51 protein-coding genes (1 of these 51 only partly in view) are annotated in these 56,889 nt (G+C 56.7%); 21 read left to right on the forward strand and 30 right to left on the reverse strand.

What is annotated here, in order from left to right; genetic code table 11:
* Positions 1-82: 82 nt before the first annotated feature.
* Together ABY734_RS10640 and ABY734_RS10645 are read right to left on the reverse strand one after the other, a co-directional pair.
* The gene (locus ABY734_RS10640; RefSeq protein ID WP_372779071.1) at positions 83-328 is read right to left on the reverse strand and encodes a DUF2442 domain-containing protein; all 246 of its coding nucleotides are present in this window, start codon (positions 326-328) and stop codon (positions 83-85) included.
* Positions 329-339: 11 nt separating this feature from the next.
* Entirely contained in the window at positions 340-600 is a 261-nt protein-coding gene (locus ABY734_RS10645; protein WP_372779073.1) for a DUF4160 domain-containing protein, read from the reverse strand.
* A 118-nt stretch (positions 601-718) separates the two neighbouring features.
* Between ABY734_RS10645 and ABY734_RS10650 the strand changes: the two genes are divergently transcribed.
* Complete coding sequence (locus tag ABY734_RS10650; RefSeq protein WP_372779074.1) at positions 719-2,389, forward strand: von Willebrand factor type A domain-containing protein; 1,671 nt, start codon at positions 719-721, stop codon at positions 2,387-2,389.
* 45 nt (positions 2,390-2,434) lie between these two features.
* On the opposite strand, the gene ABY734_RS10655 is transcribed toward ABY734_RS10650, so the two are convergent.
* On the reverse strand, positions 2,435-3,559 hold the full coding sequence (locus ABY734_RS10655) for a nitronate monooxygenase (RefSeq protein ID WP_372779075.1): 1,125 nt from the start codon (positions 3,557-3,559) through the stop codon (positions 2,435-2,437).
* Positions 3,560-3,765: 206 nt separating this feature from the next.
* Between ABY734_RS10655 and ABY734_RS10660 the strand changes: the two genes are divergently transcribed.
* The 3 genes from ABY734_RS10660 to ABY734_RS10670 all read left to right on the forward strand — a co-directional run bounded on the left by ABY734_RS10660 (position 3,766) and on the right by ABY734_RS10670 (position 5,683).
* On the forward strand, positions 3,766-3,975 hold the full coding sequence (locus ABY734_RS10660) for a YdcH family protein (protein WP_372779076.1): 210 nt from the start codon (positions 3,766-3,768) through the stop codon (positions 3,973-3,975).
* A 6-nt stretch (positions 3,976-3,981) separates the two neighbouring features.
* A complete protein-coding gene (locus ABY734_RS10665; protein ID WP_372779078.1) occupies positions 3,982-4,590 on the forward strand; it encodes a flavin reductase family protein in 609 nt (202 codons plus the stop codon).
* 310 nt (positions 4,591-4,900) lie between these two features.
* The gene (locus ABY734_RS10670) at positions 4,901-5,683 is read left to right on the forward strand and encodes a methyltransferase (protein WP_372779080.1); all 783 of its coding nucleotides are present in this window, start codon (positions 4,901-4,903) and stop codon (positions 5,681-5,683) included.
* An 18-nt stretch (positions 5,684-5,701) separates the two neighbouring features.
* Here the strand turns inward: ABY734_RS10670 and ABY734_RS10675 are convergent, their stop codons facing one another.
* Positions 5,702-6,202 (reverse strand): nuclear transport factor 2 family protein, encoded by a 501-nt coding sequence (locus tag ABY734_RS10675; protein ID WP_372779082.1) that lies wholly within the window; start codon positions 6,200-6,202, stop codon positions 5,702-5,704.
* A 213-nt stretch (positions 6,203-6,415) separates the two neighbouring features.
* On the opposite strand from ABY734_RS10675, the gene ABY734_RS10680 reads away from it, so the two are divergent.
* Positions 6,416-6,727: a hypothetical protein gene (locus ABY734_RS10680; RefSeq protein ID WP_372779084.1), complete on the forward strand. Its 312-nt coding sequence runs from the start codon at positions 6,416-6,418 to the stop codon at positions 6,725-6,727.
* An 85-nt stretch (positions 6,728-6,812) separates the two neighbouring features.
* Here the strand turns inward: ABY734_RS10680 and ABY734_RS10685 are convergent, their stop codons facing one another.
* From ABY734_RS10685 to ABY734_RS10705, 5 genes are all read right to left on the reverse strand, one after another.
* Positions 6,813-9,503, reverse strand: a complete 2,691-nt coding sequence (locus tag ABY734_RS10685) for an insulinase family protein (RefSeq protein ID WP_372779086.1) — start codon at positions 9,501-9,503, stop codon at positions 6,813-6,815.
* Between the two features lie 112 nt (positions 9,504-9,615).
* Complete coding sequence (locus ABY734_RS10690; RefSeq protein WP_372779088.1) at positions 9,616-10,917, reverse strand: HlyD family secretion protein; 1,302 nt, start codon at positions 10,915-10,917, stop codon at positions 9,616-9,618.
* On the reverse strand, positions 10,911-12,233 hold the full coding sequence (locus ABY734_RS10695) for a glycosyltransferase (RefSeq protein WP_372779089.1): 1,323 nt from the start codon (positions 12,231-12,233) through the stop codon (positions 10,911-10,913). Before ABY734_RS10695 ends, ABY734_RS10690 begins: the two co-directional genes overlap by 7 nt.
* Before the next feature lie 11 nt (positions 12,234-12,244).
* Complete coding sequence (locus ABY734_RS10700) at positions 12,245-13,675, reverse strand: hypothetical protein (protein WP_372779091.1); 1,431 nt, start codon at positions 13,673-13,675, stop codon at positions 12,245-12,247.
* 10 nt (positions 13,676-13,685) lie between these two features.
* Positions 13,686-15,059, reverse strand: a complete 1,374-nt coding sequence (locus ABY734_RS10705) for a TolC family protein (RefSeq protein WP_372779093.1) — start codon at positions 15,057-15,059, stop codon at positions 13,686-13,688.
* A gap of 499 nt (positions 15,060-15,558) precedes the next feature.
* Between ABY734_RS10705 and ABY734_RS10710 the strand changes: the two genes are divergently transcribed.
* From ABY734_RS10710 to ABY734_RS10745, 8 genes are all read left to right on the forward strand, one after another.
* Positions 15,559-16,308: a hypothetical protein gene (locus ABY734_RS10710; RefSeq protein ID WP_372779095.1), complete on the forward strand. Its 750-nt coding sequence runs from the start codon at positions 15,559-15,561 to the stop codon at positions 16,306-16,308.
* 220 nt (positions 16,309-16,528) lie between these two features.
* Positions 16,529-18,358 carry a glutamine--fructose-6-phosphate transaminase (isomerizing) gene (glmS, locus tag ABY734_RS10715; protein WP_372779097.1) on the forward strand — a complete coding sequence of 610 codons (1,830 nt, stop codon included), beginning with the start codon at positions 16,529-16,531 and terminating at the stop codon, positions 18,356-18,358.
* A gap of 9 nt (positions 18,359-18,367) precedes the next feature.
* On the forward strand, positions 18,368-19,606 hold the full coding sequence (locus ABY734_RS10720) for a hypothetical protein (protein WP_372779099.1): 1,239 nt from the start codon (positions 18,368-18,370) through the stop codon (positions 19,604-19,606).
* A 79-nt stretch (positions 19,607-19,685) separates the two neighbouring features.
* Positions 19,686-21,224, forward strand: a complete 1,539-nt coding sequence (locus tag ABY734_RS10725; protein ID WP_372779100.1) for an ATP-binding protein — start codon at positions 19,686-19,688, stop codon at positions 21,222-21,224.
* Between the two features lie 59 nt (positions 21,225-21,283).
* Positions 21,284-21,706 (forward strand): hypothetical protein, encoded by a 423-nt coding sequence (locus ABY734_RS10730; protein WP_372779101.1) that lies wholly within the window; start codon positions 21,284-21,286, stop codon positions 21,704-21,706.
* Between the two features lie 26 nt (positions 21,707-21,732).
* A complete protein-coding gene (locus tag ABY734_RS10735) occupies positions 21,733-23,079 on the forward strand; it encodes a sigma 54-interacting transcriptional regulator (RefSeq protein ID WP_372779102.1) in 1,347 nt (448 codons plus the stop codon).
* Positions 23,079-24,185, forward strand: a complete 1,107-nt coding sequence (locus ABY734_RS10740) for a hypothetical protein (RefSeq protein WP_372779103.1) — start codon at positions 23,079-23,081, stop codon at positions 24,183-24,185. Before ABY734_RS10735 ends, ABY734_RS10740 begins: the two co-directional genes overlap by 1 nt.
* A 326-nt stretch (positions 24,186-24,511) precedes the next feature.
* Complete coding sequence (locus ABY734_RS10745) at positions 24,512-27,061, forward strand: aminotransferase class V-fold PLP-dependent enzyme (protein ID WP_372779105.1); 2,550 nt, start codon at positions 24,512-24,514, stop codon at positions 27,059-27,061.
* On the opposite strand, the gene ABY734_RS10750 is transcribed toward ABY734_RS10745, so the two are convergent.
* Positions 27,039-27,407, reverse strand: coding sequence for a PPOX class F420-dependent oxidoreductase (locus tag ABY734_RS10750; protein WP_372779107.1), 369 nt, complete (start codon positions 27,405-27,407; stop codon positions 27,039-27,041). The genes ABY734_RS10745 and ABY734_RS10750 overlap by 23 nt on opposite strands.
* Before the next feature lie 480 nt (positions 27,408-27,887).
* Here ABY734_RS10750 and ABY734_RS10755 point away from each other — a divergent pair, with 480 nt between their 5' ends.
* Complete coding sequence (locus tag ABY734_RS10755) at positions 27,888-28,826, forward strand: SDR family NAD(P)-dependent oxidoreductase (RefSeq protein WP_372779109.1); 939 nt, start codon at positions 27,888-27,890, stop codon at positions 28,824-28,826.
* On the opposite strand, the gene ABY734_RS10760 is transcribed toward ABY734_RS10755, so the two are convergent.
* Genes ABY734_RS10760 through ABY734_RS10770 form a run of 3 tightly spaced genes read right to left on the reverse strand, consistent with a single transcriptional unit; the run spans position 28,813 to position 31,478 of the window.
* Positions 28,813-30,030 carry a glycerol-3-phosphate dehydrogenase/oxidase gene (locus ABY734_RS10760; protein ID WP_372779111.1) on the reverse strand — a complete coding sequence of 406 codons (1,218 nt, stop codon included), beginning with the start codon at positions 30,028-30,030 and terminating at the stop codon, positions 28,813-28,815. The genes ABY734_RS10755 and ABY734_RS10760 overlap by 14 nt on opposite strands.
* Positions 30,031-30,079: 49 nt before the next feature.
* The gene (locus tag ABY734_RS10765; protein ID WP_372779112.1) at positions 30,080-30,817 is read right to left on the reverse strand and encodes a glycerophosphodiester phosphodiesterase family protein; all 738 of its coding nucleotides are present in this window, start codon (positions 30,815-30,817) and stop codon (positions 30,080-30,082) included.
* Position 30,818: 1 nt separating this feature from the next.
* Complete coding sequence (locus tag ABY734_RS10770; protein WP_372779113.1) at positions 30,819-31,478, reverse strand: TetR/AcrR family transcriptional regulator; 660 nt, start codon at positions 31,476-31,478, stop codon at positions 30,819-30,821.
* A gap of 86 nt (positions 31,479-31,564) precedes the next feature.
* Here ABY734_RS10770 and ABY734_RS10775 point away from each other — a divergent pair, with 86 nt between their 5' ends.
* Positions 31,565-32,848: a sulfotransferase gene (locus ABY734_RS10775; protein ID WP_372779114.1), complete on the forward strand. Its 1,284-nt coding sequence runs from the start codon at positions 31,565-31,567 to the stop codon at positions 32,846-32,848.
* Here ABY734_RS10775 and ABY734_RS10780 read toward each other — a convergent pair.
* A complete protein-coding gene (locus tag ABY734_RS10780) occupies positions 32,835-34,727 on the reverse strand; it encodes a VacB/RNase II family 3'-5' exoribonuclease (RefSeq protein WP_372779115.1) in 1,893 nt (630 codons plus the stop codon). The genes ABY734_RS10775 and ABY734_RS10780 overlap by 14 nt on opposite strands.
* A 101-nt stretch (positions 34,728-34,828) precedes the next feature.
* On the reverse strand, positions 34,829-35,599 hold the full coding sequence (locus ABY734_RS10785; RefSeq protein ID WP_372779116.1) for an SDR family NAD(P)-dependent oxidoreductase: 771 nt from the start codon (positions 35,597-35,599) through the stop codon (positions 34,829-34,831).
* A 397-nt stretch (positions 35,600-35,996) separates the two neighbouring features.
* Here ABY734_RS10785 and ABY734_RS10790 point away from each other — a divergent pair, with 397 nt between their 5' ends.
* Both ABY734_RS10790 and ABY734_RS10795 read left to right on the forward strand, forming a co-directional pair.
* Positions 35,997-37,382 (forward strand): PhoH family protein, encoded by a 1,386-nt coding sequence (locus ABY734_RS10790; protein ID WP_372779117.1) that lies wholly within the window; start codon positions 35,997-35,999, stop codon positions 37,380-37,382.
* Positions 37,383-37,450: 68 nt separating this feature from the next.
* Positions 37,451-39,001: a GNAT family N-acetyltransferase gene (locus ABY734_RS10795; RefSeq protein WP_372779119.1), complete on the forward strand. Its 1,551-nt coding sequence runs from the start codon at positions 37,451-37,453 to the stop codon at positions 38,999-39,001.
* A 140-nt stretch (positions 39,002-39,141) separates the two neighbouring features.
* On the opposite strand, the gene ABY734_RS10800 is transcribed toward ABY734_RS10795, so the two are convergent.
* The 5 genes from ABY734_RS10800 to ABY734_RS10820 all read right to left on the reverse strand — a co-directional run bounded on the left by ABY734_RS10800 (position 39,142) and on the right by ABY734_RS10820 (position 42,735).
* Entirely contained in the window at positions 39,142-39,429 is a 288-nt protein-coding gene (locus ABY734_RS10800; RefSeq protein WP_372779120.1) for an encapsulin-associated ferritin-like protein, read from the reverse strand.
* Between the two features lie 64 nt (positions 39,430-39,493).
* On the reverse strand, positions 39,494-39,823 hold the full coding sequence (locus tag ABY734_RS10805; RefSeq protein ID WP_372779121.1) for a hypothetical protein: 330 nt from the start codon (positions 39,821-39,823) through the stop codon (positions 39,494-39,496).
* A gap of 105 nt (positions 39,824-39,928) precedes the next feature.
* On the reverse strand, positions 39,929-40,192 hold the full coding sequence (locus ABY734_RS10810; RefSeq protein ID WP_372779122.1) for a Rho-binding antiterminator: 264 nt from the start codon (positions 40,190-40,192) through the stop codon (positions 39,929-39,931).
* 64 nt (positions 40,193-40,256) lie between these two features.
* Complete coding sequence (locus tag ABY734_RS10815) at positions 40,257-41,003, reverse strand: esterase/lipase family protein (protein ID WP_372779124.1); 747 nt, start codon at positions 41,001-41,003, stop codon at positions 40,257-40,259.
* Positions 41,004-41,070: 67 nt separating this feature from the next.
* Positions 41,071-42,735, reverse strand: coding sequence for a long-chain fatty acid--CoA ligase (locus ABY734_RS10820; RefSeq protein ID WP_372779125.1), 1,665 nt, complete (start codon positions 42,733-42,735; stop codon positions 41,071-41,073).
* Between the two features lie 327 nt (positions 42,736-43,062).
* On the opposite strand from ABY734_RS10820, the gene ABY734_RS10825 reads away from it, so the two are divergent.
* Positions 43,063-43,692 (forward strand): hypothetical protein, encoded by a 630-nt coding sequence (locus tag ABY734_RS10825; protein WP_372779127.1) that lies wholly within the window; start codon positions 43,063-43,065, stop codon positions 43,690-43,692.
* 80 nt (positions 43,693-43,772) lie between these two features.
* On the opposite strand, the gene ABY734_RS10830 is transcribed toward ABY734_RS10825, so the two are convergent.
* The 3 genes from ABY734_RS10830 to ABY734_RS10840 all read right to left on the reverse strand — a co-directional run bounded on the left by ABY734_RS10830 (position 43,773) and on the right by ABY734_RS10840 (position 45,244).
* Positions 43,773-43,955 carry a hypothetical protein gene (locus ABY734_RS10830; protein WP_372779129.1) on the reverse strand — a complete coding sequence of 61 codons (183 nt, stop codon included), beginning with the start codon at positions 43,953-43,955 and terminating at the stop codon, positions 43,773-43,775.
* Positions 43,956-43,978: 23 nt separating this feature from the next.
* Positions 43,979-44,296: a quaternary ammonium compound efflux SMR transporter SugE gene (gene sugE, locus ABY734_RS10835; protein ID WP_372779131.1), complete on the reverse strand. Its 318-nt coding sequence runs from the start codon at positions 44,294-44,296 to the stop codon at positions 43,979-43,981.
* 66 nt (positions 44,297-44,362) lie between these two features.
* Positions 44,363-45,244 (reverse strand): DMT family transporter, encoded by an 882-nt coding sequence (locus ABY734_RS10840; RefSeq protein ID WP_372779133.1) that lies wholly within the window; start codon positions 45,242-45,244, stop codon positions 44,363-44,365.
* 280 nt (positions 45,245-45,524) lie between these two features.
* Here ABY734_RS10840 and ABY734_RS10845 point away from each other — a divergent pair, with 280 nt between their 5' ends.
* The gene (locus ABY734_RS10845; protein ID WP_372779134.1) at positions 45,525-45,953 is read left to right on the forward strand and encodes a DUF1330 domain-containing protein; all 429 of its coding nucleotides are present in this window, start codon (positions 45,525-45,527) and stop codon (positions 45,951-45,953) included.
* Positions 45,954-45,969: 16 nt separating this feature from the next.
* Here ABY734_RS10845 and ABY734_RS10850 read toward each other — a convergent pair whose 3' ends face one another.
* Positions 45,970-47,364 carry an alkaline phosphatase PhoX gene (locus tag ABY734_RS10850; protein WP_372779135.1) on the reverse strand — a complete coding sequence of 465 codons (1,395 nt, stop codon included), beginning with the start codon at positions 47,362-47,364 and terminating at the stop codon, positions 45,970-45,972.
* Positions 47,365-47,472: 108 nt separating this feature from the next.
* Between ABY734_RS10850 and ABY734_RS10855 the strand changes: the two genes are divergently transcribed.
* Positions 47,473-48,834 (forward strand): alanine/glycine:cation symporter family protein, encoded by a 1,362-nt coding sequence (locus ABY734_RS10855; RefSeq protein WP_372779137.1) that lies wholly within the window; start codon positions 47,473-47,475, stop codon positions 48,832-48,834.
* On the opposite strand, the gene ABY734_RS10860 is transcribed toward ABY734_RS10855, so the two are convergent.
* From ABY734_RS10860 to ABY734_RS10885, 6 genes are read right to left on the reverse strand one after another with little or no spacing between them, the layout of a single operon-like run.
* Positions 48,818-51,172 carry a TonB-dependent receptor gene (locus ABY734_RS10860; RefSeq protein WP_372779138.1) on the reverse strand — a complete coding sequence of 785 codons (2,355 nt, stop codon included), beginning with the start codon at positions 51,170-51,172 and terminating at the stop codon, positions 48,818-48,820. The genes ABY734_RS10855 and ABY734_RS10860 overlap by 17 nt on opposite strands.
* A 37-nt stretch (positions 51,173-51,209) precedes the next feature.
* A complete protein-coding gene (locus tag ABY734_RS10865; protein WP_372779139.1) occupies positions 51,210-51,992 on the reverse strand; it encodes a sulfite exporter TauE/SafE family protein in 783 nt (260 codons plus the stop codon).
* Positions 51,992-52,777, reverse strand: a complete 786-nt coding sequence (locus ABY734_RS10870; protein WP_372779140.1) for an SDR family NAD(P)-dependent oxidoreductase — start codon at positions 52,775-52,777, stop codon at positions 51,992-51,994. The genes ABY734_RS10865 and ABY734_RS10870 overlap by 1 nt, the downstream gene beginning before the upstream one ends.
* Positions 52,774-53,721, reverse strand: a complete 948-nt coding sequence (locus tag ABY734_RS10875) for an SDR family oxidoreductase (RefSeq protein WP_372779141.1) — start codon at positions 53,719-53,721, stop codon at positions 52,774-52,776. Before ABY734_RS10875 ends, ABY734_RS10870 begins: the two co-directional genes overlap by 4 nt.
* The gene (locus ABY734_RS10880) at positions 53,711-54,643 is read right to left on the reverse strand and encodes a bile acid:sodium symporter family protein (protein ID WP_372779143.1); all 933 of its coding nucleotides are present in this window, start codon (positions 54,641-54,643) and stop codon (positions 53,711-53,713) included. The genes ABY734_RS10875 and ABY734_RS10880 overlap by 11 nt, the downstream gene beginning before the upstream one ends.
* Complete coding sequence (locus ABY734_RS10885) at positions 54,640-55,956, reverse strand: flavin-containing monooxygenase (RefSeq protein ID WP_372779144.1); 1,317 nt, start codon at positions 55,954-55,956, stop codon at positions 54,640-54,642. The genes ABY734_RS10880 and ABY734_RS10885 overlap by 4 nt, the downstream gene beginning before the upstream one ends.
* A 98-nt stretch (positions 55,957-56,054) precedes the next feature.
* Between ABY734_RS10885 and ABY734_RS10890 the strand changes: the two genes are divergently transcribed.
* Positions 56,055-56,889, forward strand: the 5' portion of a protein-coding gene (locus ABY734_RS10890) for an AraC family transcriptional regulator ligand-binding domain-containing protein (RefSeq protein WP_372779145.1). The gene runs 155 nt beyond the window's last position; only the first 835 of its 990 coding nucleotides appear in the window; it begins with the start codon at positions 56,055-56,057; its stop codon lies beyond the right edge, outside the window.

Raw genomic sequence — 56,889 nt, forward strand, 5'->3', positions numbered from 1 at the left:
CAGGTGGTGGACTCGGTGTTTTTCCCGGGAACCTATTACGCCCAGCAGAATCCGGGGCGGCAGGTTTATGGTGCGGTGAGGTTCAATTGGTGATTTGCTTTCGGACTGCGTGGTACAGCGCGTCCGGTGCCAGATCTGCATCGTTAGGCCAGCACAGGGCTCCGAAAGGATCAATCGAGACTTGGGCAAACAGGCTTGGATCCTTCAGTGGCTCGAACATCGGGCCAAATAGGCGGTCGCCCAAGGCAATTTCGCCAGCCGTGCCATCGTCAAACACAAGCGCGAGTGTGTAGTTGGGTTTTACCTGAACCTGAGTAATCTTGTGCATGCTGTGCTCTTTTACTCTAACGGGGCTATTCGTTTGAGCGGATAATGCTTTTCTGCGAGAGCCCAATCTTCATGCAGCTCTTCGCGATGTTCCGATGCCCATTCCAGAATCAACGCCTTTGCTCGCTTGGGGAGCTTGCCATCCATTATAGCGAGAGTGTCGATTCTGATCAGGGCCTCATAATCGCCGTAGTAGGCGTGAAAATGTGGAGGATTATGATCGTCGTAGTACATCCGAATAATAATCCCGAAAAATTCGCTTATCGTCGGCATCCTTGCCTCCGCTAGTGCGCTTCCCTGTTCGCTCAGGATATAAGTGTTTCAATTTTTTTGTTCAAGTTTCATGTTCTGTCCGTCATACCCGGTATCAACCCAAAACGGAGATACCGGTATGAAAAAGCCCCTGATGCTTACCACTCTGGCCCTGGCCGTCGCGGCCTGTTCTGTAAATCGCGATGAATCGGCCGTGGGTGTTCCTGCGCCTGCTGAAAAAACCGTTGTTGAGAACAGAAAGGCGGAGGCCGAAGTCGCGTATGGCGCGAAGGCACAACAGCAGAGTCTTGCGCAAAAACGTCAGCTCGCTACGGCGCCGGTGGCTGACTATGCAAGCTCGCAGCTTGTGCGTCATCCGCACAGACCTCACATCGCCCACATTGTCGAGGAGCGCGATACCTATCAGGGCACCGTAGACAACCCGGTGAAAAGTACCGCAGGCGACCCCCTTTCTACCTTTTCGGTGGACGTGGATACCGCCTCTTTCAGTGTGGTGCGGCGCTACTTGAATGAAGGGCGCATGCCGCCGGAGGATGCGGTGCGCACTGAAGAAATCATCAATGCGCTCAGATATGAGCCTTTGTCGGGGCTATCCGCGGCGCAGCCGCTGGGCCTTGAGACGCGCATCATGCAAACGCCGTGGAATGCAAAAACCCGCTTGCTGCAGGTGCGACTCAACGCCTGGGAGCCGGAGCAGGCGCAACTGCCCGACAGTAACTATGTCTTTCTGATTGATGTGTCGGGGTCCATGCAGGGGGAGGATCGCATTGGCCTCTTAAAGCGCGCCTTCAGTGTGATGCTGGGCAAGCTCAAACCGACCGATACGGTGTCACTGGTGACCTATGCCTCCGGTTCGCGCACGGTGCTGGAACCCACGCCAGCAAAAGACCGGCACGCTATTCTGCAAGCCTTGCAGGGCCTGACCGCAGGTGGCTCTACCCACGCCAGTGATGGCATTCAGCGCGCCTATCAACTTGCCCGGCGGGCTTTTATTGAGGGCGGGAACAATCGCGTGATTCTCGCTACCGACGGTGATGTGAATGTGGGTCTGCGCGGCGAGGCACTGGTAGACATGATCGAGCGCCAGCGCGACCAGGGTATTTATCTGACCGTGCTCGGTGTGGGGAAGGGCAATTACATGGATGCCCAGCTGGAGCCGCTGGCCAATAAGGGCGACGGCAATTACTACTATCTCGACAGCTTTCGCGAGGCGCGCCGGGTGCTGGTCAGTGGATTAAAAGGCACCGCTTATACCCTGGCCAAGGACGTGAAACTGCAGGTGGAGTTCAATCCGGCGGTGGTGGCTGAATACCGTTTGATCGGCTACAACAACCGGCAGTTGGCGCATGCCGATTTTAATAACGATGCCAAAGACGCCGGTGATATTGGCGCGGGGCATAACGTAACAGCCCTCTACGAAATTACCCTGACTGACAGCCAATACCGCTTTGTGGATGAGCGCCGCTATAGTTCTGAAACAAGAACGTCAGGCAATCACAAGGAACTGGCGCTGGTAAAACTGCGCTACAAGTCCCCGCAAGGCGGCGCCAGCGTGCGTCGTGATCAGGTGGTCTACCGACGCGCGCTTGAGCACCTTCAGCCAACTACGCCGGCGGTATTGGCGGCGGGCTTTGCCGAGAAACTGCGTCGTTCGCCTCATCTGGCGGGCTTTGACTGGGAGAAATTGCAGGTACTGACAAGAGAGCTGGATTTACGCCAGGATGAAATGACCGATCTGAAACGTATGGTGGACAGTGCGGCGGTGTTGCAGGGAGGAATAGCGGGGTAAGAAAGAGAGCTTGGCCCTCTCCGAAAGGAGAGGGCCGGGCAGAACTTAGCCTTCGAGCATCGCAGTGACATGCTCGTAGGCGTCGGCGTATTCCTGCAGCAGACGCATGACAACGCCGCGGGAGGACTCCACAGAATTGATCTGGCCAACGACCTGGCCGACCGGGTTGAAAGCCACTTTCTGGCACTCGCCCACTGCCGCGTACTTGGCGGTGCGGCGGATACCGTCGCCGGATACCAGACCCTGCAGCGGCATACCCAGAGGTTTGGGGTTTTCCGGGGCTTCCCAGGCTTCGGTCCAGTCATTTTTCAGCATGCGGCAAGGCTTGCCGGTCCAGGAGCGCGAGCGCACGGTGTCTTCGCTGCTGGCCTTGAGCAGGCTTTCTTTCTGAGCCGGTTCCGCGTGAGCTTCTTCTACGGTCAGCCACAAGGAGCCGGTCCAAACACCCGCGCATCCCAGTGCCATGGCAGCCAGCATCTGTTGGCCGGTGCCGATACCGCCAGCAGCGAGTACCGGCGTGCCTTCGGCGGCAGCGACGGCCTGGGGCCAGAATACGATAGAGCCGACGTCACCGGTGTGACCGCCGCCTTCACCGCCCTGGGCGATAATGAAATCCAGACCAGCCTCAACATGAGATTTGACCTGCTTCACCTTGCCGCAGAGGGCGCCAACCAGGCGGCCGGAATCCTGAATCATTTTGACCTTGTCGGCCGGGGGGGTACCCAGGGCATTGGCGATCATCACACACTTGTCGCGGGTCAGGGCTTCTTCCAGCAGGGGGGTGGCGGTGGCTTCAGTCCAGCCCAGCAGGCCCATGCTTTTGGTGCCGTCCGGCCACTCGGGCACGCCGTGATCTGCCAGCAGCTTCTGGGCAAAGTCGATATGCTCTTGCGGTACCATTTTGTTGAGCTGCTCTTCCAGCTCTTCCGGGGACATATCGCCCATGCCTTCGTACTTCTGCGGGATAACGATATCGACGCCGTAGGGCTTGTCGCCGATGTGCGCGTCAATCCAGTCCAGCTCTTCTTTCAGCTCTTCAGCGCTGAAGCCTACAGCGCCCAATACGCCGATGCCGCCAGCCTTGCTGACCGCTACCACCACATCGCGGCAGTGGGTGAAGGCGAAGATGGGATGTTCAATACCCAGTTTGTCGCAAAGTTCAGAACGCATGATGATGTCTCCCTTGAATCATTCGGGTGTATCCGTTTGCCCGACAGTATTGGACAGGCCGGCGAACGGGACAATGGCGCCAATTGCCATTATTTGGTGATTATTTAGATCAGCGCCAGCCACAGCCCTTTTGTCTGCCAGTCAGACCCATTACTATGTCGAAACGCGCAGTACTCGGGTTTCGCCCCCCCTCATGAGTTTGGCACATGATAGAAGAACTGGATCACAAGGAAATTCGTGCCCGTTTGACGGAGCTACGCGTCCTGCATCGGGAGCTGGACCATAAAATCGCCAACTTGCAGGAATACCCTATACACAACCAGCTGGAAATGCGGCGCCTGAAAAAGGAAAAGCTGTACGTGAAGGACTGCATCGAGCGGCTGCGAGCGCGCATCATTCCTGACCTTAACGCCTGATCCCCTATGTTGATTGACCTGCAAGACCTGTCCCCGAACCGCATTTATTTCACCATGATCCAGACTCTGATTCCCAGGCCGGTTGCCTGGGTGTTGTCGGACAATGGGCTTGCGGGCAGTTTTAATCTGGCGCCCTTTTCCTATTTCAACGGGGTGTGCTCCAAACCGCCGCTGGTGATGCTGTCGATTGGCAAAAAGCCCGATGGCGAGATTAAAGACACCCGTCGCAACATTCTTGAGCGCAAACACTTTGTGGTTCACATAGCCCACCGGGAAATGATGGAGCAGGTCACCCGCAGCAGCGCGGTGCTGAACCACGGCGAATCGGAGCTGGATGGCAGCGGGCTGGAGACCACCACCTTCGGTGATTTCGCGCTGCCGCGACTCAGCGACTGCCGGGTGGCCTATGCCTGTGAGCTCTACGAACACCACGAGATCGGCGCCCAATCCATCGTCTACGGTCTGGTGAAGCAGATTTACCTGAGCGATGACATCGCCCGCGAGGAAGAGGGGCGCCTGCAGGTCGATGCCAAGGCACTTGACCCTATTGCCCGGCTGGGGGGCAACGATTACAGCCTGCTGGGGGATATCCGCAGCATTCCCAGGCCCAAATAACGGGGCAATGTCGTGTAGGAAATATCTTACAAATACCTGTGAATATTTCCTATATTTCAAAAAGTGCCGGGAAGCGAGAATCAATCCCGGGCTAAGGACGGCCCTCTGACTCGCACACCGGACAAGGTGACTCCCCAGGGAAGGGGGCGCGTTGAAGGACTCGACGCGCTATGAGTCGGTTCGGATCGAGTCAAGATCGACAATTCAAGCCGGGGGTTCCCCCGGTTTTTTTGCCCGTCATTTCTGCACTTTTACGGTATCCTTCTGCCGCAGTCTCTTTCCGGCTGCGCGTTTAAGCTCAGGACTGACAATGGCAGGTGATCAGATATTCAGCGGCAGGGCCGAGCGCTTCCGCGACCGCATCTACGGCTCTGCCAAGGGCGAGCTGAGGTTGGAGCTGGTGTGGCGCGACATGCTTGAGCATTTGCCCTTGCAGAGCACGGCACTGGATTGCTGGGATGCCGGCGGCGGGCTGGGTCAGATCAGCGCCCGGCTGGCGAATCTGGGGCACCGGGTGGTGCTGTCTGAGCCGGCCGAAGACATGCTGGCGCTGGCGCGAGCGGAACTGGCTCGGTCAGAACTGCAAGGGCGCGTCGATTGTCGACAGGAAACCCTGCAGCAACATCTGGCCGACGGCGCTGCCGCCGAGGGTTACGATCTGGTGGTGTGCCACGCGGTACTGGAGTGGTTGGCGCAGCCGCAGCAGGCGCTGAGCGGACTGATAGCGGCATTGCGGCCCGGCGCCTACCTTTCCCTGCTGGTATACAACGTCCACGCCATTGCCATCGGCAATCTGATCAAGGGCAACCTGCGCAAGGTCAATGCCGAGCGCTTCGCCGGAGAGCCCGGCAGTTTTACCCCACCGTCACCCCAGGAACCCGCGCAGTTGGGTGTTTTTCTGGAGCAATCGGGCCTGGATGTTATCGGTAAACGCAGTGTCCGTTTTGCGCTGGATTTTATGCCCAGAGCCCTCCGCGCCGAGCGTTCGCTGGACGATGTGATGGCGGTGGAGTGGCAGTTTGGCAACCGCGAGCCCTACTGGCAGTTGGGGCGCTATGTTCATCTTGTCTGTCGCAAGCCTCTTGGGGGCTAATCGGGCCGCCAGAGCGTTCTAGCCTGCCGTAAATACGCGACTGCGAATGCGCCAGCCCGAAGCAGTTCGCACCACGTCGTCGCGGTAACGGCCAAAGCCGAGTAATGCTCCCGTATCCGCATCCACAATGCTGAGGTAGGCGTGGCAGAGGGCTTCACTGGCTGCGCCTTCGATATACAGATTGTCGATCAGATGGCGGGCATTGGGCACGGTGGCAACGGTGTCTTTAAAAAAGGCAATCAATGCTTCAATACCTGTGATATTTACCTCGGGCTCGTCCGCCTGGAAGCGGCAGTCGTCGGTCCAGATGTCGCGCATGGCGGGGAGATTGTGATAGTCGAGGGCGTGGGCATAGCGTGCCATTAACTCGCGTATGTCCAGCCGGTCTTCCAGTGTCAGCGCCATACCGTTTCCTTCCTCCTGTCGATTGCAGCCCAAGTTTGTGTGCCGGGTGAGTGTAATGCAATGGCCGCGGCTGTCGCTGCGAATATCCAGTTGTACTTTTTGGGCGACATTCATAACTGATTGATATTAATAAATATTATGGCAAGTGTGAGTATTTCTGTCGGAAAACAGGGACAGAAATGCTGATGGTTTTCACAGGGCAGAATTTAAGCTGTTGAAATATAAGCAAAAAAATACTGGCACGCTCTTTGATATAGCCCTTGTGGAGAGGCAGTTTGGCCCTGCGTCGGCTTGCCTCGAAAGACTATGAATGAACAGGAGACTGTTATGAAAGGTAAAACGGTAATTGCAACGCTGGCTCCGTTTCTGTTGATCGGTGCTATGGGCGCTCAGGCCGGACTGTTCGACAAAGGCGATGACGCGAAGCAGGAAGGCGACAAACAGCAGCAACAGGTCCAACAAGGCGGTCAGAACAGCGGCATGTTTAATGCCCTCGACGCAAACCGCGATCAACTGATCAGCCCGCAGGAAGCCGAGTCGAATGCCGACGTCGCGATGTCCTTCGGTGAACTGGACAAGAACACCGATGGTCATTTGAGCGCTGACGAGTTCAACGAGTTTCAATCTATTCAGCAGTAGCGCTTCCTGGCGGTGGCGGCAACCTCCGAGGCTATCCCCACACCTGCGCCGTCACCGCTTTTTTATTTCCCTCTAGAGCTGGCCCTTAGCCCTCGCGGCGGGGCCAGCCTTCCAGTATCAGTGCTTCGCCCTCCTTGCTGCGAAATACCGCATCAAAGTAGCGGCTGAGATCCTGTGGCTGCAGCGTACGTACTGATTCCAGTACGGCTTCCTGCCAGTTTAGCCCCGTCTGCTGTTTCGAAATATGGGACCAGTAGTGATCCGCCAACTGTTCACCGCGTAGCGCGCGCGGATCAAGCTCGGCGCTGACCCGCGCTTTTACCAACGCCAGCTGCGCCTCTGTCAATGTGTTTAGCCAGTGTGGAAAATCACTGAGAAACTGCTCGGTTGCGCGTTTTAGTATGTCTGGGGTAGTCGCGGCAGATTGGGCAATCAGCGCATACCCCCGCTGTTGCTCAAAGTTGACTGGCACGACGGTCACCCCGTAGGCCAGACGCTGCTCTTCCCGCAAGGTCGCAAAGTACTGCCTTTTTAACAGCGGTAGAAGCAACTGAAATTGCGCCTCATCCTGTGGTGTGCTGCGCGGCGTGACATGGTAGCGGAGCAGCGCGTTGGACTCACTGAGCAGCTCAGTGCTGCGGGTGCCACCTTGAATTTCTTCCGCCGCTAATGCAGTGCGGGCAAAGTTGTTGGTCGCTGTGTCGCCTGGCGATTGAACGGCGTGGGGAAGTGTTAGAGCGTGGCTGAGTGCGCGGGCCGTCTCGCGATCTCCGCCGTAAATGTAGAGCGTAGCTCTCAGAGCCGACAGCGATTGCTGTTGGAGGGCCAGCCAGTGCGGGTGGTCGCTCTCCTGCAGAGCCGCAATGCGTACCGCCGTTGGATCTTCGGCGGGAATAAGGGAGTAACGCAGCTTTTCTACCAGTCTTTCGAAGGCAAAACGATAATCCGGGGGCCGTTGCCAATCGCCGATCATTCTGGCTTTCAGTGCGTCGAATTCCGCCTGGGTCAAGGTTGTCTGCAACATGTCAGCGATGCTCGCCAGTTGGTCTCGTATCTGAACGGGGGTGCCACGCAGCTCGACCGCCATGCCCTGATCATGGCGATACCAGTCACTGTCCGGAAAGCGCTGGCTCGTGATATCCAGTGCTTCGAGCCACAGCAGGCCGAGCGTCCGGTGGTGGGCAGACTGGCCGATTACCGGCAGGTCAAGAGATAGCTGCACCATGATAGATCCGTTAGCCTTCGGCGTTGCGGAATGCCAGGTGGTGATATGGCCCGTGTCTGCAAGGAGTTTCGGCTTGTCGGCCTGCGACGCAAGTTCCGGCAGGGTCGGCGATTCCCGAAGATCGACAGGGGGCGTAAAGGCCTCGAGTACAGTTGCATTGTGAGGCGCAGCGGTGGGCTGGGTCAGTTTCTGCAAGGTATAAGGAACGTCAAATACCGGTGAGCGCTGTTCGCCGTCCAGGGTCGGGTGCAATTCAATCAACAGCAGCTTGCGCTTATCAAGCAGCGACAGGAATTGCTTCGAGGGCAACACAGCGGGCAGCTCGCTTCTCTTTTTGGCGAGGGTCTGCAGCCAGGTTTGAACATGGTGACTTTCTATATAGCCGGGTATCCGATTGCGATCACGCAATTGGTGGGCGCGGAAGCGGGCCAGCACATTCGGGTTGCGCGCCTGAACTGCCAGAGCTTGCAGCGCCTGCAGCAGTATCTGCCACGTGGCGTCGCCAGCGGCTAGCCCGGTACCAGTGGGTACCCAGTGCAGACTTAAACTGGCCTGGTTTCCGGCCGCAATCCCGCGACTCAAGGTGACACTTTTGAACAGGCCGGTACTCAGCAACTGCCGCCGCCAGCTCCCTGCGCTGTCGGTATCGGTCCAAAAGCGCAAATAGTCGACGGTGGCTTCCCCTTCCTCCCTAGAGAGGCCGGCAAGTGGCAGCAGTAGATTGAACTGGCGTGAAGATACGGGCGCCTGAATGTGCAGATACTGCGGCAGTGTACTGCTGTCGAACAGGGGGGGCTCTCGGATGTTTGCTGCGGGCAACACCGGCAGGTCGCCGAAGCTTTCGCGTATATTCTGCTGTTGTTGGGCTGGGCTTTCCGCGCTGATATAGACCAGACTGAGGTTGGCAGGGCGGTAGTAACGCTCAAAAAAACTCTTCAGCTCGGCTTTTAATGCGTCGAGGGAGTAGGGCGCAAAGCTTGCTTGATTGCCGGCGCTGTTTCGCCGGAAGGGATGTCCGGCTGCTGTGGCGGATTTGAGGGCGTCCTGCAGCAACCAGTTTTCGCGGGTTTTGAGAAAAGAAAATTCGTCGCTTACTGCGCTGATTTCCGAGGCAATGATCGACGTCGTAACACGAGTTGTCCGCAGCAGCTCCGCTAGCTCCTGCAATAGCAAGGACGCCGCTTCACGCTGGATCTCAAAGACGAAATAAGTGCTTTCGTGGCTGGTTTTGGCGCTGACCCGACCGCCGTTTAATGTGAGGAAATCGCGTAGCGCAAGCCGCTCCCCTCGGGCGTCGACAATGTGCTGGCGCAAAAAAACATGCTCGGCCAGATGGGCCAGTCCGGGCACGGTATCCTGAAAACTGCCGGCGTTAAATTGCAAACCAATCAGGGCATTGGCGCGAGCTGGTCGTGACAACGTGAGACTGCGCAGGCCGTTGCTGTGATCTTGTAGTGAATGGCTGTTGTCAGGAAGCGCATCGGTCTGCAGGGGCAGCAGCCCGAATGTGGATAGGATTGCCAGATTGCGCAGGCGTCGCGGTGGAATCATGAACCCTCTCCGCTGCGAAATGACTGACTATTGTAGCCTTGTGTCGGCAGGAATCAGGAGGTTTGTCACGGTAATAGTTGGAGCGCTGCTGCCGGGGCAGCAGCGCTCTGGCTCAGTTTTCTGAAGCGGCTGCGGCCGCCTTTTTGTCACTCGTTGCGGGCTCGTTGGCGACGGCCTTTCCGTTAAAGAACTCACTCAGCGCCGCAACCGCTTTGTCGATATCTTCTGCCAGCGACCAGCGTGGCACCCGGCCGTAGATGGGCGTGCCGGTGTTGAGGGCATCGGGGAACTTACCACCATCGGCGGGTACTGCTTCGGCGACCAGTGAAGCGTTCTCTGGCGCGTTCAGCTCGCTGTATGACAGCGCCGACTTGCTTTCCATGCGCGGGTAGATCTTTTCGATACGCAAGGGGAAATCAGCCCCGGCCGAGGTGTGGGCCGGTACGGTCTGTCCCACTTTAAGCTTGCCCTGAGCTGAGGGCGGGAAGAACAGAAAGGCGCGAGTGTCATCCTGTTCCAACATGATAACCGCCGGTTCCCCGGCTTTGAGTACGTCGCCGCGCGAAACACGAACGTTTGCCACAACCCCATCGGACGGCGCTCGCAGCTCCAGGCTGTTGAGCTGGTTCTGGATGCTGTCGCGCAGCTTGGTTAACGACGCGAGACGATTTTCCGGCATTGCTTGTTGTTCATCGCGGGACTGAGATTCAGCCAGCGCCGAGCTTTGCCGATAAGCCGATTGCAATTCGGCCTTGACCCGCTGCAGGTCGGACCAGGTTTCCGAGTGCTGCATTTCCAGCTCCTGCAGGCTGCCTTTGGACACGGCGCCGGCAGCAACCAGTCGACGCATGGCGTTGATGCGTTCTATCTCGGTGCGCGACTTGTTTTCCAGTGCTTCCAGCTGGGCGCGGTTGGATTCAATGCGCGCTCTCAGTTCTTCTCGATTGGAGGAAATGCGCGAGGTGCTTTCCACCATATCCGCCTGCATACGCGCGATTTCTGCTTCATTGCGGGCCAGTGCCTGTACCAGCTCCGGTGAATTGAGTTTCACCAGCGGCTGCCCGGCTTTGACGGTTTCTGAAGGCGAAACCAGCACTTCGTCAATGGTCACAGTCTGTGAGGGCGATACATTGTATTGTTGTCCGCTGACGGCGCCCTGGGCGTTGTACCAGAACAGGCCGGTGTAAATTTCTCGCAACACCAGCCCGACAATGCAGGCAATAATGGCGAGGTAAATATAACGTCCCCATTGGGGTTTGCGCGGCTGGGCGACTTCCAGTGGCAACGAGTCGGGCCCTTGCGCACTGGAATACCATTGGCGCCAAGGGTGGCTGGGCGCGCCGCCTGATGAAGGTTTGGGCGCGGGTTGTGTGTGATAGTCGCGTTTTTGCAAAGCATTCTGTCTGTTTACCATGAGTCATACTTCCTTGATTGTTCCTGTACGTACTCGGGGACGTAGGTTTCCCAGTATGAGCGTTTGAATAGATACTCATCGGCGTAGGCGATCAGGCGCACAGTGCGCAGGTAGAGCCCGGTGAATAATCCGTAGAGGGGCAAATAGGGGAACATCGGCAAATCCAGATGCGGTCGCTCACTGACTGCCAGCGCTATGAGGTAGTGGAAGATATTCACAAAGACATAGAGGATCGTGACCAGAAAGGTTACCTGCCAGAACATGTCCGCGTGATTCATCAGCATCCACACGACATAGATGGGCAGTGAAATGGCGAAGATGACTTCGAAGATCACTTCGTCCAGGGCGCCGAGCAGGTTCCGACCATTAAAGCTGCGGCTGAAGGGATTGAAAATGCCGCTGTACTTTCTGATCCTGAAGCGCACCACGCTGCGGTTCCAGCGCAGCTGCTGGCGAAAGTAGCCCCACCAGTTGTCCGGCGCATCAGTCATACACATCGCCTTGGGTGCGAACCCGATCTTGCCGCCGGCGAGACAGATTTTGGTGGTCAGGTCACCGTCTTCGCCGGGACCGGCTTCCCAGCCGCCGATCTGTCTGACAATCGAACTGCGCAGCGCGCCAAAGGCACCGGACACAATAGACAAGGTACCTGCGGCGGCGGAGGCCCTTCGCCCGACACCGATGCCGAACAGGTATTGAATGGCCTGGCATCGGGTCAGCAGGTTGGTTCCGGCATTGCGCACGCGCAGGTTGCCGGCAACGGCCTGAACTTCCGGGTCGTAGAACTCAACCAGCAAATGCCACACGGAGTGGCGGTCGAAGGTGGAGTCTGCATCGCAGATCACCATAAACTCACCGCGCGCAGCGTTTGCCGCGAAGTTCTCGGCCGATGACTTGCCACCGCGCTGGCGATGTTCGAAATAGCGCACCCAGCCACGTCGTGCCAGACGGCGGCCAATGGCGTCCATCCCGTCGGAGGAGCCATCGTTCACCACGATGATCTCCAGGTTGGGGTAGGACTGCTCCCGTAGAGACAGCACGGTGGTTTCCAGCGTTTCTGCCTCGTTAAAGCCCGGCAGCAAGATAGAAACCAGCGGCTTTTTATGAGCAAGGTACTGACGAAAGCGTACTTTCTCCGGCGGTTCTGGTTTAAAGATCATCGCCAACACGATGATTTCCGACAGTATGTAGCGGGGCACCGAGAGAAACACGAAAGGCCACATAATCAAGGCCAACTCCCACAGGGTCAGTGCTTCCACCAGCGCCCAACATTCAAGCCAGAACTGGTTAAACCGGACGGTCAGTTCGTTAAGCATCACAGCCACCTTTACGCATAGCGATCAGCCTCGTCAGCTACGATAGGCGCGTCGCTGTCGTCCACTTCGCTGATCGAAAGGTCGATACCCGCTTCGCGTAATACCGCTTTTTCCAGCTGGCGACAGGTAGGTGTATGTCGGTCGGGCGAATCGTGCAGTACGATCATAAGCTCCTGCTTGCGACGCTCAACGCAGAGTAGTGAATCGCTGGCTAATTGCTGAATTACCATGCGCGCCGTTTGCAGTTCTTCGCTGGCATCCTCGCCTGGCGAGCGCAGCGCTGCGCTGTAGACGGTCGTTGGACTCTCATTGTCGCTGGCAACCTTAAGCACCACTTTGGCAATCGCATCCATAGCCGAAGAGCGTTTGTTCTTTGCAGGTTTTTTTCGTGTGGCCGTGCGCTTGCGTGGTGCCGCGCTGTTTTGCGCGGCCACGTGTTGCGGATTCCACGAACCCAGGCGTGCCACCGACATGGCATTTTGTGTCAGCGAATAACTGCTGATATTGACCGGTCGCAGATCCGCCGGCGAATGGTAGGTGTTGCACACAGCACACCACGCCTGCAGGACCGGCTCGGTGGCCCAGTAATTACAGTCGCCGCAAACCACAAACTGGCCGGGGCGGTTGTATTCCACGCCAATATGCTGGACATCGCCGTGGCATTTTGGACAGCGGGGGCGGCCGGTTACCATAAACTCGGCTTCCGGCGCTACGTAGCCGCAGCGGAAGTGGTGGATAGACTCCTGGGCTTCCAGGTGGGTGGAGTTACACTCGGGGCAAAGCTCCTTTGCGCAAACCCGGTAACTGCTGCAGTCGGGACAGGTGAAAACCCGATCGACGTGCTTGGCACTGACTACGCTGTGGCGGGCCATATCGTCCAGCAGCTCGCGTACTTCGTTGGCGCTGCCGCCAAGGAAAAGCTCGGCCAGAGGATAGCTGTAGGCCAGCGTCTCCTCGGGAGAAACCATCGGCTCGAGCCTTGAGCCGCGCGTATACAAATACTGCAGCAGAGTCAGTGGGCGGTCGTCAGCCGCCTGGCGAATGTCGCGCAGTTGGCGGTGCAGCATCGACAGGGTGAGCGATGTTTCTCGCAACATCTCGCTGTCTGGTCGCGGCGGAAGCACACCGTCGGCGAGGTGTTCCAGCAGCGAATCGGTAGCGTGATCGGCCAGGCCAATCACGGCAATCGGCCGCAGACAGTTTTCCGGATGAGCTCGGGTATCGCGCACCAGCTGCATCACTTTGTGTTTGTCGTAACCGGTGATGACCAGCGGCAGAATGCGCCGGTCTATCGGCGTGTCCGCTGCGGGTGAGCCAAACACAGCGCGGACTGCCGCCGCTTCGTCCGTAACCCGGTCAAACTCTTTCAGCTCCACCAGTTCATAGGCGAGTGCGTGGCTTACGGGCACTGATGATGAGCTATTCCGCAGTACTGAAACCATGGTTGTCTCCTTAACATTCGTAAAGCGGAGCACAGATGGCGTTCTCGCTTGCCAGGTTGCTCTCGCGGAAGTTGCTTGCCAGGTAGTCCGGTTCGCTAACGGCCCAGGTCATGACATTAGCCAGCCACTCGCCGCGTTCGCGCCAGGTGTCAGCAACACGCAGCCAGAAACGTGCAGTTTCCACATCGATTTGCCAGGGGTGCGGTGCGCGACCGGAGCCGGGTTGTGATGCGCGGGTGCGCATCTGTTGCAGAATGCGGCTCTGTTGACGCATACGTTCAGTCGCGCGGCTGAGCGCGGCAACGGATTGGCTCCACTGATTGCGCAGATCGATCAGTTCGCGCTGGCGTTGCAGCAGCGCATCGGCCGCTTCGCGGCGGCGGGCTTCAGCCTGATAGCGCAATGCTTTTCCCTGGTAGTAGTCGCTGGCGCCGAGAGGAATAGTCAGCACGGCTCCCACTTGCGGGCCGTCCTCGGCATCGTCGCCATTGACGCCTCGTCGTTGAAATACCTGGCCGGCGTAGACATCCAGATTGATGCCGTTGCCGCGATAGGACTCGGCATCTTCTTTCAGTGCCTGGGCTTCAAACTCGAGAATTTTTGCCTGCGGCGCGTTGTTGGCCAGTCGAACGATGTCGTCGCTGCCCGGTGCGCGCTGCGGCAGCACGGTATAGTCGATGGGCGGGCGCGGCGCCGACGGTTCAAAAGGTGAAAGACTGTCGAACGCGCTGGTGATTTCGTTGTGCAGGATGAGAGCCTCCGCCTCGTTGGCAAGTGTCGCTTCGGTAATTTCCGGCATCGACGCTTCGGCGGAGAGTTTCAGCTTTTTTTTGGCGGCCTGAATCGCGTTAAGCGCCTCTGACAGTGCCTGGTACTGATACTTTTCTGCCCAGGCGATGGCCGCACCGCGCGCCAGTTCGGTTGCCGCTTCGGTGTTCTGTTCTGTGACCCGGTACTCGGCCTGACGCAGCCGCGCTTTGGCGGCGTCGACCCGGGAGCCTTTGCGCAGGAGTTGATCCAGCAGCTGGAAGTTCAGGCGTACATCGGAATACTGTTCCAGGCTGTCATCGGTTCCGGTGCCATTGTTGATGTTGCCGCCGAGCCCGTCAGGGTAGTCCGCATAACTGGCCGACAGGTTAAGTCCGAGATCGCCGCGCTCTGACGCCAGCGCGGCTCTACGGGCCTCAAGCTCCAGTTCTTCGACATTGGTGCGATAGGACTGCTGCGACAGATGGCGAATCTGGGTGATAAAGCTCAACCACTGTTGCGCCGGTTCCGACAGTGCCCCCTGTTGCGTCTGAGAGCCTGTAGCTGCTTCGTTTTCCTGGCTGAGACCCTGTACGGGCGTCAGCGAAAAACTCAGGGCCGCGATCGCTGCAGTCAAGTGGCGCTTGCGCGGAAGCGTACGGTTACATTTCTTGGTTTTGTGCAGGTTCATAGTGTTCCGGTTCATCATGTTCACGGCTTGATCCCCACTCTCTCTGTGGTCGCCTCCGAGGCGATGGGTTGTACAAATGGTTCACCCGGCACATGGCAAGAGCTGTGCCACTCGCAAAAACATTTTTAAAAACAGCGGCTTGAATTCTCAGTAAGGGAAGTTTTGAAAAAGACGTGTGGTTTTACATCTCAAGTTGTCGCGAGAAAGCAACAGGGCCTTGGCGGGTGGTAGCTAAGAGTTTGATATAAAAAGACTATTCGCTGTTGCCTTGATGCGACAGAGGGGGGTGAGCCCGCGACTGCGGAGCGTTAAAGGGTGCCTTACTCAGGCGGTAATCTGTAAATAACAGCCTGAAACTGTGCCCGGTTTTTGCATTGCAGACCTTGCAATAGGTATCGGGATAGCGGTGTCGAGGGAGACTGACGCAGTCGCAGGAGTTGGATGAATGAGCAGTACGACGCGAGGCGATTCAAATTCGGACAAGGCAGGGCGTGGACGCGCTGTGCAAATGCAGGTTCCTGTCAGTCAGTTGCGCCAGGCGCTGGGCAGTGAGGCGAAGGCGATGCGGCAGTTGCTGGCAGTCGTCGATGAGCAGTGTAAAGCTCTGCAATCTGCGGAGCCTATGCCTCATCGGGAAACGCGGCGCCGCAAACTTGTTACTGCGCTAAACCATGTTGGGGGGGAAGAGTTGCAGCAAGCTCGTCTGGCGCTGAGTCAGGCCGCTGACCGGCTGTATCAGATCGCTGCGGAAGTGGATAAGCACAACGCCGAGATTAATGCCCTGCCCCTGATCCGGGGCCTGTTCAAACGCCGCGCAATGTTGCGGCGCGCTGAAAAGCTGGAGAAATCGCGCCGCGCTGCGATGATGGAGTGTGAGCAGGCCCGGGAGCGAGCCGACCAGCTGTTCCGATCGCTGGCCACGCCGGACAATATTTCAGAAGTGATTCGCATATCCCGCGAGATGCGACAGCGCGTGCGCAGCGCCACGAATACACGAAAGCATCTGAGTATCAAACGGAGGTTGTTGCTCGACAATCTCAACCTGTGCGAAGAGATCGACAGTCTGCTGCAGATGTTGAATACCGATGAAAAAATCGCTGTTCACGAAACCGATATGCAGGCATTGATACGCGACGATGAATTCAAGTCGTCGTTAAGAGACAGAGTCAACAACGACCTTGGCGAAAGCCCCTAGCGCGGTTCGCTCAATTCGAACTGCATCACGTTGTTCCTGCGCACTGTTCGAGGCGCAGGGCTTCTATCCCGCCTCGAATTCTCTGTGTTTGTGAAATATCTACGCGCGGGCGCGATTCAGGCAGCACTGGCATAGCCATTGCACTTATCCCCTCCAGACATCAACGCAATCGGCAGATGTTTCTCATTGAATAACTGTCGGCAAAACCTGGAGAAAGAGTATGTGTGGACTTGTTGCAGCAATCGCAAAACATGATGTGGTTCCGTCACTGTTGGAGGGGCTGCGAAGGCTCGAGTATCGCGGCTATGACTCGGCCGGTGTGGCCGCGATCAATGGCGTCGGCCTGAAGAGTGCAAGGTCGCTGGGTAATGTGGAGGCGCTGTCAGGTCGTCTTGGCGAGCAGCGCCTGTCGGGTAATATCGGTATCGGCCATACCCGCTGGGCAACCCACGGCGAGCCTTCTGAAATCAATGCCCACCCGCATTTGTCGAGAGATGAAATTGCAGTGGTTCACAACGGCATCATCGAAAATCATGACGCTCTGCGCAAAGAGCTGATTGAAGCTGGATACACCTTTGAATCGCAAACGGACACAGAAGTTGTCGCCCATTTGATTCACCACTATAGCCTGACCGAACCTTCACTTCAGAAAGCTGTGCTCAACGCCACGCGGCGACTGGAGGGAACGTATGCGCTGGCGGTGATCTCCGCCCACAATGATCGGGAGCTTGTGGCGGCCCGTCGCGGCAGCCCTCTGCTGGTAGGCGTCGCAGAAGGCGAGGCGTATATCGCCTCCGACGTCACGGCCCTGCTGCCAATTACTCGCCATTATATAGCGCTGGAAGACGGCGATGTTGCCGAGGTCAGTGCGCAGTCGGTGAATATTGTTGATGAGAAAGGTGCGGTAGTGGTTCGGGAATTGAGTCAATCCCAGCAGAGCCGTGTCGACACCAGCAAGGGTGTGTACGACCACTTCATGCAGAAAGAAATTTTCGAACAGGATACGGTGCTGGAACGCACCCTGCTGCCGGGGCTGAAAAATGGCATGGTCAACGAAGACGCCCTGGGGGATGATGCTGCCAAATTGCTGCAGGATATTGAACACGTACATATTGTAGCCTGCGGCACCAGCTATCACGCCGGCATGGTAGCAAGCTATACCCTTGAGTCGCTGTGCGGTGTTTCCTGTAAAGTCGAACTGGCCAGTGAATACCGCTACCGCCGGGTTGTGGTAAAACCCAACACGCTGTTTGTAACACTGTCGCAATCTGGTGAAACCGCGGACACACTGGCAGCGCTGCGTTTTGCCAAGCGCCAGCCCTACCAGGCAACGCTCGCGATCTGCAATGTGCCGGAAAGCTCACTGGTGCGCGAATCGCAACTGGTGTTTCTCACCCAGGCCGGACCGGAAATTGGCGTCGCCTCAACCAAAGCCTTTACCACCCAGCTGATGAATATGTCGCTGCTGGCAGTACTGTTGGCGCGGTATCAGGGGTTGGGGCGCCAACGCGAACTGGCGCTGATCGATGTTCTGCGCCGTGCGCCGGAGCAAGTGCGGCGCGTCTATAGCCTGGATGGTCAGATTGCCGAGCTGGCCGAGCGGATTGCCGAGCGCAACTACGCCCTGTTTCTCGGCCGCGGCCAGATGTATCCGATTGCAATGGAAGGTGCGCTCAAACTCAAAGAAATCACCTACATGAGCGCCGAAGCCTATGCCGCCGGTGAACTGAAGCACGGTCCGCTGGCCCTGGTTGATACGCAAGTACCGGTCGTAGCGCTGGCTCCCTATAACCCGCTGCTCGCGAAAATGAACTCCAACCTGGCCGAGGTTCGCGCGCGCGGTGGTCAGTTGATCGTGCTCGCTGACGAAGGTGTCGGTTACAAGGGTAGCGGCAGCGAGCGCGTGCTCACTGTGCCAAAATCCGGCGGCTTGATTGCGCCCATCGTTTACACCTTGCCACTGCAGTTGTTGGCGTATCACGCTGCACTCTACCGCGGAACCAATGTAGACCAGCCGCGCAATCTGGCCAAATCGGTCACGGTAGAGTGAGGAATGACGATGAGCTGTTTACAGGAATGGATTCGACTATCAGGCAAGGTCAGGCGACACGCCTGCCTTTGCCTGCTCGCAGTGCTGGCTAATCACGCCGTGGCCTCGGAGTCTTCGGTAGTTCCCGATGCGCATGGCGCCTGGGTGTATGACGTAACTAACCGCCCCGGGGAGCCGCGTCGCTACGACCCCGGCTACTTTGCCACTGGGCTTAACAATTACAACCGCAGTGCAGAGGAAGGGCACAAGATCAGGCTGATCTACACCTATGCGGGCAGTCTGGAGATGTACTGTCCGGGGCGTAAGCCTGATCAGTGCCGGCTTGAGGATCTGGTTGCGGTATACCCACTGAACGCCGATAAGCGCCTGCATGGCGCCGAAGGTGAGGCCACTGTGAGAGCCTATGCCTCGAAGATTGACGGCGCTCTGGCCGGTGGCCGCGTGTTGGCTGTGCCAGTCATCGATGGCGCGATTACCGGTGATTACGAAGGCAGTATGAAAGGCTTCAATGAACTGCCACGCGAGCTTGCCCGAGCCTTTGCCGACAAGGTGTCGCGCAAGATTTGCTCTGACCCGAATGTGGCTGGCGTACAGTTCGATATAGAACCCTTCAACGTCAGCGAGCAAAACGGGCAGTTTCATTTCTACCAGCGCATTGCCGAGAATTTTGCCGGTACGGTGCCGGCAACCCTCCGCGAGAGCGCAGTGAATTGCAAAACCGACGACTTCCCGAAGGGTCGCTTCTTCTCGGTATTTGCTTCATCCAACCAAATGAATCCGGCAGGGCCGGCGGCAAAGAATATTAGTGAAATACTTACGAAATTTAACAACGGGTATCTGATTGCGCCGCTCTATGACCTGGGGTCCGGTCCGCCGGGCCACGCACTCTCTGTGACGGAATACCAAAAACGCGCCGAGCGTCATGCGAAACAAATGGCAAAATGGTCTGCCCAATCAGGCGTGAAGTTTCAGCTCGGTGTTCCCGCCTCGGCGACGGTGCACGAGCACGCCTACTGCCGCGGTGGCGGGTGTAGCAGGGCGCCAGGCGCCGCTGCTGAGGTGCCGACCCAGGATGCCTACTTGCGTGCAGCGCTGGATGCGATCGATAGCAGTGGTGCCAGGCAGAGTCCGCACTTTCGCGGCGTGTCTGTTTGGGGCTGGACGAGAGGTGTAACCGTTCACGGTCTTCAGTTTGAACCGCAGGTGCCGCCCTGGAATGCACTCAGTCTGCTGGGAAAGCGCCTCTAGGTAGATCTCGCTGTTGGTGGTGGTAAAAGTTGAAAACCCATATATGAGGAAAGGGGTGCTGTAACCAGCCCTCTGAGACATGGATAGCACATTGCCACAATATGCCAAGGATACAGCTGCTCCCAAGCAAGTCAGCGGCCTGACGCGGTTTTATCCGCGCAAGGTCATGCACTGGATGGCTCTGGGTATTGCGCTGGTGGTTTTGCCGCTGCTGCTGGCTGTTGGCAGCGCCGCCCACTATGTGCGTCAGTTGGCGGTCGACAGCCAGGATGCCGTCCTGGACGGTACCCAGTCCGTGCGCCTCAGCCGCATGCTGGGCGACTACTTGCTGGGTATGGAACGAAATGCTCGTGTCTATCAGGTCATCGGTGATACCAAACTGCTTGAAACCTATCAGGAATTACACAAGCAGTTTGAAAACTCGGCGAGTGAACTGCTGGCAATAGAAAACGAGCGCGCCGTACTCGAAAAAATCACACAACTGCTGGCGCTAGGCGCTGGATTAAATGAGGTGCTGGTGCAGGAGCCGCCCAACAGTACGCTGGCGATAAACTCCTTGCAGCGCTTCGCTGAGATGCGCGAGATAATCCGTTGGCTGGTCGACCGCAATAGCGAAGTAATTCGCGAGCGTATACAGAAATTGCATAACTACGCGACCGAGGCGCAACAGATCCTGCTGTGGGAGGCCTTCATGGTGCTGCCAGTGGCCACCGGTTTGGGCTTGTTGATTATGTACCGGGTTAGCCGGCCCATGAGAAAACTGGATAGAAGCATCCGAAGACTGGGCAGTGGCGATGTAGACGAAGTCATCCAGGTTGATGGGCCCGAAGATATTCAGGCGCTCGGCTTTCGCTTAGAGTGGCTGCGCCAGAGGTTGAGTGAGCTGGCGGATCAGAAACGGCTATTTCTGCAGCATATATCCCACGAGCTGAAGACGCCCCTAGCCAGTATTCGAGAGGGCACCAGCCTGCTAAGCGGCGATGTTGTGGGTCAGCTTAACCAGCAGCAGAAAGAAATCGTGGATATTCTCGACAGCAGCAGCCTTCAGTTGCAGCGCCGTATCGAAGACCTGTTGGCCTTCAGTGTTAACGATGAACCTCGCTCTAAACTTGATATGGAATGGCTTTCGGCTGAAGATTTAGTGCGCACGGTCATTGATTCTCACCAGTTGGTGGTGCGGGCAAAAGGGCTGACTATTGACACGAGATTCAGCGAACCACGGGTAAAGGCTGATACTGAAAAGCTCACGGCAATTATCGATAATCTGGTGTCAAATGCCGTGAAGTACTCACCCGAAGGCGGCCGCTTAAACATCAAACAAACTGTTTTGAACGGCCGTTGGCAGCTCGATGTGAACGACCAGGGGCCAGGTATTCACCCCAGCGAAGCGGAACGAGTTTTTCAGCCCTTTTACCAAGGCGCTACGCCCTACAGCGGTCATTTGAAAGGTACCGGTCTCGGTCTGGCGATTGCCAGGCTTTATGCACGTTTACATCAAGGGGATTTAATCGTTTTACCCAGCAGTCATGGCGCCCACTTGCAGTTGAGCCTGCCGATGGCATACAAACCCAAGAATGGAGCCAATACATGTACATTGGAACGTACCTCAGAATCCTGACGCTAGGCCTGCTGCTATCAGGGTGTGCGACACAGAGTAATACGCAGTCTGGCGCTGTAATGAATCCACCGGAAAGCCTGGTTGAGCTAATGGATTACAACGCACGCGTCGCCGCATTAGACAGTGCGAATTATCAGCAAGAGTTAAATGCCGCGCGCGCTGATTTTGGTCGCAGTGGCAGCAAGAAATCGCGTATGCGATTGGCGATTCTGTTAATGAACGGAAGTGATGGCGACGCGATGAGTCGTTTTCGCGAATCTGAAGACTTGTTGAAAAGTTACATTGATGATCAAGGCTTTGCATTTTTTGACAGAGATTACGGCGCCTTTGCGCGAATGCTGCTTACCATTAATCAGGAATGGCAGCGTATGCAGAACCAATTGATCACTGCGCGTGTCGAAACGCAAAACGCCCACAAAAAGTTGGAAGAGCTTAAGTCGATCGAAATGCAGTTGAACCACCCGGGCAATGGCTACCACTGACTTCACCTGAGCAATAAAAGGTTCTTATGAGTAAACGCGTACTTCTGATAGATGACGACAAAGACCTTCTGAAGCTGGTCTCCATGCGCCTGACCTCTGATGGCTTCGAGGTGGCCAGTGCTGATGGCGGCCGCAAAGGCCTTGCGTTGCTGGATAGTTTTCAGCCGCAAGTCGTGGTTACCGATCTGCGGATGGACGATATTGACGGTATGGCGGTGTTCGAGTACGTCAAAGCCAATCGACCCAGTTTGCCCGTCATTATGCTGACGGCCCACGGCTCGATTCCGCACGCACTAGAAGCGACCCGACGCGGTGCCTTTGCTTACCTGACCAAGCCCTTTGACAGTGCCGAATTGGTCAGCGAAATCAACAGCGCACTGCAGGCTTATGGCGATCCCGGTGATGAAAGCTCCGATGGCTTTTGTGCGCGCATTGTTACGCGTAGCCCGATGATGAAAGAAGTGCTGTCACAGTCCAGAATGGTTGCGCAAAGTGACGCCAGTGTCTTGATTCAGAGCGAAAGTGGCACTGGTAAAGAGCTACTGGCGCGCTCAATTCACGATGCAAGCGAACGTTCCGGAAAGCCCTTTATGGCGATTAACTGTAGTGCAGTACCGGAATCGCTTCTGGAATCTGAGTTGTTCGGTCACAGTAAAGGAGCCTTTACCGGGGCGACCAAAAACCACGAAGGCCTTTTTCAGGCAGCCTATGGCGGCACGCTGTTTCTCGATGAGGTGGGCGATATGCCGATGGGTTTCCAGGCAAAGTTGCTGCGCGTATTGCAGGAGCGAGAAGTTCGTCCGGTGGGGTCGACCACATCGGTACCCATCGATGTTCGGATTATTTCAGCGACTCATTTTGATCTTGAGAAAGAAGTACAGGAACAGCGTTTCCGCAAGGATCTCTACTATCGGCTGAATGTTGTGCAACTGTCATTACCACCGCTGCGCGAACGCCGTGATGACATACCGCTGCTGGCCAACCATTTTCTTAGAACGCTGGCGGAAAGCAAAGGGCAGGCACAGAAACGCTTTTCAGCGGAAGCACTGGAAATACTCGTCTCAGCGGCGTGGCCTGGCAACGTTCGGCAGCTACAGAATATTGTCGAGCAGACCACCGTACTGTCGAGTACACAGGTTATTCCCTCGCAACTGGTGCAGAACGCGCTGAAGATGGACTCAGGTGAGATTCCGTCATTTGCCGAAGCGCGTGACAACTTCGAGCGCGAGTATCTGGCTGAGCTATTGAATATCACCCAAGGTAATGTTTCGAAAGCGTCGAATCTCGCGAAACGCAACCGCACCGAGTTCTATCGTCTGCTGCATCGACATCATCTTGATCCGAGCGAATATCGCGGTCGTCGACAGGCCTAGTGACTTTGCGACCGATTGCTGTAGCAATATCGGCTCACGGCTTCGGCCATCTTGGCCAGTGTGTGCCCGTGGTGCGGGCGCTGCAGCGGCGCTTTCCAGGTCGTCGTGTGGTGGTGCTCAGTGAGATATCGCCGCACGTACTGCGTGATTTTCTGGGAGAATCTGTAGAGTTTCTACCCGCGCCGAATCACGTCAGCATATTGATGAAAGATGCTTTGCGGGTTGATCTGAACGCGACGAGCCAGGCCTTTGTGGCCTGGCAAAGCCGTTACCATGAAAAGGTTGCTGCGTTCGTCTCTGTGCTCAGGTCGATTGAACCAGCGCTATTGTTGAGTAATGTCGATCACACGCCTCTAAGTGCTGCCCGGGAGTTGGGTATACCTGCCTTCGCGATGTGCTCGCTAAACTGGGCGGATATTCTTGAATCGCTATTCTTCGAAGACGCAAACGCCGTCAGCGATACTGATGGGGGAACGCTGGCAAAGGTTTGCAGGGATATACGCGCGGTGTATAACGGTGCGGAGGCTTTTTTGCGGGTAAGCCCAGGTATGGGAATGAAAAGCCTGACGAACCTGCATCGGGTCAACGTGCTGGCACGGGAAGGTGAGCGCTACGATCTGCATCAAAGATTGGGTGTTCCAGAACATCATCGGCTGGTTTTGCTGTCACTTGGTGGTATTACTCAGCGTTTGGAGCTCGATCGCTGGACGCTGCCTGACAATACCCATTGGATTGTCCCAGACAATGCTTGTGTTCCGACAGACCGCTCTCGCATAACGCCATTCGCTGAACTAAACATGAGATTCATCGATGTGCTGACGTCGGTCGATATTCTGTTGACCAAACCAGGCTACGGCAGTTTCTGTGAAGCTTGGCGAAACCAGACGTCGGTACTGTATGTAAGACGGCCGAGATGGGCAGAGGAGGCGGCACTGATTGACTGGATTCAGCGACATACGCCGGCACAGGAAGTGTCTCTTGAAGCATTTGAGCGTGGCAATATTACCGGTGCAATGATGGCATTATTGCAACGTCCGGCTACGTTTTCGTCGCTACCCGGCGGTGAAAGTGAAGTTTTAAATCATCTCGCACCCTATCTGGTATAAATAGCCTGTTTCTCCATTGTCTTTTTACTCTTCTGGCCGTCGCCTTGTCGTATTCCAATCCCGCCGTCGCTGATTTGTTACATCCTTAGTTTCCTGCTTTTCAACAACTTAGCGAATTGCGCTTCAGCCTTGTCGCAATTCGGCAACGATTAACCACAATATATTCTCCACGTACCGCGTAAAACCCCTTTATTTAAAGCTTTAATGCGACTGGCACGCATGTTGCTCAGCTCTTGGTACTCATCTTTCGAGTAAACAAATGGCAGTTGCAGGTTGGCTATCACGCACCGCTTCTGCGAACAACGAAACAGAGCTGGGAGGCGCATATGTCGCAGCCGAAAAATTCACCCATCCTGGTGTTGGGGGCAGATGGTTACCTTGGCTGGCCCTTGAGTTTGAGATTGGCCAGGCAGAATCCGGAACGTCAGATCATCATGGTCGATAACTTTTTGCGTCGACGATTGGTAAGAGAGGTGGGTGGTGACAGCATTCTGCCCATTCTGGAAATGAAACAGCGCCTGTGGGCCGCTAAACGCGTTCATGGTATCGATAACATGGAGTTCATCCATATGGATGTGAACTCTGACGCTCTCGATCTGTTGCTGGAAGAGCGGCGTCCGGCCGCGATCTACCATCTTGCCCAGCAGTGCTCAGCACCCTATTCGATGAAAGGCGTGGAAGAGGCACTGCTGACCCTGCGTAACAATGAAGAGGGCAACATGCGTTTGTTGTGGGCTGTTCGTGAATATGTGCCCGATTGCCATGTGATAAAACTCGGCACCTTTGGTGAGTACGCCAAGGGCGGTATTGATATTGCCGAGGGTTACTTCAAACCGATGTATCGCGGACGCGCTGCGACGACGGCAATTCCTTACCCACGCCGGGCCGACGATTTTTATCACGCGTCAAAAATCAATGACACCAACTACATCGCGATTGCCTGTCAGCACTGGGACTTGCGGGTAACGGACATCATGCAGTCCACGGTGTTTGGTACCTGGACTGAGGATATTGACGGGCATCCCGAGCTCTTCACTCGGGTCGACTACGACGAATACTTCGGCACCGTAGCCAATCGATTTATTGCCCAGGCTCTGTGCGGCGAACCGCTGTCAGTCTATGGCACGGGTAACCAGCGCACCGGACTGATGGCCTTGAACGATGCGATTACCTCACTGGCTGGTCTGTGGCAGGACAAGCCAGAGAAGGCCGAGCATCGTGTGATCAACCACGTTACCGAGAAAAGTTTTTCGGTGAATGAACTGGCCGACAGCATTGTCGGCAGCGCTCGCCAGGAAGGCCTTAAAGTGACGGTACAGCGCGGCCGCTACGATCCCCGAGCAGAACAGGTGGACGCCAAAATGGCCTTCGAAATTGAAAGCGCCTATGTCGACAGTCATTTGAAGCAGACGCGGATGCGTGATGTGGTACATAAGGCCTTTGTCATGCTGAGTCAGTATCGCGAGCGAATTTCACGGGAGCTGTTTGCGCCGAAGACTGACTGGCATGGAGATTCCAGGGCACGGAACAAATCGCGCGATAAAAACGTGGTCGTACCCATGCGGCAGCAGGATGTACACCGCAAACGTGCGCCTGTGCTGAAGTCAGAAGCGGATTGGGAGGTCTTTCGTCGAGAATGCTTCCCTTATGACAATCTGAATCTGAATCCCGGCACGCTGGGCTCGCCGTCGGAGTCGGTACTGCAGGCGGTGCGCAAAGCACAGTCGCGGGAGCTTCTTTCGCAGCCGCTGGACCAGTATCGACGGGGGCGTGAAGTGTATGAAGAAGCCCGCGCCGAAGCCGCAAGCCTGTGGCCCAGTGACCAGCATGAATTGCAGTTGGTCGGCAGCGCGTCGCAAACCTCCAACTTGTTGGCGCTGGCCTTTGCCCGCCTGGGTGGGCAGATGAGCAGACCATTGCGGGTGCTGACCACCATGAACGAGCATGTGGGTGGTATCGGCGCCTTTGAGCGCATGCCGGAATTTCGTATCTGCTACCTGTCAGAAAAGGAGATTCGCGAGCCTAAAGCCTTCACTGCGCTGGTCGCAGGTTTCAAGCCGGATATTGCCCTGTTTTCTCATGTAACTTATGACACTGGGCAGGCACTGCCGGTCGCCAACTGGATGAAAGAAGTTCGCACACTGCGCCCCGGTGCGACGACGTTGCTGGATGTATCGCAATCGCTGGGTGTTATAGCGCCGGTTTTCGATTGCGCGGACGTTGTATTTGGCAGCTGCCATAAATGGTTGTTTGGTCCACGCGGCACCGGTGTGATGTGGACCAACGAACGCTTTCGTCGCCGGGTCGGTGCCCTGAACTGGTCTGGGGAACCGTTGGCGAAAGGTGGCAAGGATTTCGGTTTTTCGCCCTCGGGCGGCTTGGATTTTTCGCTTTACGCGGGACTGCTCGCCTGCTTCCGACTGTATCGCCAGCTGGGTGCAGAGAAGCTGCGCGAGCGCAGTGCCGACCTTGCCCTTTACTTCCGGGTGCGGCTGACCAATCTGCTGAAGGGGCACGGTATTCGTTTCCGTGTGCTGGAGCCTTGTCAGGGAAGCCCTGGTGCGAACGGAATGTTCTCCATTGCCTTTAGCAATTTTGACCCCTATCCGCTGTACGATGCAATGAATGCACAGAAGGTGCATTGCAAATGTATCAAGGACAGAGGCCGCGACGGGCGTGAGCGACAGTTGCTGCGCTTTGGCATTCCGTTCTACGAAACGCAGGACAGGTTGCACAAAGGGCTGGCGGTGATAGAGGACTGTTTGCGCGAACAGCTGGCAAACAGTGCGGATCACTCGCTGCGCTATCTTCTTAACAGCGGCGCGGCGCCATCGCCGCGACCAGGGGTGCTGGCTAGCTCAGCTCGGCCAGTATAAAAGCGCGCGTGCGAATGCGCCCGCTGAGGCGGGCGCCCACATCGAGAAGGCGCATTTGCCAGCCGTACTTCAAAACCAACTGGCGATGAGCCTCTCTGGCTTGTTCGGCGTCGGCCAGGGTTGCGGTTGCGGGAACGAAATCGCCCAGTGGCTTGCCGCTGACGGTACAGGGAGCGAGACGGATTTCGGAGAAGTTGCGCAAGCGTTTGACTTTGCCTGCGTCACCCGCAGAGAACATGTATACCTGCTTGCCCTGCTTGGCAAACCAGACGGGGGTATCGACAAAGCTGCCGTCTTTTTTGCGCGTACTGAGCAATGCGTAGCGGTATTTGTCCAGGTCGCTCATGTTGATCTCCCGATAATTCGGGCACGAGCGTAGCACGGCCTTAAAAAAAAATCCCCCGCTGGGCGGGGGAAAGCATCGATCGTTGGGTGGGGATCAAACCAGCAGCGCGATGCAGTAAATAAAACCGGTGACCAGGATGGAGAGTACGCTGAACTGGACAGTGTTTTCAGCAATGTCTGACGCGTGGGTGCTAGTGGTTGAGTTCATGGTTGGCTCCTGAGAAGTCCTGTTTTCGACACTGACCAGTCTACGGATTTGCCGGTCTTTTTCGCTTACAGCGCTTGTGCTCGGTGCCTGCCTAAAACACAGTTTGTGACTTGAAATTTATACGCAATTTAAAACATTATTCTTTATAAATCAGTTGTATAGACTGATTGTGTCGCGATCGTTAGCTACGGTTAATCCAGCGGTAATGATGTCTGGCGGGTTAAATCGCTGTAATACAGGCTGTTTTCCATAAATCAGATAAGTAGGGTGGCGATGACAGCATTTAACGGACAGTCAACAACCGACGATGTAGTTCAGGGTGTCGATCTGAGCGGCAAGACTGCACTGGTAACCGGGGCTTCCTCCGGCCTGGGCTTTGAAACCGCACGCACTCTGGCAAAGATCGGCGCGCGGGTGATTGTCACTGCGCGCAGTGAAGAAAAGGCCAAAGCCGCGCGCAAAGCGTTGCTGGAGGCTGTTCCTGAAGCCGATATCAGTACGCTGGTGTTGGAGCTCAGCCAGCTGGATCAGGTGCGCAGCGCTGCGGCAGAATTGCTGTCGCGCGAGCCGTGCATTGACTTACTGATCAATAACGCGGGCATTATGGCGTGTCCGCTGGAGCGCACACGCGAGGGCTGCGAGATGCAGTTTGGCGCCAATCATATTGGCCACTTTCTGTTTACCTGTCTTATTGCGCCGGCATTGAAAAAATCGCCAACACCGCGCGTTGTTAACCTCAGTTCGGCAGGCCACAAATATGCGCCTGTGGACTTTGACGACCCTCATTACAATGAGCGCGAGTATGATAAATGGAATGCCTACGGTCAGGCTAAAACCGCCAACATCTGGTTTTCGCTGGGCCTGACTAGGCGTGGTATTCCCTCCAACGCCGTTCATCCGGGCGCTATCATGACTAACTTGGGTCGCCATATGACCGAGGACGATATGAAGGCCTTCGGTTCTCAGGCCCACGAGAGCGGTTTTGAGTTCAAGTCGGTAGAGCAAGGCGCGGCGACCAGTGTCTGGGCGGCTACCTGCGCCGAGCTTGAAGGTCGCGGCGGCTTGTATCTGGAAGATTGTCAGGTCGGGGAGCCGGTTACCGAGAGCAAGCCGGCGGCGGGCTATGCAGACTATGCCCTCGACGAAGCGGCAGCGGAACGCCTGTGGGCTCTGTCAGAAAAGATTGTCGGCCAGCGCTTTACGCTGACTTGATTGTCAGGTTGGTGGTGTCTGCGACCGGGTCGCGCTCGCCCAGCGTTGGGCGCAGCCGGTCGACCACTTTCTCACCGGTCAGGCGAAAGCCAGTGAGCTTGCCGCCGTAAATTGCCAGCGCGCGGGGCATGGCGACCGTCTTTTCGTTTGCTTGCTTTGCCGTGCCATTGCTGTGGGTTTCCGGCTGATTGTCCAGATCGGTGACAAAGCGGGTTTCGCGGCTGCGCCTGTTGGTGGAATCGTCGCCCGTTGGCAATACCCTAAGCCCGGCGAAACTTTCCAGCACCTCGGTGCTCTTGTCAGGAAAGTAATGGGCGAAACTGCGTTGCAGATAATCAATTTCTTCGGGGCTGGCGGCGATGGAATCCAGCGGACCACTGTGTTCGGTTTCCGTGGTGCCCACCAGAATAGTGTCGCGCCAGGGCATGGCGAACATGGGGCGGTTATCGATGGGCGATTGCAGGTAATAAATACCCTTCGCCAGCGTGCCGGGAATCACAATGTGGCTGCCTCGCACCAGTATCATCTCCGCTCTGGGTAGTGAGAGCCGCTCCTGTACTTCGTTTACCCAGGGGCCGGCGGCATTGACCACGGTTTTTGCGTGGCAGTAGACCGGCTTGCCTTTGACCGTCAGCAGCAGTTTGTATCCGCCTTCAAGCCGTTCGCCCTTGATGAGTTCGGCCGGACAGAAGGCCTTTGCGCCCAAATCCATGGCCGATTTGATAACGGCGCGAGTCAGCAGGCGGTCATCGGTTTGCGCATCCCAGTACTGGAATACCGCGCGCAGGTCATCGAGCTTAAGTGAGTCGAGATAGCGCCAGGCCCGCGGGTCCAGGCGGTGAAACTCCGAGGTTCGGCTAAAGCGGGCGAGCAAACGGTAGAGCAGCAGGCCGGCATAAATCTGCCAGGACGGGCGCGAGCTGTTTTTGTACACAGGAATATGAAAGGGCGTGCGCGTAACCAGCGAGGGGGCATTGCGCAACAGCAACTCCCGCTCCTTGAGGTTTTCGTAGACGAGTTTGATGTCGCCACTTTCAAGGTAGCGCAGACCGCCGTGAATCAGCTTGCTGGAGCTGCTGGAGGTGGCGCCTCCCCAGCTGGATTTCTCAAATACCATAACGTCATAGCCGGCAGCGGCTGCTGCCTGGGCAACGCCTGCTCCCTGTATGCCGCCGCCGATAACGGCTACTTCGGTGGTTAACATTTTTCTTGTTATGCTCCCTGAGCAATTCGTGGGCGCGTTTAAATATGCCTTACGCTGCCAGTAATTCACCGATGGCAAAGGTTTCTATTTTTGCGGCACCGCGTTGCAACCAGCTGCGCGCTAAATCCGCGTCGTCAATTTCGTAAAGCACGCAGGGAAAGGGCGCGTCGTGCAGCGTTGTACCGGCTGGAATAATTTTATAATCGAGAAATACGCAACTCGCCGCCGCCGGCATCAGTGTCGGGTCATGCAGATCCTGCCACTGCTCCAGCACCGGACCAACCCGCCAGCCCAGCGCAGCGGCCTCGTGCAGTATAGCGTAATCAAAGCTGATCAGAATGATCTGGTCAAAGCAGCAAGCCAGTGAGCGTTCCAGCTCATCGAGCACGGTCTCATTGTCAAAGTGGCCGAGAATTTCTTTTTTGATTTCAACGTAGAGGGTAACGTCCGAATAGTTGCTGACCAGCAGGGCAACATCTTCCAGACTGCTAATGACGGTATCAGTGTCGTTGCTACCCAGGCGCTCGGCGGCGGAGATTTTGATGGTGATCAGCTCGTTCAGGGTAAGCGCATAAATCTCACGGGGATCGCCACACTTGCGAAACAGGTCTGGATCGTGGAACACCACCGCGCGACCATCGCCGCTGAACTGAACGTCAATCTCCACGTGGCGCGCCCCGGCGCCGATAGCCTTATCCACGGCCAGCAGGGTATTTTCCGGATAGCGCCGCTGCCAGCCGCGATGGGCCACCAGCTGGTCCGGGGAAAGTTTTTCCGGGGTGGGCATATCAGTGAAGTTCCAGCCGTGCTTTCAGGGCAAGGATGACCTGTTCCACGTTATAGGGAAAGAGCCTGTGGTCTGCCTCGAGGTGTGGCTGAATTTCCTTAAACAGCTGCTGTTGTTCGGGGCTGATGGCGCTCAACGCCACGTCGAGCTGTTGCTGCAGATTGGTGTCATTGGGCCGGGCCGTGGCTATGACCAGCGAGCACAGCAACTGGTGGGCCAGCCATTGCGATGCCTGTGCCAGAGCGGCTCCGCGAAAGCCTGCGCGGTGCAGGGTTTGAATCAGTGGTGCGTGAACCCTGAGCCAGCTCGGTGGAATCCGGGTGCTTTCCGGCAGCAGTTGCACCACCTGTGGATATCGGGACAGGTGCTTGTGGCAGCGCATCAGCCACTCCCGGACATTGCCTTCCCAGGGCGCATCCGCTGCCAGGCTGAGGTCTATTTGTCCCATCACCCGTTCAGCGATGCCGTCCATCAGATCGTCGCGGTGCTGCACGTGGGTATAGAGGCTCATGGGTGCAGTGCCCAGCGCCTTGGCGACGCCCGTCATGGTGATTTTCTGCCCCGGCGAGCGCTCGATGAGTTTGAGAGCGCAGTCGATGATCTGTTCCCGGGAGAGCTTGGCGGGTCGACCGCGACCGCGGGCTGGCGTGGATTGCGGCATCAGAAGTAGGCTTGTCCTTATTAATCGTATATATTACGGTAATTGTTTGCGCAGCAATAATAACCGATATAGAGCGTTAATTTACCATGACTTTGACCCCAAGCGGCGGCCTGCCGCCTGCGACAGCCTACCATCGTTTACCGATTCGCCTTCTCAACAGCCTGTGGCGCGTCGCCAATGCCTGCGGACGGGCCCGCGTCAGTCTGGACGCCGACGAGATGATGGACCGTGTGCGGCGTGAAACCGGCCTCTCGGATTTTGGTGACCCGCGTTTTCTCGAGCCCTACCAGCTGCTCTGCCGCTGTCTCCAGACCGAGGCGAACCTGAACCCGGCTGGCCGGCTGCTGACCCGCATTTCCCTGCTGCGCATTCTTCGCCATCGGGTCTGGGCGGAAGCCCTGATCAAAAAGCATCCGGAGATTCTGGAGCGCGAGATCAAGGCGCCGGTGGTGGTGGTGGGGCTGGCGCGCTCGGGCACCACGCGCCTGCACCGCCTGCTGGCGGCTGACACCGGCTTTCTTCATCTGAAATCCTGGGAGACGGTCAATCCGGTGCCCTGGCCAGATTCCTACGGCGCCGAGCGCGACCCGCGCATTAGCTCCATCGAAAAAGGTTTGAAGGCGGTGTTGTATATGAGCCCGCAGATGGCGAGCGTGCATCCGCTGGGTGCCCATGAGGTAGAAGAGGAGGTGGGGCTGATACAGCACGCCTTTTCCAGCCAGCTGTTTGAGGTAATGACGTATATTCCGAGTTTTGCCGAGCATCTGATGCAGCACGATCAGACCTATGCCTATGAGTATATGGTGCGGCTGATGAAAATTGTCAGCTGGTGGCGCGGCGACGATGATCGCCCCTGGGTGCTGAAAACGCCGCAGCACATGCAAGATCTGGATTCGCTGATGAAGGTGTTCCCGGATGCGCGGCTGATCTGTTCACACCGCGACCCGATCCGGGCGGTGGGCTCTGCCTGCTCCATGACTTGGAATGCGATGGTGCGCGATACCGACAGCGTGGACCCGCACTGGGTTGGGCGGGAGTGGCTGGGCAAAACCGATGCGATGCTGCGCAAAACCCTTGAAGTGCGCTCCGGCGTGCCGGCACGGCAGCAGACCGATGTACTCTACGCCGATATCAACCGCGACTGGCGCGCGGCGATAAAGGGCATTTACGACTTTCTGGGCAGACCGCTGACCGACGAGGCCTTAGCCAATATGCAGGCCTGGCTGGATAGCAACGCCCAGCACAAGCACGGTGCCCACCACTACAGTCTGGCAGATTTTGGCCTGAGCGAGCAGGAGGTTGATCAGCGCCTTATGTACTACCGGGAATGCTTCAACATTCCCTATGAGGGCGGTGTTAAACCAGCTTGAAGAAGATGCGGTGGCGGCCGTCGTCTATCTTGTCGAGGGTTACCTGCACGTCCTGATCCAGCTGGAACAACTGCTTGTCGTTGTACAGGCGCAGGCTGACTGGATCAAAACTCAGTTTGCCCTCAATGCTGCGTACATCGACAAAGCCTTCAATACCGGTTTCATCGAGGCGCACGGTGAAGCCACCGCCTGCCACTTGCACAATGCGGGCGGCAAAGTTCTCGCCTGAGCGAGCGCTCAGGTACTGGCATTTCAGCATCTGCTCAACCTGATGCACCGCCTGCCGATTGCGCTGCAGCAGTTCCTGTTGCTGTTCGGTCCAGTTGCTGTCAATGGCGGGCAGGGTTTGGCCGGAAAGCTTGGCGTGGAGGCAGCGTTGCACCATGAAATCCATGCTCTTGCGCAGCGGCGAAGTGCAGTTGGTGTAGCAGGAAAAGCCCAGCCCGTGGTGGGGTTTGGCCTCAACGCTCCATTCCCCGCGCTCCAGCATGCGGCTGATGATGCTGCGCAGCGGCCGGTCGCTCTGGGTTTGCGCGAGTTGCTGCTGCAGTTCGATAAAGGCTTTCAGTTCGGTGAAGGGCAGATCTTTCAACTCCGGTGCAAATTCCGCGAGCAGGGTTTTGATATTTTCGACGCGGTCTTCGCGCACCCCTCGATGGGTCATGAACAGGGCCGGCTGCTCGCGCAGGAATTCGGCGGCGCAGCGATTGGTGACCAGCATGCACTCTTCTACCAGGCGGTGTGCGTCGTTGCGCTCTACCTTGCGGATCAGTTCGATCTTGCCCGAGTCATTGAGAATCAGCCGGTAGTCCGGGCGGTCATCCATCACCAGGTGTTTTTCCCGGCGGCGGCTGAGCAGGGTGTCGAGCACCTGTTTTAAGGGGTTGAGCGCGGCGTGCTCAAGTTGCTGGTCCCCGCGCAGGTGAGCCGCCACTTCAGCATAATTCAGTTTGGCGGCGGAGCGCACCGTGGCTGTGAGGAACTCAAAACGGCTGATTTCACCCTGGGAGTCGGTTTCGATATCGCAGACCATGGCCGGACGGGTTTCGCCGGCCAGCAGGGAGCAGTGCTCCTGACTGATGCTTTCCGGCAGCATCGGGATCACTTTGCCCGGCATGTAGACCGAGCTATTGCGCGCCAGAGCGGCTCGCTCCAGCGGGCTGTCGGGGGCAATCAGGGCGCTGGGGTCGGCAATGGCCACCATCAGGCGCCAGCCGTTGTTGGTACACTCGGCGTAGAGAGCGTCATCGAGATCGCGGGATTCCGGCGAATCAATGGTGACAAACGGAATGTGGGTCAGATCTTTGCGCTCGGCGGCGTATTGATCCTCCACCAAGCCTTCCAGGTCACCCTCCTGCCACTCGCTGGGCAGGCCAAACTTGCGTACGGTCAGTGCGGCTTCAATGCCGGGTGAATCGGCGCTGCCAATGGTGTCGAGAATATCCACCAGTGACTTGCCATCGCGAATGGGGTGGCGTTTGACGCGACACTGAATATAGTCGCCGGGTTGAGCTTTTTTGCGCTCAGAGGGCGGAATAAACAGCAGACGGTTGAAGTAGAGAATATCCGGCTCGACAAAGTGGGCCTTGCCGCGCACCACGTAGCGGCCGATAAAGGTATCGAGCGGGCTTTCCAGCAGTTTTTCGATCTCGCCGGCCTGTTTGCCGTCTTTTTGCTCAATAATGGCAATGCGGACCCGGTCACCGGGAAACACTTTCTGCATTTCCGGCGGCGGCAGAAAAATATCGCGCTTGTCTTCCAGCCGCACAAAGCCGAACCGGCCCTGGCTGCCCCGGACTACACCTTCTACACGCTCTACCGAATCGTGAATTTCCTTCTTGAGTTGTTTGAGTTGCTGCAGGGAATCCAGATTGAGCATGTGATACCAAAAAAAGCCATTGCGAAAGGACGGATAGACTAGCGGATATAGCGGGGGAAGTCAGGTGGAATTTGGCGTAATGCCAAATCCCACCGGGGCTGTCAGAAGCCTTCGACCTTGTGGATCTGCTTCCAGATCAGGCCGGGCGCAAAGCGGCGCATCAAATAACCGATGCGGGAGTCGCGATTGGGGAAGACCCAGAATTTGCCTTTTTCCAGGTGGCTTTCGATGGCGTCCAGCACCTCCTGCGGGTCGAGCAGGGTGCCTTGATCCAGCATTTTCGGCCAGGCCGTGGCTTTGCCCTGTTTCAGCAGCGGGGTGTTGGTGGTGGGCGGGCACACGCAGGCAAAGCGCACACCGCTGTTCATGTTCTCGTGGTAGAGAATTTCGGTGAACATGGCCACAGCCGCCTTGGTGGCTGAATAGCCGCCGGTGAGTAGGGTCGGCAGGAGTCCGGCCATGGAAGCAAAGCTGATAAAGTCGCCGCGACCGCGCGCCACCATGCCCGGCAGCACCGCCTGGGTGATGTGGATCAAGCCGTTGTAGTTGATTTCCATCATCTTTTTCATCACATTGGCATCGTGCTCCAGCAGTTTGCCGAAGGGCATGATAGCCGCGCAGTTGTAGAGCCGATCGATGGGGCCAAGCTTTTCTTCTACCGCCTTAACCGCTTGATGGACCGAATCGGCGTCGGTGATATCCACCACCCAGTGATGAATGGTGTCGTGGCCGGTGGCTGTTTCAGCCAGTCCTTCGGGGTTAACGTCAAAAATCGCCACCTCTTTGCCGGCGGCCGCCAGATTGCGGGCTGCCAGACGTCCCATGCCGCTGCCGCCGCCGGTGATCAGTACTACCTTGCCTTCAAAAGCCATGATGAGTTCCCTTACAGTCAGTGTTTTGATTTTGTTGTGTTTATAGTGAGGTCACCGCGGCGCCGGTGGAGCCGGTTACCTTTTACTGCAAGCGGTAAATTCTAGAGGGGCTTATTCTTGTGGCACAAGAACATTTGAAGCCTTGACGGGGAACATTTCGCTTCCTCTGCAAAAATATCCGCGTTTCGATACAAGAACATTTGACAGGGAGCGCCCCGGATTTTAATAATCGGGGTGTGGCAGAAATGGATATGACATTTGCTAGCGGTTGATTCGCCATACATTCCAATGGGCCAACAGGTCCGCCCCTCCTATCAGTTTGCCCCTGTATCTCCTCCGTTCGCGCCTGTTAAAGCGCGTGTTTTCACGGCCCACGGGCCCACCCTGAGAGCGTCTTATGGAAAAACTGTTTGTGTTGGATACCAACGTACTGCTCCACGACCCGATGGCGCTGAATGCCTTTCACGAGCATCGGGTGATTATCCCCATGACCGTGCTCGAAGAGCTGGACGCTATCAAGGATCGGCGTGACAAAGACGTCAGCCGCGAAGCGCGGATTGCGATTCAGGCCATCGACAAGATTCTGTTCAATGCATCACCTTCGGCCATTCAGGAAGGGGTGGAAATACCCTCCAGCCGACCGGACGGCAACAACGGTACCCTGGCGATTTTCGCCGACCAGCTGATAAGTCACGACAGCGATGCCCCCTATCTGGATGGCTCGGTGCACCAGACCAATGACAATCGCATTATCAACGTTGCCATGCACCTGCAGGCCACCCACCCCAAGTCCTATGTCTGCCTTGTGACCAAAGACATCAATATGCGGCTCAAGGCCAAGGGTTCCGGTCTGGCCAATGTGGAAGACTACCGGCGCGACCGGGTGCTCGACGATATCGAATATATGGCCAAGGGCTACGAGCATATCGAGGGAGACTTCTGGCAGCGCATCGAGAGTGTGGAAACCCGTCGCGACGGCTCGCTGACCCTGCACAGTATTGACCGGGCCCATGTGCCGCACGCCCACGTTAACCAGTTCCTGCTGGACGATAAGGATTTTGTCGGCCACGTGCGCCGGGTCGAGGGAGAGACCATTGAGCTGGTCGACCTGAGTCGCGACCAGTTGATGCATCAGCGCATTTGGGGGTTGAAGCCGCGTAACATGGAACAGGCCATGGCCTTCTACCTGATTCAGCAACCCCATATCGACATGACCGTGCTGACGGGGCCTGCCGGTTCCGGTAAAACCCTGATTGCGCTGGCCTACGGACTGCACGCCATTCTCGAAGAACGCCGCTACGACAAGCTGATAGTGGCGCGTTCAACGCCGCCGATGGCCGAAGACATCGGCTTTTTGCCGGGTACTGAAGAAGAAAAAATGGCCCCCTGGCTGGCGGCCTTTGATGATAACCTGGAAGTGCTGCACGGCAATGATGAGTCGCCGTTCAGCAGTATTGAGTACGTCAAAGACAAGGCGAATATCCAGTTCAAATCGCTGAACTTTATGCGGGGCCGTTCCTTTAACAATGCCTATATTGTCATTGACGAGGCTCAGGGCCTGACCCAGTTCCAGTTAAAATCGATCATCACGCGGGTGGGGGGAAACTCGAAAATTGTGGTGTTGGGCAATCTGGCCCAGATCGACAACAAGTATATCTCGCCGCTTACTTCGGGCCTCACTTACCTCGTCGAAAAGAGCAAACACTTTGCCCATGCCGGTATTATGCACGTAAACGGTATCGAGCGGTCGCGTCTGGCGGCCTTCGCGGAGGAAAATCTGTAGCCTGTATTCAAGGCGATTTTTAGCGGGCATCATCCGGTGCCCCTTATTCTATTTTTGGAGTCAACATCGTGAGCAGCGAAACACCGCAGCTTGAAATCTGTAATCTGTCGATGGATCACTACCCGCAGATCAAAGATCTGATGGATCGGGTCTACCACGATATTGGTGGTGCCTGGGAAAAGTCCACTATCGAGAAACTGACTAAGGACTTTCCGGAAGGGCAGATCGGCATTGTCGATGGCGGCAAGCTGGTCGGTATGGCCCTGACGGTACAGGTAGACTACGAGCAGTTCAGCAACCCGCATACCTATGACGACCTGATCGGTCATCGCAATCAGATCCTGAACAACGCCAAAGGCGATGCCATGTACGGGCTGGATGTACTGATCGACCCGGACTATCGTGGCTTTCGTCTTGGCAGGCGACTTTACGATGCGCGCAAGGAGCTGTGCCGCCAGTACAATCTGCGCGCCATACTCGCCGGTGGGAGGATACCCAATTACCACAAATATCAGGATGAGATGTCTCCGGCGGAGTACATCGAAAAAGTCGATCACAAGCAGATTTACGATCCCATCCTGACCTTTCAGTTATCCAACGATTTTCAGGTAACCCGGTTGTTGCACAAGTACCTGCCCGAAGACGAGCAGTCCATGGGCTATGCCACCTTGCTGGAGTGGAGCAATATTTTCTTTGCGCCGGAAGAGGCGGTGTTGCATACGCCGCGCACCACTGTGCGAGTGGGAGCTGTGCAATGGCAGATGCGAAGTGTCGGCTCCGCCGAAGAACTGCTGTCGCAGGTGGAGTACTTTGTCGATACCGTGTCGGACTACCAGAGCGACTTCATTCTGTTCCCGGAGTTTTTCAACGCACCCTTGATGGGCTTGGCCGATGATGACCGTCAGGTGGAAGCGATCCGCTATCTCGCCAAGTTTACCGAGCTGTTTCGCGACAAGATGTCCCATATGGCGGTGTCCTATAACACCAATATTATTACCGGCTCGATGCCGCTATTGGAAAACGACAGGATTTACAACGTCTCTTACTTGTGTCGTCGCGACGGCACGATCGGCGAGCAGCGCAAACTGCATATGACGCCCCATGAGCGCTGGGACTGGGTGATGGTCGGTGGCGATAAACTGAAAGTGTTTGACACCGACGCCGGTCGTGTTGCCATTCTTATCTGCTACGACTGTGAGTTTCCGGAGCTTGGCCGGCTACTGGCCGAACAGGACGTAGAAATATTGTTTGTGCCGTTCTGGACTGATACCAAAAACGGTTATCTCAGAGTGCGCCACTGCGCCCAGGCCCGCGCCATTGAAAATGAGTGTTACGTGGTTATCGCCGGCAGCGTAGGCAACCTGCCGCAGGTGGACAGCCTCGACGTGCAATACGCTCAGTCGGCGGTTCTCACGCCGTCAGACTTTGCCTTCCCCCACGATGCGGTCTTGAACGAAGCCACCCCGAATACCGAGATGCTGCTGTTCTCAGACCTCGACCTGGACAAACTCAAAGTACTGCACAACGAGGGTACGGTTATGAACCTGAAAGATCGCCGGCTTGACCTGTATCAGGTGCATATGCCGGGCGCGGAGGTGGAAGTGGATACGCCGCGTTAGCGATATAACTGAATCTTTGCCCCCTCACCCGTGGAGAGGGGGCTTTTCTATCGGGTTCAGATTGCAGAGCCAAACGCTTCGGTTTTTGGCGGGGGGTAAGCCCGTTTAAACATACCCAGTGGCGCAAATCACATAGCCGGCTATTTATGTGCCAAGGGTTTGTTGGTAAACAGGTAATCTTTTAACTCGCCGTCGAAGGTGGGGTCCTGTCGGCGAATCCATTCAAGAACCATGGCGGCGTGTTCTTTTTCTTCGTCGCGGTTGTGGGCAAGAATTGCTTTCAGCTCGCTGTCATTGCACGCATCAATACGCTGGTTATACCAGTCGACTGCTTCCAGCTCCTCCATGAGCGAGGTGATAGCGCGATGCATATCGCGCGTTTCTGCTGACAGCTCATTGATCGGTTCGTGATAGCCTTCGTTAGCCATACTGTCTCCTCAAAGTTAACGTGCCTTCGTTTTGCGCGTCAGTCTCGGTCTCTTTAAGAGTGCTTTACCACGTGACTTCCTCGCCGTTTTCTACGACCCGCCCCGATGGGATGATTCGAGTCGCTACCAGTACTTCCTGTAAATCTAGCAGAAAGTAGCGCGCCAGGGCGCGTGCTAATCCTGTCTGCAATGCGGAACTACTCTGGTCGGACCACATTGAAGCTAAAAGTAAATCTGCCGTTATCGAATATGAACGCCCAAACTGCCGATCCGCGACAATGATATTGATCGTCATATTTTCACTGGATATTCCGGACTCCCGGGACCACAGCTCGATCAGATCGCCGGCGCCGGAATGCTTGCCAGGAGATACTATGCAGTTGGCTACAGGCATTCGCTGTTTCCTCTGAAATGGTTTGAGCGCTCGCTCAAGTGATCCGCTATAGTTTGTGGTCCTGATGAACAGAGCAATGTCGCATGCAGTAGTTTCGACCTACTCTTATGTCCGCTCAAAAGAGACAGTTTGGAAGTGTGGGTTATCCACGCAAGCTTCTAATATCGAAACCTCATCCAGAACCACCAGCGTGTGTTCGCCACCACTGTCGATCTCTATACATTCCTGCTTTTGCGCGTTGCGTGCCGTATCGATGCCAATGCCTTCGATAACCGCCCCAGTCACTAGCGTTAATTTCAGCGGGTATCGAAAGGTGCAGGCTATCTCGATGTAGTCGTGCTGCTCGCAACTGATCATTGTAGTCACCATGCGATTGTTCAGAGCAGGATAGCCGGTGGTGAGAAAACCTTACAACCCAGGTTTGTCAGAACGCCTATTCATCGTTTTCGGGCTCAGGAAATGCGCCCTCAAGCAAAAACTGATGGGCCAAGGCTATCGCTTCACTGTCGCGCATAATAAAAGGATGGCTGGCTCCGACAACGGTGAAGCCCTTCATGCCCTCGAGTTTTGTGTTTTCTATGGAGACTTTACCATCGTCTTCGCCGGGAATAAGACTGGAAAGTATGAGGTTGATAGAGCGGCTACCTGCGATAACGCCTGCGTCAAACGTTGCCGGCCCCAGCGAACGTGGCAGGTCGTCTGGCGCGGTGCCGAGCTGGTTGCCGGCCGGGCCGTTGATCATTTGAAAGACGGCCCAATCACCCAGTTTATCGACGACTTCGCTACCCTTGTTGGGCGGCCCGAGCATGACGACTCGACCAATGACGATTGAGCTCTCAGTAGCAGCGATTTGTCGGACGATAATGCCGCCTAGCGAATGGGTAACGAAGTTGATCGGTGTCTGGGTATTGTCAAAGCACTGTCTGAGACTTGGCTTCACGTAGTCCGAGGCCAGGCGCTCAACCCGATAATGACGGCTCGGGTAGTCGATATTGCAGACCTTGAAGCCCGCCTCTGAAAGATAGTCCTCGAGCTTTTCCATGGAGGCCGCTGATCGGGCCAGACCGTGCAGCAGAGCAACATTTGGGGAAACCGGATCGGCAGCGGCGATCGCGTTGGTGGCAAGTGCAATCAGTGCTGAGCAGATCGCCCTACTAATAATCATCGTGCAGTTTGTCATTTTGTCTGTTTCTGGCAGCCCGGTGAGCTTGCGGCCTTTTGCACGCAGGCCGCGCGACTGCCGTCAATTAATGCCACTCCAACATAATTGCTTTGGTCTGGGCGGATTGACTTGCCAGCTCCTGAGCGCGCTCGCCGAATTTGGCTTCCACCTGATCGCGCTTAAGCTTCATAGTAGGCGTCATCATGCCGTTGTCTATCGACCAGGGTTCTTCCGAAATAATGACCGCGCCGATGCGGGCGTGTTTCTCGATAGCGTTATTCACTTTCTCGGTCTGATCGAGAAGCGCTTTTTCAACAGTTTCCTTTGGCTTTTCCGCAGCGGCCGGTGACAGCACACAGGTCATTACCGTTTTGGAATAGCCGCGGCCCAATAGACAGAGTTGTTCCACGTAGTGACATTCGGCGAAGGCATCTTCAATGGGCGGTGGCGCCACAAATTTGCCCTGCACGGTTTTGAAATAGTCCTTCACCCGGCCAGTGATATAGATAAAGCCGTCCTCATCAATTCGCGCTTTGTCGCCGGTATGGACCCAGCCATCGACAAAGGTTTCCGCCGTTTTCTCCGGCTGTTTGTAGTAGCCGGTGGAGAGACCGTCGGCCTTGCACATCAGCTCATTGTCTTCAGATAGCTTGACCTGCACACCCGGCACCGGACGACCAACCGAGCCGATGCGGCGGTTATCCGGTGTATTGCCGATTAATCCCATGGCTTCGGTCTGGCCAAAGCCTTCGCAGATGGTAATGCCCAGAGTTTCATACCAACGCAGCAGAGAGGCGGGAATGGGGGCGGCGGCTGACAGCAGGATGTCGTAATCGGTGAAGCCCGTCGCCGCCTGAATCAAGGCCTGCGTGCCGGCTTTGTCATCTGCCAGCATGGCGTCCAGGGTCTCCTGTGAGCCGAGTTTGGCGAGAATGCCCTGATGCAGCATTTCCCACACGCGCGGAACACCAAAAAACAGGGTGGGTGCGGTCTCTGACATATCGCGGACCAAAGTGTTTTGGTCTTCGTTATAAGTGATCGTGCCGCAGCACACGAGGCTGTTAATCCATACAATGGCGCGCTCGGCAATATGCGAGAGTGGCAGGTAGGAAAACAGCCGCGGATTCTCACGAATCTGAAAAAAGTCCAGTGCCCGCACGGCGGGGATCAGCATGGAGTCGTGGGTTTGCATAACCCCTTTGGGTAAGCCGGTAGTGCCGGAGGTAAAGGGAATGGTAAACAGTTCATCGTGACGACACTGGTGTTTGGCGCGTTGCCCCTTGAACTCCTGCGCCACGTCGTTCCAGTGCAGGGCGTCGACATCTTCGCCGGCATCAACGCCGGGCAGTACCAGGACCTTGGTGTCAGCAGGCAGAATCGGTTTGATCTTGTCCCAGTTGCTTGCCTCGCCAAGTACGATCAGTTTGACCTCGGCAAAGTTCAATATGTATTCCGTGGTTTCGGCATTCTGGGTGGTAAACAGCGGAATGGAGACATTGCCGGAAGCCAGAATAGCCATGTCTGCCAGCGTCCAGTGTGCACGGTTCTTGGACAGTATGCCGATGCTGGTGCCACTGTCGCCGTACTGGGCTTCGAGCCAGGCGGCGACCGCCTGGAATTCATCAAAAGCCGACTGCCAGGTCCATTCGCTAAAATCGTCACCCTTGCGATCCCGCAGCCAAACCCGATCCGGACAGGCCTCCAGCCAGCGTTGTACATAGTCCATCACGGTGTCGTTTGCCCAGGCCATGCTCATACCTCTTGCTTGTTTATTGTTATCTACGTGCGGCCGACGAGGCCACTGAGCAAGAATAGTCCCTGTGGCTAGTGATTGCCAACCGCCTTGGGAACTTGCGCATTACGCGTGATTTTCTCAGGTCGAATGCAGGCAGTCGCGCGCCCGTATGGGTATGCGCTTTAGAAAGGCAAAGCCCTTCGCTCGCTATGGAACCGCTAAAAACCGTCGTTAATTGTTAACAACCCGGTTGAAATCGGCGCTTCTGTCATTAGCCTGAAATCAGGCGGTATTAATACCGCAGATTCTCTGTTCACTGTTAACTGTTAGAAGGAGGGCTTTATGGCATTTCTACGCTGGATTGCAGCCGTGGCAGTGTTGGCGCTGGCAGCGCCGGCCCTTGCCACTAACCCTTATGCAGAGCCTGACGGTACATGGATCAGCCTGAGTGGTGAGGTGGTAAATCCGGAGAACGATTCATTTATCCTCGACTACGGTGAAAGCGCGGTGACGGTCGAAATGGACGACTGGTCAGTAGATGCTGATGGCGCGGCGCTGGTCGATGGTGACAAAGTTACCGTTTACGGCAAGATCGATGATGACTTCGCCGAATTCACCACCATCGAGGCTGGCAGTGTCTACGTCGAAAGACTTGGCGGGTATTTTTACGCCAGCGCAGCTGACGAGGAGTCATTGCGGTTTAGTATCGTCACGCCAATCGTAGTAGGCGATGTTGAACTGGTAGGCACTGTGTCGAGCGTCGGCACCGATGAATTCACGATTAACTACGGCTTAAAAGATATTACCGTGGACACCAGTGAGCTGATTAACAATCCGCTTGATGGCAAGGGGATGCGTAAGATTGGCGAGGGGGATCTGGTGAGCGTTGACGGATCCGCGGAAGAGGATCTGTTCAATAACCTGGAACTCGTCGCCGACCATGTAATTATCCTTGACCGCAATCACATCTGATCAACTGCACCGCCAGGCTGATTGGTCCGGCGGCAGCGCAAGGGCGCTGTCGCCGTTTTCATCACATTTAATGGACGGAATTACTCGTCTTCTTCACTGCGGCCAATCCACCAGGCCGAGCCATTGGACATCGCGTCGGCCAGGGCCTGAAACTCGATATTTACTTCGCTCTGGTCCGCCATCGCCACCGTTTCCCAGTGGGTGTCTGTCTTCCCCGTCACTCGCAAAACCGTGTCGTTGAATACCAGTTTTCGTCCAATCATCGTGTACTCCCGTTCAGTTGGTTTCAGCTATGAGCCAGCTTCAGCCCAATAATACCAGCGCAAATAAAACCTAAACTTACCAACTTGAGCAAGTCGGCAGATTCCCCAAACAATACAATGCCCAAGATGGCCGTGCCAACCGCGCCGATACCGACCCAGACGGCGTAGGCAGTACCTGCAGGTAGCGTTCTCATGGCTACGCCCAACAGGAGGAAGCTCGCTACCAGACACAAAGCCGTACCCAACGTGGGCCATAGCCGGGTAAAGCCGTCGGCATACTTTAGGCCAATTGCCCAGCCAATTTCCAAAAGCCCCGCCGTAAATAGAATGATCCAGTTCATATTTAGTACGCCATGAGAATAGGGGGCGTCCCCTGCTGATGTTTGAGAGGTGAGGTCGTCCCCACTTCAACTATGAGGTAAACGGTAACGTCGGCTCCGATCACTTGAGTCGGTGCTCACCGCAGTAACTGTAACCAAAATCAGCGTTATGCCGAGCATCTGCAGCCCGGTCAGGCTTTCGTTTAACACCACGACGCCGAATAGCGCCGCGGTGACCGGTTCAACCATTGCCACAATTGAGGCCACCGCCGGCGCGGTATGCCTCAGGCCGACTATATAAAGTATGAACGACAGTCCCGCACCGAGTACACCAATGGCGGCGAACAGCGGCCAGCTCGATGTGGTCAAGGCAGTGGTGGTTTGGTCTGCGTCGCCGGGCCAGACCAGAACAACAGTCAGTAGCGCAAACGCTATCACGAGAATGGCCTGTGGGCTGCCGTGCGGCGCCGCATATTTGAAGCCAAAGATGAATACCGCGTAAGCCAGCCCGGAAAGCAGCCCGGCTGCCAGGCCAAGCACTGTGACGCCGGCCGTGTCTGTGTTGTAGATGCGGGTAAGTAACGCTATACCGAGCATCACAGTTGCGATAGCGGACCATTTACGTGGCGTGGGTTGTTCCAGCTTGAGAACAAAGGACACGAGATAAACGAATACTGGCGCGCAGTACATAAGCATTGCCGCCACTACAACACTGCCCTGCGCGATGCTCACAAAATAGAAAGCAAAATTGCCGGCAACGCCGAGGCCGGCAATCGCTGACCAGAACCACAAGCGGCGATTGCCCAAGCCACTGCCTTGCGGGCGCAGTGCCAGCCAGGCGAGAACAAACAGCAGCCCGATCGCGCCCCGGTAGAAGGACACCACGAAGGCGTCCCAGCCTTCGGCGATGAGGATTCCGCCAATACCACCGGACAGCCCCCAGCATAGCGCTGCGAGAGCCACGAACATTGTACTCGCATTCGCCAATTGCTCTCTCCTGCTGTCTGAACTGACATTGTCGGTGACGACATTGGGAAGCACTTTTCAGATCAATAATTCTGCAGGCTTGATTGGGCGCAGGAAAGCGCTTCCGGATGCCAACGAAGACACGCCTGATGATAGGAGCTGCGTTATCAATTTAATAGGTAAATACTTGGGCCGGCATGTGGGTGTCAACCGGACAAGGCATGTCATTGTCTGATTGGTCACGCTTATGCAGCATAGGCCTTGAATAACAAAGGAGATTGCCATGCCCGTTGTAAACCCCTCTCGTGCCCAGTTTGATGCCATGCTGGCGATGCCTGCCGGTGAGCCGGTGTACATGCTGAACCTGCTGCGCTTTCGCGAACAGGCGGACTACGGTGAGCGCGACGACATTGAGGCCTGCAGCGGTCGCAAAGCCTATGCCCGCTATGGGGCCGGCATTGCCGACATTCTGCAGAAGGTGGGTGGCCGTCCGGTGTGGCAGGGCGACGCACAGCTGAGTTTTATTGCGCCAGAAGGCGAGGTGTGGGATGAGTGCCTGTTGGTGCGCTACCCGGATGTGAAAGCCTTTCAGGCGATGCTCACCAACCCGGATTATCAGGCGCAGACCTTCCACCGGGATGCGGCGCTTGTGGATGCGCGGTTGGTGATTACCCACACCGCGCTGGTCGATTTCCCGAAAGACGGCCTATAGAGCGGGTCGGCCGGGATCAGTTGCTCTGAACAATGGCGTCCGGCAGTCGCAGCTCATAGGTTTCACCGGTGCCAAAGCGGCGCTGGGAGCTGAAATAGAGCCTGGAGCCGTCTGGAGAAAAGGCCGGGCCGCAGATTTCCGAGCCGGGGTGAAATACCTCAACCAGCGGTATGGCCTGGCGATTGGGCTGCACGACCATAATGCGTGAGCTGGGCGATGAGGGCGGGTCTTCCGCTACCAGTATGTCGCCCCAGGGGCTGACAGTCAGGTTGTCCACATCGCCAAAGTCCGGCTCGATCTGGCTGTTGTCGAAAATCAGCTCAACCAGCTGGTTTTCAATGTCCAATGCCCAAACCCGATTGTCGCCTTTGGTGGTAAAGAACACTAAGCCGCGAGTATCAACACTGCCGCCTTCAGGCGTGTTGGCACCCGGTGAGACGGGGGCGGGCAGTTCGTAGTACCAGAGACCTTCGCCGCCATCAAAAAGAGTGCCGGGGGAGTTGCCGCCCGCCGCTTCGATATCGCTGCGCACGCCGGGCTGGGCTTCATCCGGGCGTACCGCATCTTTCCAGCTGACGCGGCGCAAGGTTGTCAGGGCTGTATCGTTGTCTTCGTAGCCGCCGTCTTCCAGCCCGGCAATATTCATCACCTGCAGCGTGCCCTGTTCCATGCGCAGCCGGCCGCTGCTGTCCACATCGGCGCTGTCGGCTACCCAGCGGTAGAAGCGGCCATCGCCGGTATCCTCGGTCAGATAGATCACGCGGTTTATGGGGTCTACTGCAATCGCCTCGTGGGGGAATTTACCCAGCGCCGGTTTGGCGATGCCTTCGCCGGGCTGAAACGGATCGCATTCGAAACACAGGCCATCGCTGACTTCTTCGCAGGATACCCAGGTATTCCACGGCGTTTTGCCGCCGGCGCAGTTCTGGCGGGTCTGGGTGAGAATGGGATAGGCATCGTCCACTTCACCGTTGGCATTGAACGCAATGGCGCCGCAACCGCCCAGGGGGAAGACGGGCACTTCCGAGTTGGAGGTGTAAATCCAGCCGCCGTCAGGCCTGCTGTAGCAGGCGCCGCCATCGGGAAAGCGGTGCCAGCTGTACGTGCTCAGCGGTGTCTGTGCGCCTGGCGTCGGCACCGGCAGTTGCGATGTTGCTACCGCGCGAATGGCAAAACCCGCCGGTATCGCGATTTGGGTAATTGGGTCGGGTGCCCCCAGCGCGCTGATATTGGCCAGCGGACCGAGCGGTATATTCAGTTCGCTCAGATTGGCGGGTACAAAAGGCGCTGAGTCGGCTGCAGAGGAGCTTGAAGAGCTATTGCAGGCGCTTAACAACGGGCCAAGGCTGGCGCCGGCGGAGGCATAAAAGGCATTGCGCAACAAACGGCGGCGGGTGGTTTTGGGATTCATAACGATTCTCTTACTGCGGCGTGTAGCTCTGAGTTCGTGACGATTATCCGCAATAAATATGACAGTTCGGTTACTTGCACCTGGTCCCGTGCTTGTTAAGCTCGCTGCATGACGGATTTACAAAGTGTATTGAATGCTCTGGTGGGCTTTCTTTGGGGGCCGCCGCTGGTGGCATTGTTGGCCGGCGGCGGGCTGTTCTTTCTGCTGTATTCCCGGTTTCTGCCCTATCGTTATCTGGGGCAGGGTGTGCGCCTCTTGCTGCGCCCGGCTGATTCCGAGGATCCGGGCCAGCTGTCGCATTTTCAAGCACTGAGCACCGCGCTGTCCGGCACGCTGGGTATGGGCAATGTGGCGGGCGTGGCGCTGGCCATTGCCATGGGCGGGCCGGGCGCCATTTTCTGGATGTGGATGAGCGCCCTGCTCGGGATTGCCACCAAGTTTTATACCTGCACCCTGGCGGTCATGTTTCGCGGCAAAGACAGCGAGGGCGAATGGCAGGGTGGGCCGATGTATGTCATTCGCGAGGGCTTGGGGCAGCGCTGGCAGCCTCTGGCGCTGTTTTTTGCCTTTGCCGGTTTGCTTGGCACCATGCCGATCTTTCAGGTGAACCAACTGGTGCAGGTGGTGCGCGATACGCTGGCGGTGCCGATGGGGCTGGCTGGAGATCAGTTTTTTTTGTTCGAGCTTGGTTTTGGTTTGATCCTGGCGCTGTTAGTTATTGTGGTGGCACTGGGGCAACTCCCGCGCCTTGGTCGGGTAACTGCTGTGCTGGTACCCGCTATGGTTGTGGGCTATTTGCTGTTAACGGCGGTGGTGTTGATTACCCATGCCAGTGAAGTGCCTGCAGCGCTGGCTTTGATTATTCGCGATGCTTTCAGTGGTGAGGCGGCGGCGGGCGGTGTGCTGGGTGCGGTGATCATTACCGGCTTTCGGCGCGCGGCTTTCTCCAATGAGGCGGGTATTGGCACAGAAGCCATGGCTCACGGCGCCGCACGCACCTGTGAACCAGTGCGAGAAGGATTGGTGGCGATGCTCGGCCCGATTATTGATACCTTGATTGTGTGTACCTGCACGGCGCTGGTGATTCTGATCAGTGGCGTGTGGCAAAGCGCGGATGTCGACGGTGTCACCTTGACCGCGCTGGCCTTTCAAAAGCTGTTTCCGGTCGGCGGCGCCTGGCTGCTGGCTCTGCTGGTGAGTGTGCTCAGTATGAGTACGGTTTTCACTTTCTGGTATTACGGCAGCAAGTGCCTGGGTTTTCTGATCGGGGCGAAGCACCAGCATCATTATGTCTGGATTTACGCGACGCTGGTGGTGTGCGGTGCGGTGCTGTCCTTGAATCTGATCGTCAGCCTGATCGATTCCATGTACGCGCTGATGGCGATCCCCACCATGACCTCGGCGCTGTTGTTAGCGCCGAAGGTCAATGCGGCTGCGCGCCGCTACTTTGCCACTACCAGCGAAAGCTGAGGGTGGTAAACAGTTCGCGGCCGGGGTTCTGGCTGGGGTTGTAGGTGCCGGGGAAGAGAGCGGTATCAATAACCTGATTCAGCTCGCGCTCGTCGGTCAGGTTTTTGCCACCCACCGTCAGCGCCCAACCGTGATCCAGGCTCTTCAACGAAATATGCGCAGAGTAGGTCACAGTGTCCGGAATCTCGGTATTGGGGTCGAGATCTGTGTCGGTAAAGTGGCTGCTCTGGTAGTTGATATTCAGCGCCGTTTTCAGCATGAAACTGCCAATCGTGTATTCCAGTGTCGGGCTGAGGGTGCCACTCCACTCCGGCGCAAAGGCAAGCGTTTCGCCACCCAGATTCTGCTGCGCGCCCTGACCTTCTGAGATAGGTGCCGGCGCTGCGGGGTACTCGTCGTATTCGGCCTTCAGGTAGCCTATCGAGCCATTGATGGTCAGGGGGGCGTAGGGCGTCAGCCATTGCACATCCAGCTCGAGGCCTTGTGAGACCGCCGAGGCCGCATTAGTTACATCAAAGAACAAACCGTTAAAGGCCAGTACCTGAAGGTCGTCGAACTCCATGCGATAGGCGGTGGCATTGAGCTTCAGTGTGTTTTCAAGAATCTGGCTGCGAACCCCAATTTCAAAGCTCTGGGCTTTTTCCGGCTCGTATTCCAGATCTTCGCCGGTAAAGGAAATGGAGTTTACGCCGCCACTTTTAAAGCCCTTAGACCAGGCGCCGTACATAGACACATCGTTATTGAAAAAGTAGGTCAGCGCGACCTTGGGCGAGACGTTGGTTTCGGTGCGCTCAATCTCGCCGGGGGCGTAATCCTGGGCGCTGATAACAGTTGAGGTAATGCAGGGTGCCAATGCCTTGTTAGTGCAGACGCTGGTGCCGGTTGGGGTCGATTTTTTCACTTCCCGGTTAAAGCGGATGCCGGGGGTCAGTGTCCAGTTTTCGGTTATATCCCAGGTCATCTGGCCAAACAGGGCGGTCGCTTCCGTGTCCTGGAAATAATCAAAGCGATAGTAATCGGTTTCGTTGACCGAGCCAGTCAGAGGTGGCAGGTTGCCACCGATTAACCCGCCAAAAGGGTTGCCCGGTGTCGAGCTGCTGCCGGAAAGCAGTTGCTGCGCATCGTCGGTTGTCGCATAGGAGGCAATATCCTGGCCTATGATAACGTCGGCAATGATTCGAAAGTCAGACTGGAAGTAGTAAGCGCCGGCAATAAATTCCACGTTATTGCCCAGGCCAAACAAACTGTTGGCAGACCCGTTAAAACGCCACTCAACCGACTCCTGTCGGTAGTCATCCACTTCGTCAAGGTTGAGCAGGTCAGCAGGAGAGACGTCCAGGTCCTGAAACTGCTCAACGTCCAGCCACGACACGCCAACAATAAAAGTCGTGCCCAGTTCATTCAGCCCCCACATTTCACCGAAGGAGTAATTCACGTTGGTGAGTACGGTGTCCGAGCCTTTGAACATTTCGCCCGGATTGTTGAAACTGGTCTGGAAGTTAGTGGGGTCGTCTTCAATCTGTGGGTCGAACTGGCTCAGATAGTCGCGGGTATCGTTATCCAGGTTCATTAGTTGGCGCGGCCAGAAGTTAAGCGTGGTGTCAGAGGTTTGCGCCACCAGGTCAACCGCCAGTGCATCGCTCGGGTTCCACTCCAGCTTCAATCGAAAGGCGTCCTGATTGCGGGTGTCTTCTTTGCGGTTGAGCTTGGTGTTATCCATGCGTCCGTCACGGTCTGACACCAGCGCAGAGGCGCGAAGGGCCAGGCTGGGTGACAGCCGATAACCAACGCCCGCCTCCAGCCGGGTATCGCCGAAATCGCCGTGTTTGTAGGAGAGGTTTCCGGCGCTGCCTTCTTCATCGGGTGCACTGCGCGAGCTGACGTTGAATACGCCCGCGATGGTGTTCTTGCCGAACAGCGTACCTTGGGGGCCGCGCAAAACCTCGACCCGCTCAAGATCAAACATGGACTCGGTAAAGTAGGTGCCGCGTCCGAAAAAGATCTCGTCCTGCACAAGCCCAACGGCGGGTTCGAAGCTGGGGTTGAAGGTGTTGGTACCAAAGCCGCGAATAAAAACCTGAGGCGAGGAGGGGCTGGTAAATTCCACTCGCACATTGGGCACGTAAGTGGAGACCTCTACCAGATCACCTATGGCGTTGTCCTGCATAAAGTCACCGGACAGGGCGCTCACAGAAATGGGCACATCCTGCAGGCTCTGCTGAGTTTTCTGGGCGGTAACCACGACTTCCTCGATCACCCGCGCCTGTTGCGCGGCGAGAGTGGTGCTGAGCAGGCTCAGGGTCGTAGCGGTCGCAAGACGTCGAGTCAGGCCAGGCATGGTGTCAGTCCCCTTTTTTATGTGGCTTAAATGCTTGTCATTGTATGGGTGTATAGCCAGCCAAAAGACTGGCTGTTAGCAGTGCGATGCCTGTTAACAAGAGTAACAGGAAAACCGCGATACGAAAGCGTGCTTCACTAATACGGTGGTGGAGCCACTCACCTGCAATCACACCGACTACGACCACGGGTAGAAATGCGGCAATGCGTGGCAGGGCGGGCAGCAGGCTGCCGTCGACAACGAAAATGAGGGTCAGCAGCGAGTTGAGGCTGAACCATACACTGATCAGCGTGGCGCGAAAGCGGGCCTTGTCGAGGGATACTCCGGTCAGTGAATACACCAGCAGCGGGCCGCCGGAGGCAAACAGGCCGTGGGTAACGCCGGCGGCAAGCATCCAGCCGCGGGTCCACCAATTACCGTGGGTCGCGCGCGCGGAGGCATTTGCCTTCAGCAGAAAATACAGCTCGCGTCCGGCAAACCAGATAATCAGCAGGGCAAACAAACTGCGCAGACCCGCATCGCCCAGCCAGGGCCGCAGGCCGTAGCCGAGCAAGGTGCCCAAGCCCATAATGGGCAGAATAAGGCGCAGCAGGGTGGACCAGTGAATGTGCTGGCGGTGGCGCAGCGCCAGATAGCCCGTCATGCAGATGTTGAGCGGTACCAGCACCGGCAGCATGTCAGGAATCGGCAGCAGCAGGGCGCCCAGTGACAGGGCGATCACAATGCTGCCGAAACCGGTAACCGCCTCAATGGTGTAGGCCACAAACACGAACAGGGCCAGCCATAGCCAGGGGTTCTCTAAAAGAGCGGCTAAATCCATCAGCGCTGCTCCAGTTCGACCGCAAAGCGTTTGCGGGTCATGCGTTGGAAAAAACCGGGTGCAATGCGCCACAGAATGCTGGCAAAGAGGGTAAAGCGATTGGGAAACAGGCGCGGCTTGCGTTTCTCCAGTGCGCTGACAATATTGCGCGCTAGCTCGCCGGCGTCATCAATGCGACCGATGGTGGAGCGTGCGTGTTTGGCAGGCTGGCCGTCGCCGCCCAAGGCATTTTTTTCGATGGGTGTATCGAGAAAGGACGGGTAGACCATCAGCACGTGAATGCCATTGTCGACTTCTTCCATGCGCAGCACTTCGAAAAACTGCGCCAGTGCGGACTTGGCGGCGCAGTAGCCCGCGCGCCCCGGCACCGGCATCCAGCCTGCCATTGAGCCAATATTGATAATCGCGCCCCGGGTTTTATAGAGAGCTGGCAGCAGTGCCAGTGCCAGCTCCATGGGGGCCTGCCAATCGACGGCCATCACTTTTTTCATCACCGCGGGTGAGGTATTGGCCGCCAGTGAACGCTGGGTGATGCCGGCGTTGTTTACCAGCACGTCGAGCGAACCAAGCCCGTTTTCAACCTCGGCGCGAATCTGCTCAACCGCGTCCGTGTCGGTCAGGTCGCAGGCCAGTGTGCTGACGCGCTCGCCCAGTTCCGCTGCGCGCTGACTCAACCCTTCGGCGTCGCGATCCACCAGCAGCAGACGATCGCCTCGCTGATGAAACACGCGGCTCATTTCCCAACCCAGCCCGCTGGCGGCACCAGTGATCAACACGGTTTTCATACTTGCGGCCTCTCCTGTTTTAGTCGGTTTTCAACAAACAGCTGGAAAACCTCGCTGGAGGTCAGCTGCGGGGTGTAGCCGAACTCTTCTTTCAGGCGGCGATTGCTGAGCACCGGCCGGTAACGCAGAAAGTTGATCTGCTGGGGAGAATAGCGGGTCAGGCCCAGCGCCTTGCCGATGGTTAGCGCCAGTTTCAACAGTCCCGCAGGTATCGATATAACACGTTTGTTAAGTCGCTTGGCAATTTCGTGAATACTGAGCGCGCCATCGCCGGCCAGGTTGTAAATGCCGCTTTTCGATTCGCGAATGCCTTTTTCAATAATGTCGAGTACGTCTTCATCCCAGATAAACACAAAAGGCGAATCCGACCCGCTGATGCCCAGCAGCATCGACTTATCAAAAAGATTGGTGATCTGATTGCGAGTTTCTGCGCCGAGTACCGTGCCGGGACGAAGAATTAATTGCTGCAACTGCGGGTGCTGCTCGCGAACCTCGGCGAGATAGTTTTCGACCATGGCCTTGTGTTTGGAGTAGGCAAATTCCGGGTTGCCGCGCAGGGCATCTTTCTCGTCTATCCAGTTGGGGTTGTCCGCGTGATAGCCATAGGCGGCACCGGAGCTGGTGACTGTCAGATGCTTCACGCCACCTTGCAGACAGGCAGCAACCACATTGCGGGTGCCGTTGACGTCGATGTCGTAGTCGCGCGCTTCGTCGCCGGAACTTTCCAGAACCGAGGCGAGATGCACCACATGACTGATCGCATGTTTGGTAACGATCTCAGTCAGCCGCGCATCACGAATGTCGCAGACTTCAAAATTGTCAGCGGGACTTTCGGGCTCCCGAATATCAACGCCGATCACCGGCATGTGTTTTGCCAGTCGCGCGGCTAGACGGGAGCCGATATAGCCGGCGGCGCCGGTAATCAGAACTTTTTCAGTGGCCATGAGAGTTAACCTGTCGTGTTGCGTCGGGAAGTGTCTGGCGCGACCAGATCAGGGCCAGCGTCAGCCCGGCAATCAGGTGCCAGAAGCTCCAGAAGCCGGCGATCAGCATCATGCCGCCCGCTTCCGGGAAAAACGTAAAAATAATGGAGAGACCCAGCGCCGTGTTCTGGATGCCGACTTCCATGGTGACTGCTCGCCGTTCTGCGATTGGCAGTCGCAGCAGCCGGCCGGACACATTGCCTATGCTCAGGGCGACCACATTGTGAATCATCACCAGTATCAGGATCTGCCCCGCGTACTGCACAAAGCTGTCGACGTTGTTAGCGAAGGCAATCACCACGAATAGTAAAAATACCAGCAAGGTGATGACGCGCATGGGCTTGTCGGCTTTTTCGGCCAGTTCCGGGTGGCGCTTGCCAATCGCCATACCCAGTAACAAGGGCAGCACCAGTACCAGACCTACCAGTGCGAGCAGGCTGACCGGGTCCAGTGAAATCTCGCGCAGCAGCGGTCGGGTGAGCGGGTTGAGGTAGCCGTAAAGGGTGAAGTTAAAGGGCGTCATCACAATGGCGGCGAGACTGGAAACCGCCGTCATGCTGACTGACACTGGAACGCTGGCCTTGCCCAGCCAGGTCATCACGTTGGAAAAGCTGCCGCCGGGGCAGGAGGCGACCAGTATCATACCCAGCGCCAGTTGCGGCTCTACGCCGGCCAGCGCGGTGCCCAGACAGGTAATGGCGGGCAGCAGAACAAACTGGGCCAGCAGGCCGGCAGCCGGTGCACGGGGTTGGCGAATCACCCGCACGAAATCCGCACCGGTCAGTTTCAGCGATACGCCGAAGATCATCCCCGCAAGGATGGCATTCAGTACCAGCAGGTTGCCCGGGCTGAACGCCACGTCAACCTGGGAAAAGTCGCTCATGCGGGCTGCTCGCTGGCAGGCAGGTCTCGCTTGAGCTCACGAATATGCTTGGCGATGGCTTTTTTGTAGGTGTCTTTGTGCACGTAGTAAGCCATGCGCTCCAGTTCGAGGTAGTTGTAGCCACCGTCGAGTCGTTCGCCGCCAAACTGGTGAATGGTCTGCTGCATGTGTTGTCCGGATGCGCGACCAGCTTCGCGTTGCTTGATATAGAGGGCGACCATTTCGGCCTGCTCGTTACGGCCTTCCCAGCCGAGCCCGGCGGCTTCAATCATACCCATTACAAACAGTGAATCCTGTTTCGGGTTGAATATGTTGAGGTATAGAGAAGGCGCGCCGCCCTGATCCCAGTTCAGGTACTTTTTGTCGATAAAGGGGTAGTGAAGGTGGTAGCCGGTGGCCAGCAGAATCAGGTCGTAGTCGCCCTGTTCGCCATTGGTAAAGCTGACGGTGTGGCCGTCGATAGCCTTGATGTCCCGGCGCGGCGCAATATCACCGTGGCCGATATGGTGCAGTACCAGCGAGTTGATAACCGGGTGGGATTCGTACATCCGGTAGTCAGGTTCCGGCAGGCCGTAATCCGAGGGTTTGCCAACCACCATCTTGATCAGTGTGGCATCAAGGCGTTGCTTCAGCGGGCGCGGCAGTTTGATCGCGCCGCCCAGGGTGTCAGTCGGACGACCGGCGATAAACTTGGGCAGGAAGTAATAGCCGCGACGTACGCTCAAATCCACGCTGGCGGCGCGGTGCACCGCATCCACCGCGATATCGCAGGCGGAGTTGCCGCAACCGACAATCAGTACGCGCTTGCCTTCGAATACCTCCGGGCTGCGATATTCGCTTGAGTGCATAACCTCGCCCGCAAACTCGCCAGGCAGATCGGGCATGTTGGGATGGTGAAGGGTGCCGTTGGCAATCAGTACACCGGCAAAGTTATCTGTCTTTTGCTCGCCATTGCATTCGCTGGTCACTTCCCAGCCGCCCTTGCCATCGGGTCCCACTGCTATCACCCGCGTGTTAAAGCGATAGTGGTCATAGAGCTTGAAGTGAGCGGCGAAGTCGCGAAAATACTGGCGCAGCTCGGAATGGTGAGGGTAGGGCGCCCCGTCCCTGGCCATTGGGAATTCCGCGAATTCAGTCATATGGCGCGACGAAATCAGATGAGCGGATTCGTACATGGTGCTGTGGGGGTTATCGATATCCCACAGGCCACCCACGTCACTGTTGAGTTCAAATCCGACAAAAGGGATGTTGTACTTCTGCAGGTTGCGGGCTGTGGCCAGGCCCATGGGGCCGGCACCGATGACAGCGTACATAGTGGAGCCTCTGATGTTATGCTTTCAGACCATAATAAAGGAGGCACAGGCTGGCGTGATGGCTTTTTCGGGACGGACTCAGGTTAATTAGGGACGCTATGCGCGCGCAACCCAGTGTCACTCAACAGTTCACTCAAGGCATCCTGCAGGGCGCACAGCGCTCGGGCATTGTGCTGCCTGAAAGTCTGCTGACACGGCTGCCCGCCGATGGCCGCACTCCGCTGGCCTTGCAGGACGAGCTCTGGGAAGCCTACTGCCAGCTCAGCAATGACCCCTTGCTCGGCATCCGTTTGGGCCTGTCACTGCACGTCGGTCATCTGGATCTGGTGGGCATGTTGCTGATGAGCTGCGAAACCCTGGGCGAGGCGCTCGACATGCTGGTGGACTATCACCCCATTGTCGGCGAAGGCGGCGATTTCAGTCTGGCCTTTCACGGCCGGCAATGCCATCTGGTCTACCAGCCTCACTACAGTGTGCGGCGTCGGGAGCGAGTAGAAGCGGTCATGGCCTGTGTGCTGAATATGGCGCGCTGGGTGTCTGGTGGTGATTTCGAAGGCTGCCATCTGCAATTTACCAGTACCCCCGCCGCGTCCATCGAGGATTACCGGGCGTGTCTGGCGGTGGATGTGGCGTTCTCGGCTGATACCGATGCCTTGTGCTTCAGTGAGTCTCTTCAGGCCATGCCATTGATTCAGGCTAATGCTGCCATTCGCGACCATCTGCGACCGTTGGCCGACAATATTCTGGCCGGCCTGGACAGTGCAAGCCTCAGCGCCCAGGTGCAGCAGCTGCTGCGTCAACAGCCGCGATGGGGCAAGGAGCGGGTGGCTGACCAACTGGGCATCAGCGGTCGTCATCTGGTGCGCAAGCTGCAGGAAGAGGGCAGTAGTTTTCGTCTATTACGCGCCACTGTTTTACAGCAGCTGGCTGAGC

This window comes from Litorivivens sp., assembly GCF_041624475.1.
In the GTDB taxonomy this organism is placed as follows: Bacteria; Pseudomonadota; Gammaproteobacteria; order Pseudomonadales; family Spongiibacteraceae; genus Litorivivens.

Coding starts and splice junctions, on each gene's coding strand:
- ABY734_RS10640 (WP_372779071.1), bottom strand. CDS start 328: ATGCACAAGATTACTCAGGTTCAGGTAAAACCCAACTACACACTCGCG.
- ABY734_RS10645 (WP_372779073.1), bottom strand. CDS start 600: ATGCCGACGATAAGCGAATTTTTCGGGATTATTATTCGGATGTACTAC.
- ABY734_RS10650 (WP_372779074.1), top strand. CDS start 719: ATGAAAAAGCCCCTGATGCTTACCACTCTGGCCCTGGCCGTCGCGGCC.
- ABY734_RS10655 (WP_372779075.1), bottom strand. CDS start 3,559: ATGCGTTCTGAACTTTGCGACAAACTGGGTATTGAACATCCCATCTTC.
- ABY734_RS10660 (WP_372779076.1), top strand. CDS start 3,766: ATGATAGAAGAACTGGATCACAAGGAAATTCGTGCCCGTTTGACGGAG.
- ABY734_RS10665 (WP_372779078.1), top strand. CDS start 3,982: ATGTTGATTGACCTGCAAGACCTGTCCCCGAACCGCATTTATTTCACC.
- ABY734_RS10670 (WP_372779080.1), top strand. CDS start 4,901: ATGGCAGGTGATCAGATATTCAGCGGCAGGGCCGAGCGCTTCCGCGAC.
- ABY734_RS10675 (WP_372779082.1), bottom strand. CDS start 6,202: ATGAATGTCGCCCAAAAAGTACAACTGGATATTCGCAGCGACAGCCGC.
- ABY734_RS10680 (WP_372779084.1), top strand. CDS start 6,416: ATGAAAGGTAAAACGGTAATTGCAACGCTGGCTCCGTTTCTGTTGATC.
- ABY734_RS10685 (WP_372779086.1), bottom strand. CDS start 9,503: ATGATTCCACCGCGACGCCTGCGCAATCTGGCAATCCTATCCACATTC.
- ABY734_RS10690 (WP_372779088.1), bottom strand. CDS start 10,917: ATGGTAAACAGACAGAATGCTTTGCAAAAACGCGACTATCACACACAA.
- ABY734_RS10695 (WP_372779089.1), bottom strand. CDS start 12,233: ATGCTTAACGAACTGACCGTCCGGTTTAACCAGTTCTGGCTTGAATGT.
- ABY734_RS10700 (WP_372779091.1), bottom strand. CDS start 13,675: ATGGTTTCAGTACTGCGGAATAGCTCATCATCAGTGCCCGTAAGCCAC.
- ABY734_RS10710 (WP_372779095.1), top strand. CDS start 15,559: ATGAGCAGTACGACGCGAGGCGATTCAAATTCGGACAAGGCAGGGCGT.
- glmS (WP_372779097.1), top strand. CDS start 16,529: ATGTGTGGACTTGTTGCAGCAATCGCAAAACATGATGTGGTTCCGTCA.
- ABY734_RS10720 (WP_372779099.1), top strand. CDS start 18,368: ATGAGCTGTTTACAGGAATGGATTCGACTATCAGGCAAGGTCAGGCGA.
- ABY734_RS10725 (WP_372779100.1), top strand. CDS start 19,686: ATGGATAGCACATTGCCACAATATGCCAAGGATACAGCTGCTCCCAAG.
- ABY734_RS10730 (WP_372779101.1), top strand. CDS start 21,284: ATGAATCCACCGGAAAGCCTGGTTGAGCTAATGGATTACAACGCACGC.
- ABY734_RS10735 (WP_372779102.1), top strand. CDS start 21,733: ATGAGTAAACGCGTACTTCTGATAGATGACGACAAAGACCTTCTGAAG.
- ABY734_RS10745 (WP_372779105.1), top strand. CDS start 24,512: ATGTCGCAGCCGAAAAATTCACCCATCCTGGTGTTGGGGGCAGATGGT.
- ABY734_RS10750 (WP_372779107.1), bottom strand. CDS start 27,407: ATGAGCGACCTGGACAAATACCGCTACGCATTGCTCAGTACGCGCAAA.
- ABY734_RS10755 (WP_372779109.1), top strand. CDS start 27,888: ATGACAGCATTTAACGGACAGTCAACAACCGACGATGTAGTTCAGGGT.
- ABY734_RS10760 (WP_372779111.1), bottom strand. CDS start 30,030: ATGTTAACCACCGAAGTAGCCGTTATCGGCGGCGGCATACAGGGAGCA.
- ABY734_RS10765 (WP_372779112.1), bottom strand. CDS start 30,817: ATGCCCACCCCGGAAAAACTTTCCCCGGACCAGCTGGTGGCCCATCGC.
- ABY734_RS10770 (WP_372779113.1), bottom strand. CDS start 31,478: ATGCCGCAATCCACGCCAGCCCGCGGTCGCGGTCGACCCGCCAAGCTC.
- ABY734_RS10775 (WP_372779114.1), top strand. CDS start 31,565: ATGACTTTGACCCCAAGCGGCGGCCTGCCGCCTGCGACAGCCTACCAT.
- ABY734_RS10780 (WP_372779115.1), bottom strand. CDS start 34,727: ATGCTCAATCTGGATTCCCTGCAGCAACTCAAACAACTCAAGAAGGAA.
- ABY734_RS10785 (WP_372779116.1), bottom strand. CDS start 35,599: ATGGCTTTTGAAGGCAAGGTAGTACTGATCACCGGCGGCGGCAGCGGC.
- ABY734_RS10790 (WP_372779117.1), top strand. CDS start 35,997: ATGGAAAAACTGTTTGTGTTGGATACCAACGTACTGCTCCACGACCCG.
- ABY734_RS10800 (WP_372779120.1), bottom strand. CDS start 39,429: ATGGCTAACGAAGGCTATCACGAACCGATCAATGAGCTGTCAGCAGAA.
- ABY734_RS10805 (WP_372779121.1), bottom strand. CDS start 39,823: ATGCCTGTAGCCAACTGCATAGTATCTCCTGGCAAGCATTCCGGCGCC.
- ABY734_RS10810 (WP_372779122.1), bottom strand. CDS start 40,192: ATGGTGACTACAATGATCAGTTGCGAGCAGCACGACTACATCGAGATA.
- ABY734_RS10815 (WP_372779124.1), bottom strand. CDS start 41,003: ATGACAAACTGCACGATGATTATTAGTAGGGCGATCTGCTCAGCACTG.
- ABY734_RS10820 (WP_372779125.1), bottom strand. CDS start 42,735: ATGGCCTGGGCAAACGACACCGTGATGGACTATGTACAACGCTGGCTG.
- ABY734_RS10825 (WP_372779127.1), top strand. CDS start 43,063: ATGGCATTTCTACGCTGGATTGCAGCCGTGGCAGTGTTGGCGCTGGCA.
- ABY734_RS10830 (WP_372779129.1), bottom strand. CDS start 43,955: ATGATTGGACGAAAACTGGTATTCAACGACACGGTTTTGCGAGTGACG.
- sugE (WP_372779131.1), bottom strand. CDS start 44,296: ATGAACTGGATCATTCTATTTACGGCGGGGCTTTTGGAAATTGGCTGG.
- ABY734_RS10840 (WP_372779133.1), bottom strand. CDS start 45,244: ATGTTCGTGGCTCTCGCAGCGCTATGCTGGGGGCTGTCCGGTGGTATT.
- ABY734_RS10845 (WP_372779134.1), top strand. CDS start 45,525: ATGCCCGTTGTAAACCCCTCTCGTGCCCAGTTTGATGCCATGCTGGCG.
- ABY734_RS10850 (WP_372779135.1), bottom strand. CDS start 47,364: ATGAATCCCAAAACCACCCGCCGCCGTTTGTTGCGCAATGCCTTTTAT.
- ABY734_RS10855 (WP_372779137.1), top strand. CDS start 47,473: ATGACGGATTTACAAAGTGTATTGAATGCTCTGGTGGGCTTTCTTTGG.
- ABY734_RS10860 (WP_372779138.1), bottom strand. CDS start 51,172: ATGCCTGGCCTGACTCGACGTCTTGCGACCGCTACGACCCTGAGCCTG.
- ABY734_RS10865 (WP_372779139.1), bottom strand. CDS start 51,992: ATGGATTTAGCCGCTCTTTTAGAGAACCCCTGGCTATGGCTGGCCCTG.
- ABY734_RS10870 (WP_372779140.1), bottom strand. CDS start 52,777: ATGAAAACCGTGTTGATCACTGGTGCCGCCAGCGGGCTGGGTTGGGAA.
- ABY734_RS10875 (WP_372779141.1), bottom strand. CDS start 53,721: ATGGCCACTGAAAAAGTTCTGATTACCGGCGCCGCCGGCTATATCGGC.
- ABY734_RS10880 (WP_372779143.1), bottom strand. CDS start 54,643: ATGAGCGACTTTTCCCAGGTTGACGTGGCGTTCAGCCCGGGCAACCTG.
- ABY734_RS10885 (WP_372779144.1), bottom strand. CDS start 55,956: ATGTACGCTGTCATCGGTGCCGGCCCCATGGGCCTGGCCACAGCCCGC.